The organism is Maribacter aquimaris (assembly GCF_014596745.1).
In the GTDB taxonomy this organism is placed as follows: Bacteria; Bacteroidota; Bacteroidia; order Flavobacteriales; family Flavobacteriaceae; genus Maribacter_A; species Maribacter_A aquimaris.
In genome coordinates, this window is sequence record NZ_JABTCF010000006.1 from 115,344 (window position 1) to 173,014 (window position 57,671).

At 41.7% G+C, this 57,671-nt stretch carries 58 protein-coding genes and 1 tRNA gene (2 of these 59 cut by a window edge); 31 read left to right on the forward strand and 28 right to left on the reverse strand.

What is annotated here, in order from left to right; all coding sequences use genetic code 11:
- Positions 1–474: the beginning of an asparaginase gene (locus tag HPE56_RS11090; protein ID WP_188243827.1), read on the reverse strand. The gene continues 555 nt to the left of window position 1, outside the view; 474 of the gene's 1,029 nt are visible here — the first part of the coding sequence; it begins with the start codon at positions 472–474; its stop codon lies beyond the left edge, outside the window.
- A gap of 5 nt (positions 475–479) precedes the next feature.
- Positions 480–1,247 (reverse strand): TatD family hydrolase, encoded by a 768-nt coding sequence (locus HPE56_RS11095; RefSeq protein ID WP_188243828.1) that lies wholly within the window; start codon positions 1,245–1,247, stop codon positions 480–482.
- 114 nt (positions 1,248–1,361) lie between these two features.
- Between HPE56_RS11095 and HPE56_RS11100 the strand changes: the two genes are divergently transcribed.
- Positions 1,362–1,805, forward strand: a complete 444-nt coding sequence (locus HPE56_RS11100) for a retropepsin-like aspartic protease (RefSeq protein ID WP_188243829.1) — start codon at positions 1,362–1,364, stop codon at positions 1,803–1,805.
- Positions 1,806–2,702: 897 nt separating this feature from the next.
- On the opposite strand, the gene odhB is transcribed toward HPE56_RS11100, so the two are convergent.
- Both odhB and HPE56_RS11110 read right to left on the reverse strand, forming a co-directional pair.
- The gene (gene odhB / locus HPE56_RS11105) at positions 2,703–3,917 is read right to left on the reverse strand and encodes a 2-oxoglutarate dehydrogenase complex dihydrolipoyllysine-residue succinyltransferase (RefSeq protein WP_188243830.1); all 1,215 of its coding nucleotides are present in this window, start codon (positions 3,915–3,917) and stop codon (positions 2,703–2,705) included.
- Positions 3,918–3,945: 28 nt separating this feature from the next.
- Positions 3,946–6,741, reverse strand: a complete 2,796-nt coding sequence (locus HPE56_RS11110) for a 2-oxoglutarate dehydrogenase E1 component (protein WP_188243831.1) — start codon at positions 6,739–6,741, stop codon at positions 3,946–3,948.
- A 216-nt stretch (positions 6,742–6,957) separates the two neighbouring features.
- On the opposite strand from HPE56_RS11110, the gene HPE56_RS11115 reads away from it, so the two are divergent.
- Positions 6,958–7,458 (forward strand): porin family protein, encoded by a 501-nt coding sequence (locus tag HPE56_RS11115; RefSeq protein ID WP_188243832.1) that lies wholly within the window; start codon positions 6,958–6,960, stop codon positions 7,456–7,458.
- Here HPE56_RS11115 and HPE56_RS11120 read toward each other — a convergent pair.
- The 3 genes from HPE56_RS11120 to HPE56_RS11130 form a co-directional block, all read right to left on the reverse strand.
- On the reverse strand, positions 7,455–7,811 hold the full coding sequence (locus HPE56_RS11120; RefSeq protein ID WP_188243833.1) for a hypothetical protein: 357 nt from the start codon (positions 7,809–7,811) through the stop codon (positions 7,455–7,457). The two genes, HPE56_RS11115 and HPE56_RS11120, sit on opposite strands and share 4 nt — an antisense overlap.
- Before the next feature lie 96 nt (positions 7,812–7,907).
- Complete coding sequence (galE, locus tag HPE56_RS11125) at positions 7,908–8,924, reverse strand: UDP-glucose 4-epimerase GalE (RefSeq protein ID WP_188243834.1); 1,017 nt, start codon at positions 8,922–8,924, stop codon at positions 7,908–7,910.
- A gap of 46 nt (positions 8,925–8,970) precedes the next feature.
- Positions 8,971–10,125: a DegT/DnrJ/EryC1/StrS family aminotransferase gene (locus HPE56_RS11130; RefSeq protein ID WP_188243835.1), complete on the reverse strand. Its 1,155-nt coding sequence runs from the start codon at positions 10,123–10,125 to the stop codon at positions 8,971–8,973.
- 82 nt (positions 10,126–10,207) lie between these two features.
- Here HPE56_RS11130 and HPE56_RS11135 point away from each other — a divergent pair, with 82 nt between their 5' ends.
- The 3 genes from HPE56_RS11135 (at position 10,208) to HPE56_RS20465 (ending at position 12,212) form a co-directional block, all read left to right on the forward strand.
- The gene (locus tag HPE56_RS11135) at positions 10,208–11,443 is read left to right on the forward strand and encodes a 3-deoxy-D-manno-octulosonic acid transferase (RefSeq protein WP_188243836.1); all 1,236 of its coding nucleotides are present in this window, start codon (positions 10,208–10,210) and stop codon (positions 11,441–11,443) included.
- 18 nt (positions 11,444–11,461) lie between these two features.
- A complete protein-coding gene (locus HPE56_RS11140; protein WP_188243837.1) occupies positions 11,462–11,728 on the forward strand; it encodes a hypothetical protein in 267 nt (88 codons plus the stop codon).
- Positions 11,729–12,083: 355 nt separating this feature from the next.
- The gene (locus tag HPE56_RS20465; RefSeq protein ID WP_262890271.1) at positions 12,084–12,212 is read left to right on the forward strand and encodes a hypothetical protein; all 129 of its coding nucleotides are present in this window, start codon (positions 12,084–12,086) and stop codon (positions 12,210–12,212) included.
- Between the two features lie 723 nt (positions 12,213–12,935).
- Here the strand turns inward: HPE56_RS20465 and HPE56_RS11145 are convergent.
- Positions 12,936–13,017, reverse strand: a tRNA-Leu gene (locus HPE56_RS11145).
- 124 nt (positions 13,018–13,141) lie between these two features.
- Between HPE56_RS11145 and HPE56_RS11150 the strand changes: the two genes are divergently transcribed.
- Positions 13,142–14,530, forward strand: a complete 1,389-nt coding sequence (locus tag HPE56_RS11150) for a dipeptidase (protein WP_188243838.1) — start codon at positions 13,142–13,144, stop codon at positions 14,528–14,530.
- Positions 14,531–14,608: 78 nt separating this feature from the next.
- Here HPE56_RS11150 and HPE56_RS11155 read toward each other — a convergent pair whose 3' ends face one another.
- The gene (locus HPE56_RS11155; RefSeq protein ID WP_188243839.1) at positions 14,609–15,187 is read right to left on the reverse strand and encodes a PhnA domain-containing protein; all 579 of its coding nucleotides are present in this window, start codon (positions 15,185–15,187) and stop codon (positions 14,609–14,611) included.
- Positions 15,188–15,596: 409 nt separating this feature from the next.
- Between HPE56_RS11155 and HPE56_RS11160 the strand changes: the two genes are divergently transcribed.
- On the forward strand, positions 15,597–16,697 hold the full coding sequence (locus HPE56_RS11160; RefSeq protein ID WP_188243840.1) for a DUF4407 domain-containing protein: 1,101 nt from the start codon (positions 15,597–15,599) through the stop codon (positions 16,695–16,697).
- Positions 16,698–16,713: 16 nt separating this feature from the next.
- Here HPE56_RS11160 and HPE56_RS11165 read toward each other — a convergent pair whose 3' ends face one another.
- The 13 genes from HPE56_RS11165 to HPE56_RS11225 all read right to left on the reverse strand — a co-directional run bounded on the left by HPE56_RS11165 (position 16,714) and on the right by HPE56_RS11225 (position 27,521).
- Positions 16,714–18,486: a MutS-related protein gene (locus HPE56_RS11165; protein ID WP_188243841.1), complete on the reverse strand. Its 1,773-nt coding sequence runs from the start codon at positions 18,484–18,486 to the stop codon at positions 16,714–16,716.
- 43 nt (positions 18,487–18,529) lie between these two features.
- Positions 18,530–19,003: a DinB family protein gene (locus HPE56_RS11170; RefSeq protein ID WP_188243842.1), complete on the reverse strand. Its 474-nt coding sequence runs from the start codon at positions 19,001–19,003 to the stop codon at positions 18,530–18,532.
- 3 nt (positions 19,004–19,006) lie between these two features.
- Complete coding sequence (locus tag HPE56_RS11175) at positions 19,007–19,366, reverse strand: MmcQ/YjbR family DNA-binding protein (RefSeq protein WP_188243843.1); 360 nt, start codon at positions 19,364–19,366, stop codon at positions 19,007–19,009.
- 11 nt (positions 19,367–19,377) lie between these two features.
- On the reverse strand, positions 19,378–19,770 hold the full coding sequence (locus tag HPE56_RS11180; RefSeq protein ID WP_188243844.1) for a Dabb family protein: 393 nt from the start codon (positions 19,768–19,770) through the stop codon (positions 19,378–19,380).
- Positions 19,767–20,390, reverse strand: coding sequence for a DUF4230 domain-containing protein (locus HPE56_RS11185; RefSeq protein WP_188243845.1), 624 nt, complete (start codon positions 20,388–20,390; stop codon positions 19,767–19,769). The genes HPE56_RS11180 and HPE56_RS11185 overlap by 4 nt, the downstream gene beginning before the upstream one ends.
- Positions 20,383–20,742, reverse strand: a complete 360-nt coding sequence (locus HPE56_RS11190; protein WP_188243846.1) for a DUF4260 domain-containing protein — start codon at positions 20,740–20,742, stop codon at positions 20,383–20,385. The genes HPE56_RS11185 and HPE56_RS11190 overlap by 8 nt, the downstream gene beginning before the upstream one ends.
- 74 nt (positions 20,743–20,816) lie before the next feature.
- Complete coding sequence (locus HPE56_RS11195; protein WP_188243847.1) at positions 20,817–21,575, reverse strand: cyclase family protein; 759 nt, start codon at positions 21,573–21,575, stop codon at positions 20,817–20,819.
- 155 nt (positions 21,576–21,730) lie between these two features.
- Positions 21,731–22,864, reverse strand: coding sequence for a radical SAM family heme chaperone HemW (gene hemW / locus HPE56_RS11200; RefSeq protein ID WP_188243848.1), 1,134 nt, complete (start codon positions 22,862–22,864; stop codon positions 21,731–21,733).
- A gap of 98 nt (positions 22,865–22,962) precedes the next feature.
- Positions 22,963–23,328: a four helix bundle protein gene (locus HPE56_RS11205; RefSeq protein WP_188243849.1), complete on the reverse strand. Its 366-nt coding sequence runs from the start codon at positions 23,326–23,328 to the stop codon at positions 22,963–22,965.
- A gap of 112 nt (positions 23,329–23,440) precedes the next feature.
- On the reverse strand, positions 23,441–23,995 hold the full coding sequence (gene ruvC, locus HPE56_RS11210) for a crossover junction endodeoxyribonuclease RuvC (protein WP_188243850.1): 555 nt from the start codon (positions 23,993–23,995) through the stop codon (positions 23,441–23,443).
- A 62-nt stretch (positions 23,996–24,057) separates the two neighbouring features.
- Entirely contained in the window at positions 24,058–24,534 is a 477-nt protein-coding gene (locus tag HPE56_RS11215) for an energy transducer TonB (protein ID WP_223170276.1), read from the reverse strand.
- A 210-nt stretch (positions 24,535–24,744) separates the two neighbouring features.
- Positions 24,745–26,970, reverse strand: coding sequence for a TonB-dependent receptor (locus tag HPE56_RS11220; protein WP_188243852.1), 2,226 nt, complete (start codon positions 26,968–26,970; stop codon positions 24,745–24,747).
- A 110-nt stretch (positions 26,971–27,080) separates the two neighbouring features.
- Positions 27,081–27,521 (reverse strand): hypothetical protein, encoded by a 441-nt coding sequence (locus HPE56_RS11225; RefSeq protein WP_188243853.1) that lies wholly within the window; start codon positions 27,519–27,521, stop codon positions 27,081–27,083.
- Positions 27,522–27,633: 112 nt separating this feature from the next.
- Between HPE56_RS11225 and HPE56_RS11230 the strand changes: the two genes are divergently transcribed.
- Complete coding sequence (locus HPE56_RS11230; RefSeq protein WP_188243854.1) at positions 27,634–28,149, forward strand: DUF456 domain-containing protein; 516 nt, start codon at positions 27,634–27,636, stop codon at positions 28,147–28,149.
- Here HPE56_RS11230 and HPE56_RS11235 read toward each other — a convergent pair.
- On the reverse strand, positions 28,137–28,700 hold the full coding sequence (locus HPE56_RS11235; RefSeq protein ID WP_188243855.1) for a nitroreductase family protein: 564 nt from the start codon (positions 28,698–28,700) through the stop codon (positions 28,137–28,139). The genes HPE56_RS11230 and HPE56_RS11235 overlap by 13 nt on opposite strands.
- Positions 28,701–28,741: 41 nt before the next feature.
- Complete coding sequence (locus tag HPE56_RS11240; protein ID WP_188243856.1) at positions 28,742–29,626, reverse strand: LysR family transcriptional regulator; 885 nt, start codon at positions 29,624–29,626, stop codon at positions 28,742–28,744.
- 78 nt (positions 29,627–29,704) lie between these two features.
- Between HPE56_RS11240 and hutH the strand changes: the two genes are divergently transcribed.
- From hutH to hutG, 4 genes are read left to right on the forward strand one after another with little or no spacing between them, the layout of a single operon-like run.
- Positions 29,705–31,285, forward strand: coding sequence for a histidine ammonia-lyase (gene hutH, locus HPE56_RS11245; RefSeq protein ID WP_188243857.1), 1,581 nt, complete (start codon positions 29,705–29,707; stop codon positions 31,283–31,285).
- A 60-nt stretch (positions 31,286–31,345) separates the two neighbouring features.
- Positions 31,346–32,590 (forward strand): imidazolonepropionase, encoded by a 1,245-nt coding sequence (hutI, locus tag HPE56_RS11250; protein ID WP_188243858.1) that lies wholly within the window; start codon positions 31,346–31,348, stop codon positions 32,588–32,590.
- Between the two features lie 6 nt (positions 32,591–32,596).
- Positions 32,597–34,621: a urocanate hydratase gene (locus HPE56_RS11255; RefSeq protein ID WP_223170277.1), complete on the forward strand. Its 2,025-nt coding sequence runs from the start codon at positions 32,597–32,599 to the stop codon at positions 34,619–34,621.
- A gap of 2 nt (positions 34,622–34,623) precedes the next feature.
- Entirely contained in the window at positions 34,624–35,580 is a 957-nt protein-coding gene (hutG, locus tag HPE56_RS11260) for a formimidoylglutamase (RefSeq protein WP_188243859.1), read from the forward strand.
- A 139-nt stretch (positions 35,581–35,719) separates the two neighbouring features.
- Here hutG and HPE56_RS11265 read toward each other — a convergent pair whose 3' ends face one another.
- A complete protein-coding gene (locus HPE56_RS11265; RefSeq protein WP_188243860.1) occupies positions 35,720–36,877 on the reverse strand; it encodes a homogentisate 1,2-dioxygenase in 1,158 nt (385 codons plus the stop codon).
- A 276-nt stretch (positions 36,878–37,153) separates the two neighbouring features.
- A complete protein-coding gene (locus HPE56_RS11270) occupies positions 37,154–38,431 on the reverse strand; it encodes an NAD(P)/FAD-dependent oxidoreductase (RefSeq protein WP_188243959.1) in 1,278 nt (425 codons plus the stop codon).
- Positions 38,432–38,647: 216 nt separating this feature from the next.
- Between HPE56_RS11270 and HPE56_RS11275 the strand changes: the two genes are divergently transcribed.
- The gene (locus HPE56_RS11275; RefSeq protein WP_188243861.1) at positions 38,648–38,872 is read left to right on the forward strand and encodes a hypothetical protein; all 225 of its coding nucleotides are present in this window, start codon (positions 38,648–38,650) and stop codon (positions 38,870–38,872) included.
- Here HPE56_RS11275 and HPE56_RS11280 read toward each other — a convergent pair.
- Complete coding sequence (locus tag HPE56_RS11280; protein WP_188243862.1) at positions 38,869–39,768, reverse strand: universal stress protein; 900 nt, start codon at positions 39,766–39,768, stop codon at positions 38,869–38,871. The two genes, HPE56_RS11275 and HPE56_RS11280, sit on opposite strands and share 4 nt — an antisense overlap.
- 152 nt (positions 39,769–39,920) lie before the next feature.
- The gene (locus HPE56_RS11285) at positions 39,921–40,622 is read right to left on the reverse strand and encodes a Crp/Fnr family transcriptional regulator (protein WP_188243863.1); all 702 of its coding nucleotides are present in this window, start codon (positions 40,620–40,622) and stop codon (positions 39,921–39,923) included.
- A 116-nt stretch (positions 40,623–40,738) separates the two neighbouring features.
- On the opposite strand from HPE56_RS11285, the gene HPE56_RS11290 reads away from it, so the two are divergent.
- The 18 genes from HPE56_RS11290 to HPE56_RS11370 form a co-directional block, all read left to right on the forward strand.
- Positions 40,739–43,114 carry a heavy metal translocating P-type ATPase gene (locus HPE56_RS11290; RefSeq protein WP_188243864.1) on the forward strand — a complete coding sequence of 792 codons (2,376 nt, stop codon included), beginning with the start codon at positions 40,739–40,741 and terminating at the stop codon, positions 43,112–43,114.
- Positions 43,115–43,187: 73 nt separating this feature from the next.
- Positions 43,188–43,403: a cbb3-type cytochrome oxidase assembly protein CcoS gene (ccoS, locus tag HPE56_RS11295; protein WP_188243865.1), complete on the forward strand. Its 216-nt coding sequence runs from the start codon at positions 43,188–43,190 to the stop codon at positions 43,401–43,403.
- Positions 43,404–43,405: 2 nt separating this feature from the next.
- On the forward strand, positions 43,406–45,607 hold the full coding sequence (gene ccoN, locus HPE56_RS11300; protein ID WP_188243866.1) for a cytochrome-c oxidase, cbb3-type subunit I: 2,202 nt from the start codon (positions 43,406–43,408) through the stop codon (positions 45,605–45,607).
- A gap of 4 nt (positions 45,608–45,611) precedes the next feature.
- The gene (locus HPE56_RS20295; RefSeq protein ID WP_109651040.1) at positions 45,612–45,809 is read left to right on the forward strand and encodes a CcoQ/FixQ family Cbb3-type cytochrome c oxidase assembly chaperone; all 198 of its coding nucleotides are present in this window, start codon (positions 45,612–45,614) and stop codon (positions 45,807–45,809) included.
- Positions 45,806–46,744, forward strand: coding sequence for a cbb3-type cytochrome c oxidase N-terminal domain-containing protein (locus tag HPE56_RS11305; protein ID WP_188243867.1), 939 nt, complete (start codon positions 45,806–45,808; stop codon positions 46,742–46,744). Before HPE56_RS20295 ends, HPE56_RS11305 begins: the two co-directional genes overlap by 4 nt.
- 31 nt (positions 46,745–46,775) lie before the next feature.
- Positions 46,776–48,197 carry a cytochrome c oxidase accessory protein CcoG gene (gene ccoG / locus HPE56_RS11310; RefSeq protein ID WP_188243868.1) on the forward strand — a complete coding sequence of 474 codons (1,422 nt, stop codon included), beginning with the start codon at positions 46,776–46,778 and terminating at the stop codon, positions 48,195–48,197.
- 29 nt (positions 48,198–48,226) lie between these two features.
- A complete protein-coding gene (locus HPE56_RS11315) occupies positions 48,227–48,673 on the forward strand; it encodes a FixH family protein (RefSeq protein ID WP_188243869.1) in 447 nt (148 codons plus the stop codon).
- A gap of 2 nt (positions 48,674–48,675) precedes the next feature.
- A complete protein-coding gene (locus HPE56_RS11320; protein ID WP_188243870.1) occupies positions 48,676–49,380 on the forward strand; it encodes a sulfite exporter TauE/SafE family protein in 705 nt (234 codons plus the stop codon).
- Positions 49,381–49,595: 215 nt separating this feature from the next.
- A complete protein-coding gene (locus HPE56_RS11325) occupies positions 49,596–50,198 on the forward strand; it encodes a TetR/AcrR family transcriptional regulator (RefSeq protein ID WP_188243871.1) in 603 nt (200 codons plus the stop codon).
- A 26-nt stretch (positions 50,199–50,224) separates the two neighbouring features.
- The gene (locus tag HPE56_RS11330; protein ID WP_188243872.1) at positions 50,225–51,517 is read left to right on the forward strand and encodes a TolC family protein; all 1,293 of its coding nucleotides are present in this window, start codon (positions 50,225–50,227) and stop codon (positions 51,515–51,517) included.
- On the forward strand, positions 51,504–52,442 hold the full coding sequence (locus HPE56_RS11335) for an HlyD family secretion protein (RefSeq protein ID WP_223170279.1): 939 nt from the start codon (positions 51,504–51,506) through the stop codon (positions 52,440–52,442). The genes HPE56_RS11330 and HPE56_RS11335 overlap by 14 nt, the downstream gene beginning before the upstream one ends.
- A 30-nt stretch (positions 52,443–52,472) precedes the next feature.
- Positions 52,473–52,862: a hypothetical protein gene (locus HPE56_RS11340; protein WP_188243873.1), complete on the forward strand. Its 390-nt coding sequence runs from the start codon at positions 52,473–52,475 to the stop codon at positions 52,860–52,862.
- On the forward strand, positions 52,859–53,344 hold the full coding sequence (locus HPE56_RS11345; protein WP_188243874.1) for a hypothetical protein: 486 nt from the start codon (positions 52,859–52,861) through the stop codon (positions 53,342–53,344). Before HPE56_RS11340 ends, HPE56_RS11345 begins: the two co-directional genes overlap by 4 nt.
- A 37-nt stretch (positions 53,345–53,381) precedes the next feature.
- On the forward strand, positions 53,382–54,284 hold the full coding sequence (locus HPE56_RS11350) for an ABC transporter ATP-binding protein (RefSeq protein WP_188243875.1): 903 nt from the start codon (positions 53,382–53,384) through the stop codon (positions 54,282–54,284).
- A 27-nt stretch (positions 54,285–54,311) separates the two neighbouring features.
- On the forward strand, positions 54,312–55,046 hold the full coding sequence (locus HPE56_RS11355) for an ABC transporter ATP-binding protein (RefSeq protein ID WP_188243876.1): 735 nt from the start codon (positions 54,312–54,314) through the stop codon (positions 55,044–55,046).
- Between the two features lie 8 nt (positions 55,047–55,054).
- The gene (locus HPE56_RS11360) at positions 55,055–56,161 is read left to right on the forward strand and encodes an ABC transporter permease (protein ID WP_188243877.1); all 1,107 of its coding nucleotides are present in this window, start codon (positions 55,055–55,057) and stop codon (positions 56,159–56,161) included.
- Positions 56,161–57,282, forward strand: a complete 1,122-nt coding sequence (locus HPE56_RS11365; RefSeq protein WP_188243878.1) for an ABC transporter permease — start codon at positions 56,161–56,163, stop codon at positions 57,280–57,282. Before HPE56_RS11360 ends, HPE56_RS11365 begins: the two co-directional genes overlap by 1 nt.
- A 95-nt stretch (positions 57,283–57,377) precedes the next feature.
- Positions 57,378–57,671, forward strand: the beginning of a protein-coding gene (locus HPE56_RS11370; protein WP_188243879.1) for an LOG family protein. The gene runs 471 nt beyond the window's last position; only the first 294 of its 765 coding nucleotides appear in the window; it begins with the start codon at positions 57,378–57,380; the stop codon falls past the right edge of the window.

Sequence of the window (57,671 nt, forward strand, 5' to 3'; positions counted from 1 at the left end):
ATACTCAAAATACAGTCCCACTTCCTGAACAACAGGTCCCTTCTTCCCTTGCAAGGCCGCGATTTGTATCGAGGTAATCAGATTCTCTTTGGCATCGGTACGCAAATCCCCAATAGGCAACTGGGAACCTGTAAAAATCACTGGTTTCGCTAAATTCTCGAGCATAAACCCTAAAGCCGATGCCGTATAACTCATGGTATCACTGCCATGCAAAACCACAAAACCGTCATAGCCTTGATAATTATCCTCAATCAATTCCGCAATCCTCACCCAATGGTTCGGATTCATATTGGACGAATCTATCGGGATATCGAACGAAACGGTTTCTATGAAACAATCCAATTGGTTCAACTCGGGTATATTCTTCATCAAGGCACCAAAATCGAACGCCCTAAGGGAACCCGATTCATAATCCTTGATCATTCCGATGGTACCCCCAGTGTAAATCAGTAATATGCGTGGTTTATCTTTCATTTTTGTCAAATACCGAATACTTGTTTTGAATTTTCCGTGGTAATCTTGGCAAGTTCGTTTTTATCGATACCGTAAATGCCCGCCACCTTATCCGCCACAAGGTCCAAATAAGCACTTTCATTCCGTTTTCCCCTAAAGGGTACGGGAGCCAGGTAGGGCGCATCGGTTTCCAAAACGATATCCTTCACATCCAAATACTGTAAAAAAGTATCTATCTTGCCATTTTTAAAGGTCACCACCCCTCCGATACCCAATTTCATATTGTATGAAATAGCTCTTTTGGCTTGCTCCAAGGTCCCTGTAAAACAGTGGAAAATACCATACAAATCGTCCCCTTTTTCACTTTCAAGCACCTCGAACACTTCCTCAAAGGCCTCCCTACAATGAATCACTATGGGCAAACCATGCTTTTTCGCCAACTTAATTTGAAATTGGAAGGCTTCCTGCTGTTCTTTTAGGAAGGTTTTATCCCAATACAGATCAATCCCTATTTCACCAATCGCATAAAACTTCCTATCTGACAACAATTTCACGACATGTTCCAATTCATCCTTGAAATTCCCTTTGACATGTGTCGGATGAAGCCCCGTCATCAAAAACACATTTCCGGGATAAGCCGCCTCCAATGCGAACATTGCCTCGGTATAGGTCGAATCTATGGCTGGAATAAAAAAACGATCCACACCTTTTTCCATGGCATTTCGTATCACCTCATCGCGGTCTTCATCAAAAGCCTCGCTGTAAAGATGGGTATGTGTATCTGTTAAAATCATCTATAGTTATTTAATTATCCATCTTGATGCCCTTATGGGTAATTTGATGCGCACCAACCACCATAAAGCCCATTTCAAGGAACAAAAATAGCCTTATCTTTATCAAAAAAATAAATGTTGAGCCTCAAAAAGTTTTTACATAAAAAAAACTACATTAGAATACCCTTGGTATATACCGCCACCAACCATTTTGAGGTCGTCGCCAAAATCAACGGCATTCCCGGTCGGTTTATTCTTGACACAGGGGCATCGAACACCTGTATCGGATTTGACAAAATTGAATTTTTCAAATTAGTTTCCAAGGAATCGAAAATAAAGGCAGCCGGGGCTGGGTCCTCCAATATGGAAACCATGATATCGACCAAAAACAGGATTGAAATCGGAAAATGGAGCAAAAAAAAACAGAAAATCGTTTTGTTCGACCTCACCCATGTAAATGAAGCGCTCACTACCCATAACGCCCTACCCGTTGATGGAATCATCGGTGCCGATGTCTTAAAAAGAGGAAAAGCTGTAATCGATTACAACGGGTGTTTTTTATACTTGAAATTGAAATAACAAAATCATTCTTCGCAACCGATATTCCTACCAACAACCCCTACGAGAACCGTGATTTACAATCACCGCGAACGCCTATAGCCCCCCAGTGGGCAAGCAGGGGAAAAAATGGGTCAATCCCAAAAGTTGGGTGCGAATTAGAAAAAGAAAGTATAAACTATCCCGAAGTTCTTGTTCTGTTCTTTTTTGCATTGCCCAAAAAAGAAACAAAAAACGCTAGGCTGATTTTAAATTTCTTTAAATCCACGCACTTTCCGCGGCCACACCGTCCAGGCCGCTTTCACTAAAGTGAAATGCTCTATGGACGGCTTCCCCGCCCAATGCGGAAACCACTTGATTTAAAACGAAATCGAAAATAGGCCGTTCTTTCTTTAGGATTCCGTTCAGAGGCGTTAGAAATACAGAATATTTCCTATTTAGGTTAACTCGATTATTTGCATAAACATCCAAATACCCAGAAATTGTTCTTGATCTAAAAAAATCATCCCCCTTAAGTTACATTTCCCAAGAATTAAACGATCTATAGCTTTTTGATATTGATGACCCAAGTTACAATCGCCCCCGTATAGATCATATCCTGTAATAGACTTTTGAACGCTAAAAAATCCACTGATAGATTACCCCCATTTTAAACCCTGCATCGAATCCAAATTGAAATTCACCGTATTTTCCACAAAAAAATGGTGCTGGTCAATCCATTATTCCCAAAACAAAGGTCTTTGGCAAAGGGCATATGCAATTGCAGCCCTAAGTTATCCCACAAACCATATCGAACAAGGACATTGGGGATATTCCAGGTGGTGTTCTTCAATATGTCTTAATATGGATGATATTTGGCATAAAAAAAATCCTGAACCATAAAGTCCAGGATTTATATTATAAAGGAAAACGGTGTTACTAAAACTCCAACGCCTTTTTCACGTCATTGTCCATCAACAATTCCTCCGGATTTTCCAGAGCTTCCTTGACGGCGACCAAGAACCCTACTGACTCTTTCCCGTCAATGATCCTATGATCATAGGACAAGGCCACAAACATAATGGGGGCAATCACGATTTCACCATTTCTGACAATGGGGCGTTCAACGATATTATGCATACCCAAAATCGCACTTTGTGGTGGATTGATTATAGGAGTCGATAGCATTGACCCGAATACCCCTCCATTGGTAATAGTGAACGTTCCTCCAGTCATTTCATCCACTGTAATCTCACCTTCTCGGGCACGAATCGCCAAACGTTTTACTTCGGCCTCGACACCCCTAAAGGTTAATTTTTCCGCATTGCGTATTACAGGTACCATTAATCCTTTGGGACCTGACACCGCGATACTGATATCAGCAAACTCATAAGAGATCATCTCTTTACCATCAATCATGGAATTTACAGTTGGATACATATCAAGTGCCCTGACCACAGCCTTGGTAAAGAATGACATAAACCCTAGACTTACGCCATGTTTCGCCTTAAAATCCTCCTTATATTTTTTTCGAAGTTCAAAAATGGGTGACATGTCCACTTCATTAAACGTAGTCAACATGGCTGTTTCGTTCTTCGCCGACACCAATCGTTCGGCCACTTTTCTACGCAACATGGAAAGTTTTGAACGCTTTTCCCCACGACTGCCCCAATTCGGTGTAGTCCCCATTGAAGGCACAGCATTTACAGCGTCTTCCTTGGTGATCCTACCGTCCTTACCTGTACCTTTTATTTGCGCCGTATCAAGATTCTTTTCCGCCAATATCTTTTTAGCCGCTGGCGACGCTGTTCCTGTTGCATAGGTAGTTTCCTGTTTTGCCTCCACTTTTGGTGTTTCCACTTCCGGTTTGGCAGCTTCCGGCGCCACTGCCTTTGATTCCGACCCTTCCGGTTTAGTAGCGGATGTATCAATCAAACAAACAACAGCTCCTACTTCAACCGCATCCCCAACTTCCGCCTTCAAAGTGATAATACCACTTGCCTCTGCAGGAAGCTCCAATGTTGCCTTGTCAGAATCGACCTCGGCAATTGCCTGGTCCTTTTCAACATAATCGCCATCCTCAACCAACCATTCCGCAATCTCAACCTCGGTAATTGATTCTCCCGGTGAGGGGACTTTCATTTCTAAAATCATTCTTTAAATAATTAGATGTTTTATTTCTTTATTTAGGTCTTGTCATATTATCCATGCTCTTATCAAAAACAAAATCCAACACTTGTTGATGTCTGTTCTTGGAGCGAACGGCACTACCCGCCGCTGGTGAGGCATAGAATCTTCGCGATGCCACCCTAAAGCTATCCGATTTAGGATAATGCATCATAAGATGGCTCCAGGCACCCATGTTCCGTGGCTCTTCCTGTGCCCAAACCAGATCATCAGCTTGGTTATATTTTTCTAAGATAGCCTCTATTTGGTTAATGGGCAACGGAAATAGTTGCTCTATCCTAACCAATGCGACATCATCCCTATTCAATTTTTCCCTTTCAGCCAAAAGGTCATAATAGAATTTACCGGTACAGAACACCAAGGACCTTACCTTTTCTACGTCTGCCAACCCATCGTCCAAAACTTCCTGAAATCCACCAGAAACAAAGTCATCAACGGTGGAAACAGCTTTTGGATGGCGCAAAAGGCTCTTCGGTGTAAAAATAATCAATGGTTTTCTAAAACCAACCTTCATTTGCCTTCTCAAGATATGGAACATTTGGGCCGGTGTGGTTACATCGGCAATGTACATATTATCCCTAGCACATAATTGCAAATACCTTTCCATACGGGCCGAAGAGTGTTCTGCACCCTGCCCCTCATAACCATGGGGCAAGAACATTACCAATCCGTTCTGCAACTTCCATTTATCCTCTGCCGCAGATATGTATTGGTCGATCATTATTTGGGCGCCATTACTGAAATCACCGAACTGGGCTTCCCAGATGGTCAACGTATTTGGGCTTGCCATGGCATAGCCATAATCGAAACCAACGACTGCATATTCCGATAGCAAGGAATTGTATATCTGAAAATCACCTTGGTTTTCGGATATATGGTTCAAAAGCATTATCTCCTCTTCACTTTCTTCGACTTTCATAACAGCATGTCGATGGGAAAAAGTACCCCTTTCCACATCCTGACCCGACATACGCACCCCAAAACCTTCTTCGAGAAGTGCTCCATAAGCCAACAACTCACCCATGGCCCAATCCAGCTTATCGGTTTCAAAGAACATTTTTTTTCGATCAGCAACCAATTTGACCACTTTCCTGAGAAATTTTTTGTCTTCAGGGAGGTCGGTCAGTATTTTAGCAATTTTACTCAACTTATCCCTATCATAGGTTGTATCCACACGATCCAACATTTCCCATTCGCGAACCGAAGTAAAATCCTTCCATTCATCGGCCATGAAGGGCGTTATTATCGTCTTATCCTCTTTTCTGGAATCTTCGAGTTCCTCTTCCAAGGAAGCTTTGTAGTCTTGCTCCAATTGCCTTACATGCCCCTCTTCAATAACCCCTTCGGCAATCAATCTTTCAGCATAGATATCCCGAGGGTTTTTATGTTTGGCAATAGCCTTATAAAGTTTGGGCTGGGTAAACCTAGGTTCATCACCCTCATTATGCCCATATTTTCGATACCCCAATAAATCAATAAAAACGTCAGTATTGAAACGCATACGATACTCCAGCGCAAACAATGCCGCATGGCAAACCGCCTCTGGATCATCCGCATTCACATGCAATACCGGACTTAAAGTAACCTTACCCACATCGGTGCAATAGGTTGAAGACCTTGCATCCAAATAATTGGTAGTAAAACCAATCTGGTTGTTCACCACAATATGTATGGTACCATTCGTCTTGTAGCCATCGAGCTTTGCCATTTGCACCACTTCATAAACAACCCCTTGACCAGCTATAGCCGCATCACCATGGACGATGATCGGTAGAACCTTTGAAAAATCATCCTTATAGTGGGCATCTTGTTTGGCCCTTACGATACCTTCGACCACGGGTCCTACCGTCTCTAAATGCGATGGATTGGGGGCAATGTTCATTTTAATCTTATTGCCATTATCCGATTTCCTTTCGGAAGTCCAACCTAAATGGTATTTGACATCACCATCGAAAATCTCTTGCTCGTAATCCTTACCGTCAAATTCACTGAAAATAGCTTTCGCCGATTTGCCAAAGATGTTCGTAAGAACATTGAGCCTGCCCCTGTGGGCCATCCCCATGACAAACTGTTCGACCCCCATTTCGGCCGCTCTTTCAACGATGGCGTCCAAAGCAGGAATCAACGACTCATTCCCCTCAAGGGAAAATCGCTTTTGACCTACGTATTTGGTATGGAGAAAACTTTCAAAGGATACTGCCTGATTCAGTTTTTTTAGGATATGTTTCTTTTGATCATTACTAAAATCAGGATGGTTATCATTTACATTCACCCAATTCTGGATCCAATCCACAAATTCGGGTTTGCGGATATAGATATACTCAACCCCTATGGCATCACAGTAAATCCGCTGTAAATGTCCAATAATATCACGCAATGTATTGGGCCCTAACCCAATAACCTCACCAGCAGTGAATACGGTATCCAAATCCTGGTCACTCAACCCAAAATGTTCCAAATCCAATGTGGGAACATATGTCCTACGCTTACGAACCGGATTGGTCTTGGTGAAAAGATGGCCCCGGGTACGGTATCCATTGATCAAGCGAACTACCCGAAACTCTTTTTGCATGTGTTCAGGTACTTGACCCTCTGAAATCAAGGATGTAGTCCCATCCCCATTTTGAAGTGAATCACCGGTTTTATCCGATGAACTTTCGACCCCAAAATCAAAACCTTGAAAAAATGCCCTCCAACTAGGCTCAACACTATCGGGGTCCGTTAAATATTTGTCGTACACTTCCGCGAAATAGGAAGTATGCGCCGCATTTAAAAAGGAATATTTATCCATGTATGTGCTCTATCTTATAATAAGAAGCAAATCCCATCTAGTGACGAGACTAATTCTTTCTAATTTGTTTGAAATAATGATTCCTGAATTTCAAATATGGTTTCAATAACAAAACCTGATCAAAAATACAATATTTCCTATATCTAGGCGTATCTTCATTGGTAATATTGCCCAAAAGGCAAGAACAATCATTATAATATACAAAATCAATTCGAAATGAAACATTACATTTTATCCCTGTTTTTCCTCATCGGGTTTTCCTGTTTAGGCCAAAAGACTTCCCATGATTTCTGGAACAATGTGCGTTTTGGAGGCGGCATCGGTTTGGGCTTTACCAATGAAAGTTTCAATGCTTCGATTTCACCAAGTGCCATATATCAAGTGAATGACCAGTTCGCCACGGGGGCTAGCCTCAATTTCAATTATGCCAAATTCAACGAAGACAAATTATTTGCCTATGGCGGTAGTATATTATCGCTTTACAACCCTATCCCCAACATTCAATTATCAGGGGAACTGGAACAATTGAGAATCAATAGGACGTATGCACTGGACGGGGGCAACAGGGAAGATAATTATTGGTCCCCGGCACTTTTCCTCGGTATAGGTTATAGCAACCAGAATGTGACCTTCGGTCTTCGATATGATGTATTATACGATGATGACAAAAGCATTTATGCCAATGCATTAATGCCTTTTGTACGCGTCTATTTTTAGGAGGAGTATTTATCTTTTAACCAGACTTTTTGGAACTCCCTTTTCAAGACCAGCAACGAAACCTGTTCGGCAACCTCAACGGCATCGGTTACATGAATCTGTTTAAAGGATTTTTCCGGTACATCGACCACATAGAGTAGATTGAGATAATCGGTGAATTTCTCCATGATCAAAAAATAAATCTTCTCATGCATGAAGACCCGTAGGTGTCCAGGGGAAACAGTATCGGCAAGGTCAATGGGGATATTCGCAAGCCCAAAATCCTTCTTTACCTGAATCACCAACTTGCCGTAAAGGTTTTCAGATTCGGCGTTCGCCAAAAGCTCATTGCTATCTACAAAATCAAGTTCCATAAACTAAATACGTTTCCCAAACTGTTTTTGGTTTATTCCTTTCTATCCCAACCTATGAATCGGCTTTGCAAAACAGACAGGAATCACCCCTTACATTCAGCTTCTAATCTTTTGTTCCCAGTCCCAAGCTGATTTCATCGCCTCATCCAGGGTAAATTGTGCTTTCCATCCAAGCTCTTCATTGGCTAGGGTGGTATCGGCATAGGCCGAAGTGATGTCCCCAGGTCTTCTATCCACAATTTTATAATTGAGTTTTTTACCTGACACCTTTTCAAAACTTTTGATTACCTCAAGAACAGTGCTTCCTTTTCCCGTACCTACATTAAATACCTCGTAATTCGTCTTGTTCTTCCCGGCCAATAAACGCTGAAGTGCAACAACATGGGCTTTTGCCAAATCCACCACATAGATGTAATCACGTACACAAGTACCATCTGAAGTAGGATAATCGTCACCAAAAACCGACAACTGTTCCCGTAGCCCCATCCCCGTCTGTGTAATGAATGGCACGAGGTTTTGTGGTACCCCAATGGGTAATTCCCCTATCTCGGAACTGGGATGGGCCCCCATAGGATTGAAATAACGCAAGGCAATGGCATTTAAGCCTTCGGTGACCTTGCAGGTGTCCCTGATGATCTCCTCGCCCATTTGCTTGGTATTACCATAAGGCGATTCTGCAGCCTTAACAGGAGCATCCTCATTAATAGGCATAGTATCTGCCTGACCATAAACGGTACAACTAGAACTGAATATGAAACTGGATTTCGATTTCCTTGATAGTTCCTTCAATAAATAAATAAGGGTACCAATATTGTTTTCATAATACAACAAGGGTTTTTCAACACTTTCCCCGACGGCTTTTGATGCCGCAAAGTGAATTACACCTTGCACATCGGCATGTCTTTTGAAAAACTCCTCCACCTTTGATTTTTCCTTTAAATCAATTTTTTCGAACAATGGTCTCTTCCCTGTTATCGCAGTGATACCATCGAGTACTTTTTCAGAGGAATTGGAACAATCATCAATAATAACGACCTCATACCCTTCATTCTGAAGCTCTACTACGGTATGGGAGCCTATAAACCCCAATCCACCTGTTACCAATACTTTCATCTAATCTTGTTTATTTTGAAATTCAATTCTATTAAAAGTGCGTTTATTAGCCATTAACAAAATGGATAACCGTTTCTGTGATAAAATCTATTTGTTCTTCATCGAGTTCGGTATGCATAGGAAGTGAAATAACCTCTTTCACCAATTGATTGGTCACAGGGAAATCCGCTTCACTATACCGTTCATCCGCATAGGCTTTTTGACTATGTAATGGTATGGGATAATACACCCCACATGGAATTTGTTTTTCCCCCAAGTGGGCTACCAAGGCATCCCGTTTTCCATTGGTAATACGCAACGTGTACTGATGAAAGACATGACAGTCACAGGTATCACAAATTTCACCACAATTGTTCACGGTCACAGGAACAACAATATGTTCTTGACCTTTAAATGCTTTTGAATATGCCCGTGCCGCTTTTCTACGAGCATCGCAATAGCTATCCAAAAGCGGAAGCTTTGCCCTAAGGACAGCGGCCTGAATGGAGTCTAGACGTGAATTCACACCCACAACATCATGATGGTACCTTTCGTACATACCATGGTTCACAATGCCCCTAATGGTGTGCGCCAAAGCATCATCATTAGTGAAAATCGCACCTCCATCGCCATAGCATCCCAAGTTTTTAGAAGGGAAAAATGAAGTGGCACCCACATGACCAATAGTTCCGGCCATTTGTTTTGAACCATCGTCCCACTTATACGTGGCTCCAATGGCTTGGGCATTATCCTCAATAACAAATAAATCGTGTTTCTTGGCCAAGGCCATAATGGCATCCATATTGGCACATTGACCAAATAGGTGTACGGGGACAATCGCCTTTGTCTTTGGGGTTATTGCCCGCTCTGCTGCTTCAATATCGATATTAAAGGTATCTTTTTCGACATCGACCAAAACCGGTGTCAATTGGAGCAAGGCAACTACCTCAACGGTGGCCGCAAAGGTGAAATCCACGGTAATAACCTCATCACCGGGCTGCAATCCTAAACACATCATGGCTATTTGTAATGCATCCGTACCGTTGGCACAGGGTATCACATGTTTAACCCCTAAATATTCCTCCAGTTCCTTTTGAAAGGCGTGCACTTCGGGACCATTGATAAATGCCGAAGTATCCAGAACATTTGATATCGATGAGTTTATTTGCTCTTTGATGGATTGGTATTGACCATTTAGGTCAACCATTTGTATTTTTCGCATCTGCAAGTTTTAGCATAGTAACAGTGCAAAAATAAGGAACAATTCTGGAAAGAAACGTATTTTAGCCACAAACCATAACCAAGTGAATCATATCTACAATCTTATCGCACAAATCACGTGGTTCTTCTTGAAAATAGTAGCATTTTTCCATCCAAAAATCAAACTATTCGTTCAAGGCAGAAAAGACACTTTCCCTATACTACAAAAGGCCATTGATAAAAAAAGGGATGTTATCTGGTTTCATGTTGCCTCATTGGGGGAATTTGAACAGGGCCTTCCTGTCATGGAAAAAATCAAAGCCGAATACCCTAGTTACCAAATACTGATCAGCTTTTTTTCCCCCTCCGGCTACGAGGTGAAAAAAAACACACCCGTGGCAGATGCCGTCATCTATCTACCCATCGACACCCTGGACAACGCCAAACGGTTTATAGCCTCGGTCAATCCCAAGCTAGCGATATTCGTCAAATATGAAATTTGGCCCAATTATTTAAAAGTTTTGGGCGACAATAACATCCCGACTGTTTTGATATCGGCCATTTTCAGAAAAGACCAAATATTTTTCAAATGGTATGGAGGCATCATGCGAAAAGCACTTGACACATTTACCCATTTCTTTGTTCAGGATGAAAAATCGGTAAACCTATTGAAAGGGATAGGCCTCAACAACATAACACTTAGTGGCGATACCCGATTTGATCGGGTTTCCGAAATTCTGGAAAGGGACAACAAACTTCCTTTTATGGAGCAGTTCAAAGGAAGTTCCCCCTGCTTTGTTGCTGGAAGTACTTGGCCCGAGGATGAAGCCATTATGCTCCCGTTCATCAATGAAACCCAATCCCCATTAAAATTTGTTCTCGCCCCGCATAACATAAAACCGGAACACATTACGGACTTAAAAAAATCAATCACCAAAAAAACCTTGCTCTATTCCGAATGGGAAAATAATGACCCCAGCCAGTTTGATGTATTGATTATTGACACCATAGGCCTTTTGACCAAAATATACAGTTATTCGAATATCGCCTATGTTGGTGGTGCTTTTGCCACTGGGCTGCACAACACCCTCGAACCGGCTGTTTTTGGCATCCCCATTATCATTGGCCCGGACTATTCGAAATTCAATGAGGCAAAGGCCTTGGTGCGCAACAAAGGTATTTTGGTCATCAAAGACAGTGCTGAATTCGACACCACGATAACCCGATTATTGGAAAACCCGGATTATTTAAGGGAAACCGGTCAGATCAATGCGGATTATGTAAATGGGAACAAGGGGGCTAGCATCCAAATTATGGCATACGTTCGTACATTACTATGACACTAATATGTAGCCACTATGAGAATTCCCCAAATTTTTATGCTTTTGGCCTTGATAAGTATATTGACAAATTCTTGTGGTAACCGACATTCGAGAAAGGACAATCTACCCATTCAAGAGGACAACACCCCTTCTACCAAGGAGCTCCAAAAATTGAAATCCGACCCCAACGAGAAGAACAAGGCCGTTCCGAACAGGAACTACCAGGATAGCATTTTAAAAAAGCGGAAGAAATCAAGGGGCCTGGACTCCCTAAAACCAAAAGTGGCCATGATGGGAACATAAGGTCATCTTGGGCTTGGGCATTTATCCCAAACCAAGGAAATATACCTATGAATCCCAAACTTTCCGGAATTTCGCTTACCATAGCATTATCCGGATTTTTATTTGGTTTTGATACCGTTGTCCATAGTGGGAACAAGACCCATAAAGGGACTTTGGAACACCCCCCTAGGACCAATAATCGACAAACTATGCAAAGACCCCCATGAAAACTGATTTAAAAATCCGTGCTTTTCATCGAATAATCAGGCAATACATCCAAGAAACATACTAAGGAACAGTCTTTTAGTCGAAATATTGGCAAAAACAGATGGATTTTAAACGGTATTTGCTTAAATTGTAATAAATTAATAAAATCATGGAGCAAGAAATTACATTTGGCACCAAAATGCTCAACCTTTTTTTGGGTATAATGGTTGTGGTTTTAATCGCGATTTTGCTATCCGTAGTTGGTGGACTTTTATTGGCTGCCGTTGGAATCATTTAATGCGATTAAACTGAGAATCCCCCAAATATTACCTCCTAATTTGTTCTGAAAATAACAAAGTCCATTTTTAAATGGACTTTTTTTATGCCTTGACCAAGCCTTCCTGCCATAGTATTTCACAATTCCCGTCAGGTTGATGGGATCTATTCGATCTTATCCGATAAAAAAGACCTTTAAACAATGCCAGGGGACCGTTTACGTATGATTTCAACAGGAATATGATTCCATACCCTATTTTTCCATAAAATGACTTATTTAGGTAGCTCCGATCAAACTCCCCTTTTTTAGTGGGTATATGTTGGAATCAAAAAATATCCAAAAAGGGATATCCGGAATGCAGTGTAATAACCACAATTATTTTTCCTGACCCGTTGGGTTGGATCAATCCCAAAAGTTGTGTGTGGATTAGAAAAAGAAAGCATAAACTATCCCGAAGTTCGTGTTCTGTTCTTTTTTGCATTGCAAAAAAAAAGAAATCAAAAATAGGCCGCTCCTTCTTTAGTACCCCGTTCAGTAGGGTGAATATTATAGCATTCTTCCTTTATAGATTAACATTGATCCTTGCATAAACACAACAATGGGTCATGACCCCTATTTAGGTTAAACCAACTATTTGCATAAATATCCAAATATCCAGAAATTGTTCTTAATCCCTATTGGGACGCGTAAACAGTATAATTGAAAAACAAAAAAGCCGACTCCTAAAAGTCGGCTTTCGCTTTGTACGGGCGGAGAGACTCGAACTCTCACACCTTGCGGCACTAGATCCTAAGTCTAGCGTGTCTACCAATTCCACCACGCCCGCAAAACAATAATCCCTAATCCTATTTGATTATCGGGATGCAAATATAAAGCAAAATTTCAATTTACGATACTCTCGCTTTAAAAAGTTCTTTTTGTAATTTTGAATTTCTAACAAAGCCTTATACATGCAAAATAGTAGAGAGTACGTAGCGAAGAACAAAGAACGATTTTTAACCGAGATTATCGAGCTTCTCAAAATGCCTTCCATCAGCGCAGATTCGGCATTTTCGCAGGATGTGATCAACACTTCGGAAATGGTCGGGAAAGCATTGGATGAAGCAGGATGTGATCATGTGGAAATATGTGAGACCGATGGCTACCCAATTGTATATGGCGAAAAAATAATCGATCCCAACCTACCAACCGTTCTGGTCTATGGCCATTATGATGTTCAACCCCCCGATCCCGTTGAGCTTTGGGACTCCCCTCCTTTCGAACCTGTTATCAAAAAAACAGAAGAACATCCTGAAGGGGCGATATTCGCAAGGGGTGCCAGTGATGACAAAGGTCAGATGTACATGCATGTAAAAGCCCTGGAGTTTATGGTAAAGACCAACCAACTCCCCTGTAATGTAAAATTCATGATCGAAGGGGAAGAAGAGGTTGGCAGCGTCAATATAGCGACCTATGTCGCCAATAATAAGGAGAAATTAAAGAATGATGTCATCTTGATTTCCGACACCGGAATGATCAGTAAGGAATATCCTTCGATTACCACAGGCTTGCGTGGTTTGAGTTATGTTGAAGTAGAAGTGACAGGACCCAATCGAGACCTGCATTCCGGATTATACGGAGGGGCTGTAGCAAATCCCATCAATATCTTAACGAAAATGATCGCTTCGCTGCATGATGAGGACAACCATATTACCATTCCAGGGTTTTATGATAAGGTAGAGGAGTTGTCTTCCAAGGAAAGGGCTGAAATGGCCAAGGCCCCTTTCGATTTGAATGCTTACCAAAAAGCATTGGATATTGAAAGTGTATATGGGGAAAAAGGATATACCACCAACGAACGGAATTCGATTAGACCCACTTTGGACGTGAATGGGATATGGGGCGGCTATATCGGGGAAGGTGCCAAAACCGTAATACCGAGTAAGGCCTATGCCAAAATATCGATGCGTTTGGTTCCCCATCAGGAATGGGAAGAAATTACAGACCTTTTTGTAAAACACTTCACCAATATCGCGCCAAAAGGCGTAAAGGTAAAAGTAACGCCACATCACGGTGGCCAAGGTTATGTGACTCCTATCGACACCATTGCATACCAAGCTGCCGCCAAAGCTTATGAAACAACATTCGGCAAAACGCCCATACCCCAGCGTAGTGGTGGCAGTATTCCCATTGTATCACTTTTTGAAAAAGAACTGGGCAGCAAATCGATATTATTGGGCTTTGGTTCCGATAGCGATGCCATACATTCACCCAATGAGCATTTTGGGCTCTGGTTTTACTACAAGGGAATTGAGACCATTCCCTATTTTTATAAATATTTTACGGAAATGAATTCATAATAAATGCCCGAAAAAAAAGAAATCCCAAATCCCATTCACAAGAATTGGGATTTGGGATTTTGTAATTAGGATTTTATTTTAGATTTTCTTCACGTACTTTGTGATTATCACGATTTGCTGTGGCCCTACTTTGCCTTCAATATATTCGGCATTTTCCCTATCCAAGGAAATACGCCGTACAGCGGTTCCTTGTTTGGCCACCATACTAGATCCTTTTACCTTCAAGTCTTTGATTAAGACCACACTATCCCCATTTTCCAATATGACACCGTTCACATCCCTGTGAATGATCTTCTCAGATTCATCCTGACCTTCCCCTGTGGCCTTCGCCCAAGCCAATAGCTCATCATCCAAATACATCATATCGAGCAGATCCTGGGGCCATCCTTCAGCTTTCAATCGGGAAAGCATGCGCCAGGCCACTACCTGTACAGGAGGATGTTCGCTCCACATACTATCATTCAAACAACGCCAATGGTTAGGGTCTACCGCATCCGGGTCCTCAATCTGACTTAAGCAAGTTTCACAACCCAATAAACTACCATCAACACCACCTGTCGATACCGGGGGTACTTCATAAATTTTTAAATTTTCCGTTGCCCCACATATTTCACATTTTGCACCGCTTCTCGCTTGTAAGTCTTCCAATAAACCCATTATATATATTTTTTTTAAGAGCTGCAAAGCTACATATATTTAGGAATATGGATTTTGGATCAACTTAAAATTATCATCAACCTTTAATCCATTCCCTTTTAACGACATAGGACAAGCATATAAATCGAATGAAACATCAAGGGAATCCAAGCATAATCGAAACTTATTATATTATGAAACCTCCTTAATTTATAGTAAACCATACATTTTATCCTAAAATATTGCCCAAATTCATAGATTTAACAGCTTTTCCTGTAACAAAACCCCACAGATGGCGTTCTAATTACCTATATGAAACATTTCGCAGTACTACGATCAATTCGGATTTAGTATAGAACCAAGATCAAAAGTTCTCGACTGCGCTCGAACTGACCGTAGTATTGCCATCATCAATCAAAATCGGAACACTATGTTACAACACTTTTTTATCCTCTGCTCAGGGGCAGATGCTTCTTTGCTTTCAACCTGCTCCCAAGGTGAACAAAATAAATATGCCGGTATCGGTGCCACAGTCTTTTTTACTGCCGTGATGGCCTTTCTGGCCAGTGCCTACGCTTTATTCACCGTTTTTGACACTATTTACCCGGCCGTTTTTTTTGGACTTATTTGGGGGCTGTTGATTTTTAATTTGGATCGTTTTATCGTTTCAACCATAAAGAAGCGCAATAGTTTTGGCAATGAACTACTACAGGCCACCCCACGGATTATTTTAGCCGTGATCATCGCTGTGGTTATTTCAAAACCTTTGGAAATGAAAATTTTTGAAAAGGAAATCAACCAGGTATTATTGGAACAAAAAAACGAGCTCACTTTAGCCAATAAAGATCAAATAGCACTGCAGTACAACCCCCTGATCGAAAAATTGCATCAGGATATAGCCGCTTTGAAAAGTGAAATCGATACACAAGAAGCTGAGACCAATGCCCTATATAACACTTATATATCCGAGGCTGAAGGAACGGCAGGTACAGGCCTTTTGGGAAAAGGTCCCGTGTATGCCGAAAAGCGCGAAAAGCACGATGCCGCATTGGCCGAATTGCAACAATTGAAGACAACCAACGCCGAAAAAATAGTGGCATTGGAATCGCAAATTGCAGCTTTAAATACCGATTACAATAGTGCTGTAAACAGCTCCCAACCCATTATCGATGGTTTTGACGGACTCATGGCTCGTATTAATGCCCTAGGTAAGTTACCGTGGTTCCCCTCATTCTTCATTTTTCTTTTGTTCCTCGCCATTGAGACTTCGCCGATTATAGCCAAATTGTTGGCCCCAAAAGGTGAATACGACATAAAACAGGAAGAAGAGGAAAGTATTCTAAAAACATGGGTAGCCCAGAAGGTTCAGCAACGCCAGCAGATTTTGGCAACCGACATTTCTTTGAACACTAAAATCTACAACGAAATTGAAGCGGAAGAAGCGGTTTATGCCCATAAAAAGAAAAAAGCTGAGGAACTCCTTAAACTACAGGCCGATGCTTTTCATGATTTACAGGTAAAGCGATTGTAAATTATCGGATTTGCAATTATTCCACAATTTCCATCTTTTTCAACAAGAAGGAAGCATTCATATTCTGACAAATACCTTTTTTAAGCGTATAATCGAAATGAAGCTCATTATCGATGATTTCGGCATCAAAATAATAATTGGCAACTTGTGGTAAATCCTTAGCTACCTCACAAAGACTCAAGTCATGGGTGGCAATGATTCCTGTGGATTTGGATGCTACCAATTTCTCCACGAATTTTCGAGATCCAATGGCCTTGTCCGTGCTATTGGTGCCCTTTAAAATTTCATCCAAAATGATAAAATAACGGTCTTTTTGAATTTCATCCACAATGAATTTCAGGCGTTTCAACTCAGAGAAAAAGTACGATTCGTCATCGGCCAAGGAATCCGAGGTCCGCATACTGGTAATCAATTTTATCGGAGCGTATTCCGAAGTGGAGGCACATACGGGCAATCCTACGTTGGCCATAACAATCTGAAGGGACACTGTTCTTAAAAAGGTACTCTTCCCAGCCATATTGGCCCCGGTGATGATAAAGAATTGCTCCTTATCTATTTGAAAATCATTCAAAACACTTTTCTTCGGATCCAGTAAGGGATGACCGGCCTTAGTTGGTTTTAGAACAACATTTTCATTTTCGATCTTTGGAAAAGCGTAGTGTGGATGGTTATAAGCGAAATTGCCCAAACTATTATAAGCATCAAAAAAAATGACAACATTGAACCAAGCTTCCACATTGCCTCCATGGCTTTGGATCCAATTCTCCAACTTAAAAGATTGCCGTAAATCCCATAGCAAAAGGCCATTCCCCAAAAATCCGAAAATCATATTGTTTCTTTGGTCAAAGGCATTCAAGATCTTGGAGAACTCCTCCAAGATTTTTGATGTCGGCTCTTTATCCCGCAAAACGGCAGTTTGCTGTTCTTTCAATAATCCGGCTGAAAATTCGGTGCTTTCCAACTGCATTATCAATTTTTGATATTGGTGAAAAGTACTTTGCACCTTCGAGGTATCTGCGGATAATTTATTTATCCTTTTTAAATACCGCCCAGTAATCCCAAGTCCTAAAAAGTACCAAAAAACAACGCCCCATCCATTTAGTAAGTCCATGAAATACAGGGTGACCAACGCCACCGAAACCAATGAGAAAACGGTTGGCAAAAAGGACATGTATTTCGGCACAAAAACCTGATATCCTTTCAACCATTTGATAATGACGTTAAATGGCGTCTCTGTTTTTACCAAGCTCGCCACGGCAGAAAACCCTTGTCTCCATTTTGGTTTCTGACCCAATTCATCGATAGCTTCCTGTTTGGCGGGAATGCCCTCAATATCATTTTCCAACAATAATGATGAAAAATACGCTCCCCCTTCCTTCAAGGCTGTTCGGTTTGCATATTGATAAAAAGACCCTTTCCCAAAAAGGTCAATATCCTGACAAAAGTAATGATCGTCCCTATTGAATTCCTTACCCTCCGGTAGATGATGGAATTTGCGTTCCAACACTTCAATCTCCGTAGTATTTATGTGAAGCAGGGCCTTAATCCGATCCCGCTTATATTGCAAATCGGAATGTCGTGAAACCAAGAAAATGAAAAGCACAATAGTACCTACGATGATACCTGCCACTAATTTTCCATTCCCATAAGCAAAATAAATACCGACAACCGCGATACAAAAAATAGCCAATCGCAGCATACTCGATGCATACAATCGCTTTTTTACTTGGGATAACTGATGTTTATATTCTGAAATCTGTTCGTTGTAGAACGATAAAGGCTCTTGCATTGGGGCGGTAACTTATTTGATTGGTAAATATAAGGAAACCATCCTAGCTTTTGGTCATGCCACTAAGCATTGCAATCTGTCCCAAATGATAAATATCGTGTTGGGAAACACTTCTTAGAATAACACCGAAAACATAGTTTTTACCGGGTACTTTTTTATTTAAAACCGAATCATTACTATCCGCCAATAGCCCCAAAAGTTCTTTTTGTGTTTGCCTGATCCCCTGTTTTAACCGTTCCCATTCCTTTTCGTTGCCAACAGTGATCGGGACCCAGTTGTTCAATGTATCGATAATGACATCATAATCGGCATCACCCTGTAATTTTTTAATGACAAAAATGCGCCAATTGATTATATGCTGTAACACAACGGCAATCGTCTTATCCCCATACATTCGATCATTGACAATATGCCAATCGACGGTATCGAGTTTTGTCATGACAGCATCCCCATACCCGGGCCTGCCATCAAAGCATTCCTTTAAATCATGGATTATGTATTCCAAATTCGTCCGCATAACTCATCCTAAGGCATCAAATTCCGCCTTAAGCTTTTTGGTGAATTTCGAAACTACCAAATCATGGGAATGATCCACCAAATCCAATATCAACTTCGGCGGCAGATTCCCCAGAAGAACGGTATTCCAATGCACCTTACTCATGTGATAACCGGGAATAACATCACCATCATATTCTTCCCTTAAGGCAATGGCCCGTTCAGGATCACACTTTAAATTGACTTGGGACGGAAGCCGCTCCAATGCAACCAAAGCAAACATCTTGCCCATGACCTTGAACACCAAGGTCTTTTCATCAAAAGGAAACTCCTCGGTAATCCCTTTTTTGGAAATGCAATACTCCCTGAATTCCTCTATGTTCATATCCTATATATCTAAATACCTTTGGAATCGTACACTACGACCTTGGCCCAAAGGTGGCCTACCTCCTTTATAAACAATTTATGGGGTGCCTCATCCTGGTATTTTTGCTGTGCCTCTGCAGATTCAAAAGTAACAATCAAGGAATAGGTAAAAGAACCATCGACCACATCCCTACTGGCCCTTGGAGGGGTACCAATGAACTTGGTCTTGGCATAGGCCGAAGCCTCCATAAATTTTTGTAGGGATGTTTCAAAAGCCGCACGGTCTTCCTGGCTATCAGGATTGTGCAACCAAAAATAAACGGTATGTACAAAACTAGTATCGAAATTCCCCATAGTATTGTCTGTTTGGCCATAACCGACCATGCTGAAGGTGATAAGCAATACGGTTAATACGATTTTCATAAGTCCAATAATTTTTTTTGTTTTCCTTCTATCTTCAAAGCGGAGTAATCCAATTTCCACCCTATGGTCTCAACGATCTTCTCAATCAACAATACTGCCTCCAAGGCCTCTCGTTTTGCCGTTTCCATTAAGCCGCTCTCCGGTATTTTCTCCATGATATGCTTTCTGGCCTCCTTATTCAATGACGTAAGATCATTCGGGGTAAACGTATTGAAGAGTCCGTTTTGGATATCATAAAACTCCAATTCGGGCTCTATGGAAAGTACTTCGGGATCAGGAAAATTCGTCAGGATGATTTTCTTCTTATCGTTATCGGCATGCATCAATATCTTCTGTAGATCGTATCCGATCAGGGCTTTGGCATTGATGACGATCAAGGCTTTCTTTTTACTGCTCACCAAGCTTAGAAAACGCTCCTTGGTATTTTCGTACTTATAGATTTCGGCAAAATCACCTTCCACCGAAATGAGCTTACAAACACTTTTTATCTTTTCCAAAAGCACGGTCGATTGATGCTCTGTAAGCTCCTTGCTCTTCTTTTTCCTGAACATGGAAAACATCCAATACATAAGTATGGCACCAAGGATGAGCCCTAAAAATATCTCTAAAATACTATCCATTTTTATTTCCGATTTCCCCTAAATGGGTATACTTGAATCCCTTATTATATTTTAACCCATATCCCAACACCCTATCCAACGCGGCATGGGAAAATACAATAACCCCTATCAATTGAACAATGGGGGATGAAAAATACATTCCGGCAAAATATAAAATTATGGCCAAACCTTTATGATGAAAAAGGTTATACATCATTGCGCCTATTTTATTTCCAAACAAATACCCTGCCATTCCAATATCGGGGGTGAGTATCAAAACCAAAAACAACCACCATGGGTACCCCAATAAACCGAACATGAAAATACCGAGGGTAAGCATCATGAACTCTTCCAATTTTATCAATGTTTTCATCAACTTGCTTTTAAATTCGTCACTACTAAGGCCAAACAAAGCATTGGCAACAGCACCAAAGATAACACTCCTACCTATTCGGACACTTCTATGTTTGCGTATAATACCGGTCTACTGGGCGATGCGTCGTTCTCAAAAGGCGCCACTTGTAAATTAAGGAAATATGTGCCGTCCTCAATACTATTGTGCACATAAATGAATTCAGTTATGGTTGCTTGCTTTCGCATTTTACCATTTGCATTCCAAAAAGCCCTATGGGCTCGTAGTTCCCCACCATCCCTTTCCCTGTCTATCGAGGGCAGATCGACCAATAGATGTTCCACACCCTTATCGACCAAGAATTTAGCGGCTTCCTCTGTTATATAAGGAGGATTCGTTTTCGAATACTGCTTGGAGAATTTATCCCTTAAATTGGGTAAGGTGCGTATGATAATCGCATCCCTTTTTTTGTTCCCAAAAGCATATTGTAGTTGTTTTTTCGAAATTATAAAATCTTCATTCACCTTCTCAGGGGCAATGGTTACCACCTCAGCATAAAAGAAATATCGATTCAGGTTTTTATTCACGGAATGGAATTCCTCTGTAATATGTCCCACACATTCGGTATGCGTCCCATGCGCATGCGGATTAAACCAAATATCGTTGAAATTGACAGCAGCCCCTTGGGATACCGCCCCAACAAAATCGCCTAGGGTGTGCGGTTCTATCCGAGGGTGCGTAATATACCATGCATTTACATTGGATGCATTACCACGTATGGGAATGGATATATCAAGTGGATTTGAAAGATCTATCGTATGGTTTCTGTTATTAACTTTCAGGGTTGCAAGCATATAAAAAAAGTCTCGTCGAGCGCAGTCGAGACGTACTGGGTTTAAGGGTTATTGGTTCTTGACCGCGCTCGAACAGCCAAAAACCGATGTAAAAGGCTTCCTTACAATGATGGAACAATGTTCAGCATACGTGCAGTAGGAAGCAAATTTTAATTTCAACCTAAATTAATCATAAACAAATCGCTGGCAATCCCATCGACCAAGAACTTTCCTTTTTTTGTGGCAATCAGATGCCCATAAGTCACCACCAACAATTCCTGTTCTAAATATTTTTCCATCTGTCGGGTGATATATACATAGTATTTTTCACCGAATCCAGATCGGATCCTATCTAAAGAAACACCCCAAATGGTACGCAAACCGGTCATGACATACTCATTGTACTTATCGGTCAGGGATAGTAGTTCACTGGTATTGGGCAACTCCCCTTCCCCAATGGCTTTAAGGTATTTCGGATTATTGGCTATATTCCAACTTCTGTTTTTTCCATCGTAGGAATGGGCAGAAGGACCAATACCCATATACTTTTCACCCAACCAATAGGCTGTGTTATTTTTAGAATAGAATTCTGGTTTTCCGAAGTTGGAAACCTCATAACAATCAAAACCAGCCTTGGTCAAAACATCGTAAAGTGTTTGAAAATGGATCTGGGCGAGCTCGTCATCCAATGGCTTTATCAATCCTTTTTTAATAAAAGTAGCCAATGCCGTTTTTGGCTCCACCGTCAAGGCATAGGAAGATATATGTGGAATGCCGAACGACAGGGCTTTTTGTATGTTTTGCCTCCATCGTGCATCACTCATTCCGGGAATACCGTAAATAAGGTCTATAGAGATATTATCAAAATATTTCGTCGCCTCCCCTATGGATTGCTCCGCCTCTTTGGCACTATGGGCCCGGTTCATCATTTTCAAATCTTCCTCGAAAAAGGATTGGACCCCAATGCTTAAACGATTAATACTACTTTGGGACAATTCCAGAATTTTCCCCTGTGATAAGTCATCGGGGTTGGCCTCTAAGGTAATTTCCGGATTTTCGATGACTTTATAATTTGAGTAGACGGTTGCTATCAGATCATTGATCTCGGTCGTCGTCAATACGGATGGTGTGCCCCCACCAAAATAAATGGTCGCTATAGTATCACCCTTGAATTCATCCTTTCGCAATACCAACTCTTGCTTTAAGGCTGCTATCATCGCATCTTTCTTCGCCATACTGGTCGAAAAATGAAAGTCACAATAGTGACAGGCCTGTTTGCAAAATGGAATATGGATGTAAATGCCGGACATAATTCAGTTTTCAGTAGTCAGTAGTCAGTGGTCAGTAGTCAGTTTTCAGTGGTCAGTGGTCAGTGGTCAGTGGTCAGTGGTCAGTGGTATGGACATAATTATTTAGAGCCGAATTTCGCAGGATTGTTCATCATATAATTTATTAGTTTTCCAACTTCTTTACTTTTTAGAAACAAATCATCATATATCCCTTTATTAACATATCCGCATCCCAATGCGAATTCCAACCAACTTTGAGTTTCAAGATTTTCTGAATCGGCATCTGTTAATTTACTAATAAAATGTTTTGGGTAAATCCGCTTGGCGTAAGACTCTGCAATATTTGCCGAAACACTTCGTGATGATCTTCTTATTTGATCAGTTAACGAAAATCTCTCTTCAATAGGAAAATTTTTGGAGACCTCAAAAATGCGCATGGCAAGAGCAAATGATTTTTGATATGCTAAAAGTTCTTGAAATTTCATTTTAATATTATCAATTTTTAATACACCAGCTTTCTATCCTCTGCTAACTGTTTACTGCCCACTGTTTACTACCCACTGTTTACTGTTCACTGTTTACTGTTCACTGCCCCCTTCACTTCTTCACCCTTTTCTCATTTTGTTTTACAAAAGCATCCCAGCCCGAATAGCTTTTTCCGATATCTATCTTACCCTCATTGTAAAAATGGCACACCGCAGCTGCGAGTCCGTCGGTACTATCCAGGTTTTTCGGTAAGGATTTCAATCCTAGGGTACTTTGCAACATTCGTGCGACTTGTTCCTTACTCGCATTTCCATTACCGGTAATCGCCATCTTTATTTTCTTGGGCAGGTATTCCGTGATGGGAATCTGACGGGATAAACCTGCGGCCATCGCAACCCCTTGGGCACGACCCAATTTTAACATGGATTGTACATTTTTTCCAAAAAATGGGGCCTCTATGGCTATTTCATCGGGATGATACGTATCGATCAATTCGATGGTGCGCTCAAAGATGAGTTTAAGTTTGGTATAGGGATCGTTATATTTCTGAAGTAATAATTCGTTCATTTGAACGAACTTCATTTTCTTGTTCTCCACTTTGATGATCCCAAAACCCATAATCGTGGTTCCTGGATCGATTCCCAATATGATTTTTTCGTTGGACAAATTTTTAAATATTAAGTGTTAGAAAACTACGTTGGCAATCTTAAGCTTTTCTGCGATGTACATTAATTGGCACTGAGCACAATGGGTATCCTGAATTTCGCACGTACGGGTATACCCCTTTTCAATGCCGGTGCCAATGGTGGTAAGTTTCGTAGACTCTGTGAAATAATTCCGTCGAAATCGGGCATTGTCTTTTCGATCCCCTTATCCTTTTCAATATCCACGACGGTTATCTTCCCCTCTTGATCTATTAAGAAATCTACATAAACCGTGGTATTCGTGTCAGGATCGATGACAAACTCGAACTCTTGTAAAGTTGCCGAAAAATGATTGAGCAATTCCCTCTCAAAACATTGTCGTTGCATTGTTTTTGAAGTTGACTCATCGCAATTTTCAAAAAGCGGATAGTTGTCAACATCATTCCAATCAATAGTAAGCATTTCCTTATTGACCAATTTTTGGGTCTTTGCCTCCTTGGATTCGAACAAACCGCAAGAAAAACAAGAACATAAAAGCAGTATGGCTAAAAACTTTCTCATGAACCCCATTTCTAGGGCGGAAATTACGATTTTTTAAGGAGCTTCACCAACTCCTTAATATACAAAAAATAAGCCCCATTCATAAATGAGGCCTATGCCTTTCCCTCCGACATAAAATTGCCTTGCCCCTGCCTTGTCTATGTTCAACTAATTTCTTTGTTGAAAAATGGATAATAAATCCGCCAGTGTAGCATACCGGCGGACTTATATTTAGAATGCTACTGTTACTTTTCCCCTCAGATAGAATGGCGTACCCGGCGTAAAATGGATTTCCTCCACAGACTCCGGTTCATTGAACAAACGGCTTTCGGTGGCGAATTGCGTTTCGTTCCATTCCGCATCGAAAATGTTTTCCACAATCAAACCAAACGTCCAATTATGTATACTGTAATTCAATGTTGCATCGGTCACGAAATAACCCTCGGCGGTAATTGAATTATCTTCATTGGCAGATCTATCATCGATATATCTATAGTTAAGTCCCCCTGAAAAACCTTGATTCCCACCTAGGGTTATACCTCCGGCCATGGTAAAATCCGGTGCAAGCGGAATAAAATCCTCCCCATCTGCCTCTTCGGTACTTCGCGCATGGGTATAATTCGCATCAGAATACATATAGACCCAATCAAAAGGTTGATACCTGGCTCCCACCTCAAGTCCCATTCTTCGCGTTTTCCCACTAGGCTCCACAATACCCGCATCACCTACATACACAAACTCCTGATCTAAAAACAAGCTCCACAAAGTGGCATTCAAAACCAATTTATCCAAAGGTCTTATGATGGTTCCCAAATCGATCCCATAAGCTGCCGGTAGAATTTCCTCCCCACCATTTGCCACCACTACCCTAGTATCATTGGAATGAAATCCAATTCCTGTTTTCAGGAATAGCTGTGTCTTTTCCGTTGGACTATAAATAAAATTGAACTTTGGACTGAACGCCACTTTTTCTTCACTCTGGCTATCGTAAATTTCACGCATCTTGTTGTTATAATCAAACTTAAAATAATCCAAACGAACCCCTGGTTCAAAAGTAAATTTGCCCGATTTAAAAGTGGCTCCCGCAAAGGCATAACTATTCACCTCATCTACATCGCCATAAGCGAAACGCTCTAACAATTCTCGTCGATTTGCGGTGTGCGACAACTGGTTATCGTCCACATTATCGTACCTGAAACCAATCCCGATATTGTATTTAAAACCCAAATCCCCCAAACTTGCCGAATTGTTATTAAATTCCGTTTTTGCCCCAGCCAATAAACGATCTTCATATTGTTTGATCTGGTCCCCATTGACCGGGTCTTCCAAGAAAAAAGTAAAATTGGAATAGAGCTCAAAATCATAATGGGACACAAAAGCCATTGTGTTCAAGGATTTACCCGATCCTAGATTTTTGTTATGGTTCAAAAGGAAATTGGTTCTACTGGTCTGTCCACCCTCAGTGTCATCAATGGCCCCAAAACGACCTATCAACCCTTGGTCAACCGCTCTTTGCGGAATTTGACCGGATGCATCCCATTTGCTGGAAAAGTGGGAAGCTGTCAACATTAACTCTTGTTCCCCAGGCAATGCGTAACGGTATCTTCCCAACATATTGATGCGATTAAAATGCTGGGGTGAATCAAACGGACCATCCGTCAAATACAGTTCGGAAGCTAGATAGGCATTGCTGTTCTGGCTATCGATTACATTGAACATCCCCATAAACCTTCGAGCTCCATATTGCCCCACTTCGGTAGACAACATACTTTTATCCAAACGCTTTCTCAACCTCAGGTTCACGTAACCTGCCGTATTAAAATTGCCTTGGTCGACATAATAGGGTCCTTTCCCAAAGTTTACATTTTCTATGGTTTCAGGAATTACAAAGTGCAGATCGGCGTAACCTTGCCCATGGGCATGGGAAACCATGTTTACAGGCATTCCGTCCACATTAATTGCCACATCGGTACCGTGGTCCACATCAAAACCCCGTAAAAATATTTGCTCAGCCTTTCCGCCTCCTGCGTGTTGACCAATGATAAGCCCTGGAACTTTTCTGAGGATTTCCTGCGATGATTTCACAGGGTTCGTCTTTACATCCACATCTACCAATTTACTCAAGGCATCCACCTCTGATACCAAAACCACTTGATCTAAAGAAATCGCACTTTCTTGGAGTATGACCGTTATCGACCCCTCCATATCGGCAGGACTCACCACCCTGGTTTGGGTAGCATACCCCAGTCTGGAAAAATAGACCGTATCGCTAACCGAAGTCCTATCAAGAACAAAATGCCCTGTACCATCGGTATGGCTATGTTGGCCACTGGTTTTGTTAAATATGCCCGCGTCCCCTAATGGCGAACCGGATTCATCAATCAATTTTCCTTCCAAGTTTTGTGCAGCAATAGTGCACATGAACAGCATGGAAAATGCCGTCATAAAATATTTCATGTCGTTGTTTTTAAATTTGATTTGTACAAATAAGCCTGAACAATTAGAAGCCTAGACCCTGTTCCCTTTAGTTTGGAAACTGTTCTTTAAAAATTTTGGCCTGGCCCATGTTAGCTATTTTGAGGAGGGGGTGTACGCACACCTTCGTACCAAAAAGAATTTACACTTTTGTATTCCCAATTGTCATACTGGACAACTGTAGCAGTTCGTTCGGATACAAAATAAGATTCTTCAACGATGTGTTTATCCAGTTTAAGATTGGTTTCACTATTGGATTCTTGTTCATCCTGCTGATTGGCCTCCAACAACTGCTTTAAAGCCTCCAAAGCTTCGTGCGAGTGCCCTGCCATTGCTTCCAATGAGGAATAATCCATCCGTTCATGACTGGATGCAAAATTATGGTGGTGTATTTTTGGCCCTATAATATGTGAAACCTCATGCAATGTTTCCAAAACCAGACCATTAAACAGTCCCAATAAATAGAACACACAAAGTACTGCACATCCCATTCTTGCCAATCTGGAGTTTCGAGATGTTCTGTGGGGTTTCATTTCTTGATCCAATCTTATTCAAATTTACTTATCAAATTTGAAATGAACAGGACAATTTGATTTTGTTTGTAACATTTGTCGGTTACATTTGTCCAATAGTAAAAACACAACCATGGATATTGCTTTACTGATTTTCGGATTTATTTTTATGTTGATCGGGATTTTGGGTAGTTTTCTACCGGTACTGCCCGGTCCCCCTATAAGCTGGATCGGACTATTATTGTTATATCTGACCAAGGCGGTTCCCAATGATTGGGTCTTCCTGGGCATTACCTTAGTGATTGCCCTGATTGTTTTTGCACTCGATTATATCATTCCAGCCGTTGGGACCAAAAAATTTGGGGGTACCAAAGCCGGAATGCTAGGTACTACGATAGGACTTTTGGTTGCCTTGTTTTTTCCTGTCCTGGGACCTTTTGGTATTATAATCTGGCCCTTTGTCGGGGCTTTTGTCGGGGAACTTTTGAACAAGGCCGATAAAAAAACGGCCACTAAGGCCGCTTTTGGTTCTTTTATAGGATTCTTAACCGGGACTTTCCTAAAGTTTATGGTCACAATCGTTTATTTAGGACTCTTTATAGCCACGTTTTGGGAGTACAAAGGAGCCTTGTTTCCCTATTTTAATTGATCGAGCCAAACCACCTTATCCTTAATCGGATTTCGTTGGCCAATCGCCAATTCCCCTTCAAAAAAGCCCATATATAAAAATCCGAGACACTTCTCCCCTTCGGCCAAATCAAAAAATTCATCCATATAGGTGATTAAACCGGGAGAACTCCAATAGCACCCGATGCCGATTTCTGTACAGCTCAGCCACATATTTTGCACGGCCATGGCCACAGCAGCGACCTCTTCCCATTCAGGTACACTCCCATTGGGGTCACGTTGCATACAAATGGCTATAACAACGGCCGATTTAGTCGGATTTTCCTTCAGTTTTTTAATCTTTACCTGCTTCGGTCTTTCTTCAACCTCCTGGTATTTTGCAGAAAGGAAGGTCCCCAATCTTTCCTTGGATTCCCCCTGCATTACCTTAAATCGCCATGGTTCCGTCTTTTTATGGGAAGGTGCCCAATTGGCGGCTTCCAGGATTTGATCCAAATCTTCCTTGGAGATGGGGATATCAACATATTGGTCAGGAAATACCGAACGCCTATCTTTGATTAAGTCAAAAATCATGTATTGCATATTTAGATTTTAAAACTACTCTTTTATCAAGCTTACTTCAAAAGTAAATCCATACAATTTTTCAAAACGGGGTTAGCGTTATCCTTTTTCCATATGGCAGATAATAAGGCGCGTTGGTCAATATCCCTTAATTCAATGAATTTTACCCGCATCTGAAAGCCCGATTTCAAGGCAGTGGGCACAATGGCAATTCCCATATTATTCTCTACCAATTTAAAAATGGTATGCGCATGAACCGTTTTGTGCGACACCTTGGGAACAAAACCGGCATCGGAACAGATACTCATGATCGTTTCAAAATAAAAAGGGCTGTATTCCTTACTAAAGAGTATAAAATCATCGTTGGAAAATTGATGCATTCCCTCAAAATTCCGTGTAAGCATGGGGTAATTCTCAGGAAGTACCAACGAAAACGTATCCCTATAAACCGTTGTCATTCCCAAGGCCTTGGGAACCCTGGACAACCTTACAAATCCTATATCCAACTCATCCTTTAAAACGGCCTCTACCTGTGCCATATTCGAACGCTCTTCCAAGGACGTTTTTATGTTAGGGAATTTATCCTTGAGGCTTAAAAGCAAATTCGGAATTACACTTTGCATGGCAGACCCCAAAAACCCGATCCGGATTTCCCCTTTATCCCCTTCCCCAATCAATTGCAATTGCCTTTTTGCTTCGTTTATCTGATGGAATATGGCCTCCGCCTGGCCTTTTAGATAATGCCCCGCTGGCGTTAGAATCACCTTTTTTTTATCCCGAACGAACAATTGCACTTGTAATATCCCCTCCATTTGCTTGATCTGCCTACTCAACCCCGGTTGGGATATAAATAGCTTTTCTGCCGCTTTCCTAAAATGCAATTCCTCGGCAACCGCCAAAAAATAAGTGAAATGCCGAAGCTCCAATTGATAACCCATGGTAATTGAATATTGATTTTATTGGTATTAGTAAGTATCAAACTTAATCAATAAATTTAGGGTTAAACAAGAAAATTGATGGTTTCAACTCCAAAAAGGTTCAAATTAGGGGAAGATTGGTTAACTGCCAGTACAGCGATTGCCATTGCCAATGGCCAAACGGAAGTATGGTTGTCCAAACCGAGTAGGAACAAAATCAACGAAAGTTGGAAAATCGTGGGGAATATTGTCGAGAAAGGCCTGCCTGTCTACGGAATCAATACGGGTTTCGGGCCTTTATGTACAACGAAGATATCGAAAGAAGAAACCCAAATATTACAAACGAATATTTTACAAAGTCACAGTGTTGGTGTTGGTAAACCTATCGACAAGGAAATTGCCAAGTTGATGCTTATCCTAAAAGCGCATTCCCTTGCCAAGGGCTTTTCCGGGATTTCCGAAACGACTCTAGAACGTATCCTTTGGCATATTGGGCACGATGCGATTCCCGTCGTTCCTTCCCAAGGTTCCGTAGGGGCCTCTGGGGATTTGGCCCCGCTCTCCCATTTGTTCCTTCCCTTAATTGGTTTGGGAAAGGTGGAGTATGATGGTGAAACACTGACCACAGCAGAACTTTTTAAAAAAACAGGACTGAAAGCCATTGCCCTTGGGGCAAAAGAGGGGTTGGCCCTGATTAACGGCACCCAATTCATTGCGGCGCACGCCATAAAAGTGGTTGAAAAATTGCACAGCTGTCTTTCACAAGCCGATATTATCGGGGCCATGATGATCGAAGGTTTGCAAGGCTCGATAAAACCTTTTTACAACGAACTTCATAAACTGAGGCCCTTTAAAGGCAACATCCATGTGGCCAAAAGAATCAAACGCTTATTGAAAGGGTCGGAAATCATGGAGGCCCATGCCAACTGTGAACGTGTACAGGACCCATATTCCCTTCGATGTATCCCCCAAGTACATGGGGCTTCACGCAATGCGTGGTTACACCTGAAAGAATTGCTCGAGATTGAACTGAACTCCGTTACCGACAATCCCGTTATCATTGACAATGACCTTACCATCAGTGGTGGAAGCTTTCACGGACAACCTTTGGCAATGGCCTTGGATTATGCGTGTTTGGCCGCCTCTGAAATTGGTAATATCTCGGACCGCAGGATTTATTTGGCCTTGGAGGGCAACAGCCCTGGCGTACCCAAACTCCTGATGAAGGACACGGGAATCAATTCCGGCTATATGATCCTACAATATACAACGGCCGCATTGGCCAGCGAGAATAAGGGATTATGCTTCCCTTCAAGTGCAGACAGTATTCCTACCTCCCTAGGCCAGGAAGACCACGTAAGCATGGGGTCGATAAGTGGTCGAAAGGCATTACAGGTATTGGAGAATGTTGAGAAAATCTTGGCTATAGAACTTTTAACCGCAGCCCAAGCCTTTGAATTTCGAAAACCCTTAAAATCGGGTATATTATTGGATGAAGTACATAAAGCGGTACGTAAGAAAGTTGCCTTTGCGGCCAAGGACAGGGTCTTTGCCGATGACATAGCCCTCGGCATCGATATGATAAAGGACAAAACCATAATGAATGTTATCGATGCAACCAAAAAGCAAAAAAAGATTTCGTTCAAGACACCCTATTCAGACGAATTTGAAGTATTTTAAAGGATATGCCCAACCGCTTTTCCACAGAAATGGGAATCTTTTTACAATTAAAAAACACGCATGAAATTAATAGGACCATTTAAACAAATCATCCCCATGACAGGGCTTTCCCTAAAGGGACCCATCGCAGACCAAGACCTGAAAACCATAGAAAATGGGGGGATTCTTATTGAAGGTCAACATATAAAATCCATAGGGAAATTCGATGCATTGGCAAAAACCGTTTCCACGGATACGGAAATCCATGAACTGCAGGGGGACCACACCTGTCTACCAGGCTTTATTGATACACATACGCACATCTGTTTTGCTGGATCAAGGGCCAATGATTATGCCTTACGCAATTCCGGCAAGACCTATATGGAAATCTCAAAAGCCGGTGGGGGTATCTGGGATACGGTTACCCAAACCCGTAAGGCCACCAAGGAAGCCCTGATCAAAGGCATTGTAAAAAGAGCGAAACGGCATATGGCCAATGGGGTAACGACGATTGAAGTTAAAAGTGGTTATGGACTTTCGATTCAAGAGGAATTGAAAATGCTATATGCGATTAAGGAGGCCGATGCCCTGCTACCTATTGATTTGGTTCCTACCTGTCTGGCCGCACATATGGTTCCGAAGGATTTCGATGGCAACCCTGCCGAATACCTGGAATTGATCATAACCGAATTGCTACCTATCCTTAAGGCCGAAAAACTCACACATCGGATCGATGCCTTTATCGAAGAAGGGGCCTTTTACCCCTTATTGATAGAACCCTATTTCAATAAAGCCAAGGAACTTGGTTTCGATATTACCGTACATGCCGACCAATTTACCACTGGGGGGAGTGAAGTCGCCATAAAATACAAAGCCATCAGTGCTGACCATTTAGAGGCCAGTACCGAAGTGGAAATAAAGCTTTTGGCAACAAGTGATGTGATTGCGACCGCACTGCCAGGGGCTTCCATAGGGTTGGGATGCGCTTTCGCCCCAGCCCGTAAAATCCTCGATGCCGGTGGTGCCCTGGCCATTGCCAGTGACCATAACCCAGGTTCGGCCCCCATGGGCGATTTATTGACGCAAGCGGCCATTTTGGGAACTTTCGAAAAATTGACCAATGCCGAAGTACTCGCAGGAATTACCTCAAGGGCAACTGCCGCCTTGAACCTTTCCGATAGGGGTCAATTGCAAACTGGTTTCCTGGCCGATATGTGCATATTCCACACAGGAAATTACAAAGAGATCTTATACAACCAAGGAAACTTCAAACCATGTATGGTATGGAAAAAAGGCGAATTGGTCTATAATAAACATAAGCACTGATTTAAGATGCAAAAAAATAGCCCATCATTGGATTTTAAATCCCAAATAATTCAGGGTATTCCCAAAGTGTTACCCAAAAAAAGGGAAAGATCCTCCGCTGTCAGCCATGCGCCAAAGCGAAAGGACATCCTCTCCCTGGAAGAAAAGAAACTGGCCATTCATAATGCCTTACGCTATTTTCCAAAAGATTGGCATTTAGAATTATCCCAAGAATTTGCGCAAGAGCTCCATGATTACGGCAGAATTTACATGTTCCGTTTTAAACCGGAATACAGGATTTATGCACGGCCAATTGATGAATATCCGGCCCAAACCCCGCAAGCAGCCGCTATAATGCTGATGATCCAAAACAATCTAGATCCAGCTGTCGCCCAACACCCTGAAGAATTGATTACCTATGGTGGCAATGGCGCCGTATTCCAAAATTGGGCACAATACCTATTGACCATGCACTATTTGGCCATAATGACCGAGGAGCAGACGTTGCATATCTATTCAGGGCATCCCATGGGACTTTTTCCTTCTTCCAAAGAAGCGCCAAGGATTGTGGTTACCAATGGCATGATGGTCCCCAACTACTCCAAACCGGACGATTGGGAAAAATACAATGCCTTGGGAGTTACCCAATACGGACAAATGACCGCCGGCTCCTATATGTACATTGGTCCACAAGGCATCGTTCATGGTACGGCCATAACGGTAATGAATGCCTTTCGTAAAGTGTTGGGAAAAAATGAGTCGCCCAAAGGAAAAATCTTCCTAACCGCCGGATTGGGGGGCATGAGTGGAGCACAACCCAAAGCCGGAAACATTGTCGGTTGCATCACCATTTGTGCGGAAGTGAATAGGGCCGCAGCACAAAAAAGACATACACAAGGTTGGGTCGATGAATTAATTGACGACATGGAGCAACTGGTTGCCAGGACCCAAAAAGCCATTGCCGAAAACGAAGTGGTTTCCTTGGCTTTTATCGGCAATATTGTCGACGTTTGGGAACGATTTGATAGGGAGGACATATTCATACACATCGGTTCGGATCAAACCTCCCTGCACAATCCTTGGTCGGGCGGGTATTACCCTGTCGGACTGAGTTTCGAGGCATCGAACGAAATGATGGCCACCGACCCCAATACTTTTAAGGTTGAAGTACAAAAATCATTGCGCAGACAGGTTGATGCAATCAACAAACATGTTGCAAAAGGAACCTATTTCTTTGATTATGGCAATGCTTTCCTACTGGAAGCATCACGGGCAGGGGCCGATGTCATGGCTGAAAACCGAATTGATTTTAGGTACCCGTCCTATGTTCAGGACATCTTGGGGCCCCTATGTTTTGATTATGGTTTTGGACCTTTTCGATGGGTTTGCACCTCGGGCAATCCGGAAGACCTTCAAAAAACAGATGCCATTGCCCTTACGGTAATGAAACAAATTTTGACTGAAGCCCCCCAGGAAATCCAACAACAATTACAAGACAATATCACCTGGATCCAAGAAGCCGGACAAAACAAACTGGTTGTGGGATCCCAAGCGCGAATCCTATATGCCGATGCCGAAGGTCGCAGTAAAATTGCCGAGGCATTCAATAAGGCCATAAAAAGTGGGGAAATTTCCGCACCGATCGTCTTAGGTCGTGACCATCATGATGTCAGTGGTACCGACTCCCCCTTTCGAGAGACCAGCAATATTTACGACGGCAGTAAATTCACCGCGGATATGGCCATTCACAATGTTATCGGGGACAGCTTTAGGGGTGCCACCTGGGTTTCCATCCATAATGGTGGCGGTGTAGGTTGGGGCGAAGTTGTTAATGGCGGCTTCGGAATGGTCTTGGATGGCTCCAAGGATGCCTCAAGACGATTAAAGAACATGTTGTTCTATGATGTCAATAACGGAATTTCACGTAGAAGTTGGGCTCGAAACAAAGAAGCCCTGTTTGCAATTAAACGGGAAATGGAGCGTACTCCTGAACTCAAGGTTACCCTACCTAATTTAGTGGACAACAAATTATTGAATAATTTATTTGATTGATTATGGCTAATTACAAAAAACCAAACCGAAACATCTGGACGGGAAGAACCTCTGACCAGAAACTCTATCTGCATGAAAAAGTTGAATGTACCGATTTTGATAAAATCAGCGCAGGTCGAACCCAAAAGACAATTGCCTTATTAGGCTATGCCTGTGACACCGGGGTAAAACGCAATCAAGGGAGAATAGGAGCCTTTGCCGGACCGGATGCCATTAGGGCCCAATTGGGAAAAATGCCCAACCATATGGATGAAAAGTCGCAAATACTTGATTGCGGCACTATTGAATGCGTGGATGATGATATGGAGGCTGCGCAAAGCCTATTATCACAAAAAGTATCCAAGTTATTGGAGCTACATACATTTCCGATACTCCTTGGGGGCGGTCATGATATCGCCTATGGCCATTATAATGGCTTACTTGACCATATTGAAAAAGATAAGACCATTGGCATTATCAATTTTGACGCCCATTTCGACCTTCGTTCCAATGAAAAAGGGAATAATTCAGGTACCCCCTTTTATCAAATCGCACAAGACGCCACTGCCGGCAAACACAATTTTAAATACTTGTGCCTAGGCATTCGTAAAGATGCCAATGACAGAAACCTCTTTGAAACAGCGATAGACTTCAATGTTGAATTCTTGCGAAAAAAGGAATTCAATATGCAACATTTGGATGCTGTGAGACAAACCATCAAAGATTTTATCGCTGGGGTGGATTACATTTATACGACCATAGATTTAGACGGATTTTCATCGGCATACGCCCCTGGGGTCAGTGCAGCATCCCCTATGGGTTTTGCCCCCGATATTGTACTTAAATCCTTGTGGACGATAATCCGATCCAAAAAAATGATAGGTATGGATATTGCCGAGATGAACCCAAAATATGACAGGGACGACCAAACCGCCAAACTGGCGGCCTCCTTGATCCAATATGTACTGCATAGGATCTAAACTACCATGATGGGTGGTGAGGCCTTACAAGGCGATACTCTCTTAATACGGCACTTCCTTTGGGCGTTCAACTTTCACCGTATTGCCTGCTTTAGCGTGGGAGATACCCATAGAAAACAGAAAAACCATGGAAGTCACCCTACTCCAACCAGGACTGGTAGTATTTTCCATCATCAATATCCAAGGCGGTCTGGGTGAGTTGTAACGGTTTAAAGGTATCGATCATAACCGCGAGCTCCTCCGTTTTGGTTTTTCCGATACTTGCTTCATAAGTACCTGGGTGCGGCCCATGGGGTATTCCCGCGGGATGTAATGAAATATAGCCTTGATCAATATTATTTCGGCTCATAAAATCGCCATCCACATAATACAACACCTCATCAGAATCTATGTTCGAATGGTTGTATGGTGCCGGAATGGCCTTGGGATGGTAATCGTACATCCGGGGCACAAAGGAACAGACGACAAAAGCATTCGTTTCAAAAGTCTGGTGTACTGGTGGCGGTTGGTGTACCCGTCCGGTTATCGGTTCAAAATCGTGTATGGAGAAACCATAAGGATAATTATATCCGTCCCAACCCACAACATCGAAAGGGTGCGAGGCATAGACCAATTCGTGCAACTGACCTTGCTTCTTTACCTTCAATACAAATTCGCCCTTCTCATCATGGGTCCTTAAATTTTGGGGCAGTTTAAAATCGCGTTCACAGAAAGGTGAATGCTCCAAATGTTGTCCAAACCAATTGCGATATCGTTTGGGGGTATAAATAGGGCTATACGATTCGGTGACCAATAAACGATTATCCTCGGAGTCAAACTCAATCTGATAGATCATTCCACGGGGAATCAAGAGATAATCCCCATACCCAAAATCGATTTCACCCAAAAATGTTTTCAATGTACCGGTGCCTTTATGAACGAACACCAATTCGTCGGCATCGGCATTCTTGTAAAAATAATCAGTCATAGATTTTCGTGGTGCTGCCAAACCCACATTCACATCGGAATTGAAAAGTACTATTTTCCTACTATCCAAAAAATCATCTTCAGCCTGGACCTGGAAGCCCTTCAGCAATCTCGACTTTATATTGTGTTCCACTGCCGCCTTGGGAGACACATCCTTGGTCGCCCCAACTTGCTTGACCATCGTTGGTCTATGCAAATGATAGAGCAAGGATGACATACCATCAAACCCAATCGTTCCGAACAGCTGCTCATAATGCAAAGAACCATCTGCCTTTTTGAAAACCGTATGTCGTTTATGGGGAATCTTACCCAATTTATGATATAATGGCATGATCGTGGTATTGATTAAACTTTCTTAAAAATACGATAAACCATCTAACCCTAGAAATCCAACTCAATTATTTAGATGAAGAGAATGACTGGGAATGCTGTGTAACATCTTGGAAAAGTGCATAAAAAAAGCCTCCCAGTAGTAGGAAAGCCTTTCATTGGTAGATGCCCTAAGGCATTTTCACCATAGCCTCAACCGAAATCGAAGCTCAACACAACATTACAAATATACAAAGGTTTTTCGTATCCGGGATATAGAATTGCACAATTCAGGCATCTACTCCTTGGGTTTGTATGGCCGTACTATCAAACGGGCCGCCTTATCAAAATTAATATAATTATACACCCAATTGAAAAAGACAATCACACGATTTCGAAAACCGACCAAGGCCATTAAATGCACGAACATCCAAATGTACCAGGCAAAGAACCCCCCGAATTTCGCCCTTTTCAAATCGACCACAGCCTTATTTCTCCCAACAGTGGCCATAGTGCCCTTGTCATAATACCGAAATGGTTTCATCTCCTTACCGAGCAATAGGCTTTTTAAATTTTTAGCCAAGAGTTCCCCTTGTTGTATGGCGGGTTGGGCCACCTGCGGATGCCCCTTTGGATATTCCTTGGTCTGCATCAACGCTATATCACCAATGGCGAAAATATTCGTATATCCTTCAACTTGGTTGAATTCATTCACCTTATACCTATTAATCCGATCTACCAGCACGTCCTTATTGAATCCTTCAATGGCCGCACCGGTGACCCCTGCTGTCCAAATACAGTTCTTACTTGCAATGGTTTCCCCGTTCTTCAAGGTCAGTGTTTCCCCATCATAACCTTCAACAATCGTATTCAAACGCACTGTAACCCCTAATTTACAAAGAAACTGAAGGGCTTTTTTCGAGGCTTTTACACTCATGGGGGGCAAGATCCGGGGACCGCCTTCAAATAAATGAATTTGCATTTCGGAAATATCCAAATGACGATAATCCTTGGGAAAAACATTATTCTTGAGTTCTGCAAAGGCCCCTGCCAATTCCACCCCGGTAGGCCCTGCCCCTATGATACAAAAATTCATCAGGGCATTACGCTCCTTTTCATCGACACAATCGTCGGCCTTTTCAAAATTCTGGAGCATAAGACTTCGAATATTCAATGCCTGGGGAACACTCTTCATGGGCATGGTATATTTTTCAATATCCTTGTTCCCGAAATAATTGGTTTTTGTACCTGTGGCCAGCACCAAAAAATCATAGGACAAATCCCCTTTGGATGTTATGACACGTCGCTGTTCGGGGTCAATTCGCTCCACAGTGGCCCAGCGAAAATAAAAATTATTGAGTTTACGCAACACCTTTCGCAAGGGATAGGCTATAGAATCAGGCTCCAATCCACTTGTCGACACTTGATATAACAAAGGTTGAAACGTATGGTAGTTTTGTTTGTCGAGCAATACCAATTGCACATCCAAATCCTTGAGTTTTTTGGCCAATGATATTCCGGCAAAGCCGCCACCGATGACCACAACCCTTTTCTTATCTGTCTTGGGAATATTCACTCTTTTTTTTGTAAAATTACGCAATCCCAAGCGCTTTCGACACTATTACAGCCCCCTTTACCATGTCCTTAACATCAGCGTAACATCCGAACCAAACAGGGGCACCCCAATGGGTTACCTATCAGGGACAAGTTGGGCAGCCCTTATAAGGAAAACCTTTTTTTAGTATTTCCTTAACCCTGAAAAACCACCATTTTCGTATTTTGTAAATAAAACATGAAAAACTCCGCAATGTTCTGGGTGGCCAACACCACCTTAACCTTAGTCGTCGTAACGATTATGGCAGCAATGAATTTCTCTTTCAATTGGGTATTTTACATCACTGTACTAGGCCAGTCAATGGTCGTTTATATGGTGTATAAGGTTTTAACGGATAATTACACCACAAAAAAAACATTCAAGGATTTCTACGAAGACCATCCTATGGGAAAAGCTTCCTAATCCATTACTGCATTTTCCCTATTCGATGAAGATTTCAAGGGTGTGTTCATACCCAGTTCAGGTACGACCAACAAGGGTATTTGGGTATGGAAAGCCATACGCTTCACCACTGCCTCACGAGTCATTTTCTCCATATAGCTATGTTGGTAATTCAACATGGCCAATAAATGGATATCGAGCTCTTTGGCAAAAACCTCCAACGTCTTCGACACGGAGTTCAATTCGGAAACCGTATGCACATAGTGCTCAACTTCATTCAAGTACTTACGCAACATATTTAAATTGAACATTTGAATCTCTGTCAATGCCTTTATCTCGTATTGCACATGAACAATGCGCAATGACGCCTTAAAAGTCTTGGCCAAATCGATAATCGGTTGAAGCTCGGAAAGCGAATAGAACCTATTGAAGTCCGTAGCAAAAGCGATTTCAGTAGGACTCGCATATTCAAAATGCTGTGGAATGGCCAATACGGGACAATTTTTTACGGACTTGATTATTCGTACGGTATTACTACCCATGAATACCTCATCCAAACCTGATGCCCCCTTGGTTCCCGTGATTATAATATCTATACCCACTCTTTCAACAATATCCTTGATTTCGTCAACGAGAAGGCTAAAAGATGAGATGGTTTTGAAACTATGTTTGGGGTAATTGAAATTCTTCTTTATTTTACCCAAGAGATCCTTTAATCCCTTTTCCGAATTATCACGAACATTACTTTCCTGTACATGACCCATACTGGTCCCCATAAATCTACTACTAACAATGGCAGGGGTATAGGTGTTGAGTAAATGAAAAACACATTCCTCATCTTTGAACAACTCAATAGCATACTTAGTGGCATTCCAAGCATTCTCTGAAAAGTCCGTGGGTAGTAAAACATTTTTCATTCCAATCCATTTTATAAGGTGTAAAATTATCGGAAGACGTTCTGGCAAACTATGATTTATGTCAGTTTTTCATAAATGCGCCAAACCCTTAATAAAACAGAGGGTTTATGAGACATACGGAAGCTTGGGAATAGAAGGATAAAACGGGCTTATCAAAAGCCCTCAATAAGATCTTGGAGTAATTTTTCATTCAAAACCCCGATTTTTTTACCGGAGGTCTTGATCATTCCTTTTTTCTTGAATTCGGAGATTATCCGGATGGCGGATTCCGTTGCGGTACCCACAACATTTGCGATATCCTCTCTGGAAAGGGTCAGTTTTAAAAAGCCTTGATCATCCTCCCCATAATTGTTCTTTAAATAAACGAAGGCCTCGGCAATACGCTGTTTCACCGTTTTCTGGGACATATTCACTATTACATCATCGGCTTCCTTAAGGTCGTGGGCCATATGCCTCAAAACCTCAATGGCGAAATCCGGATTTTTACTCAAGGTATGAACGATACTGTCCTTTGGGATAAAACACACTTCCATGTCACTGACAGCAACGGCACTTAAATTGGTATATTCTTCGGCAATGACGGATCTTTGACCCATCACCTCACCTTTACTGGCTAACTTTATGATTTGATCTTTACCGTTAGAACTCAATTTGGAAAGCTTGGAAACACCTTCCCGAACACAGAACACCCCATCGAGTTTGTCCCCTTCCTCGAAAAGAGCCTCCCCCTTTTTGATCTTTTTAGTGACCTTTGAGTCAGAAACCTTCTTTAATTCGGCCTTACTCATAGCACGTAAAGAGTTGAACTGCCGTACAATACAGTTCTCACATCTATTCTGTTCTGCCTCATCCATAAAGTAATCTATTTGCTCTACCCTAAATATGGTATAAAAATATCGAAAAGATGACAATTATCATGAATTATTTCAGGAAAGTTCTAGATATTTGTTGTAGGTATATGCAAATGTAAATGGAGAAAGTCCGGTGTTATCATTGTGGTGACGATTGTGGCAGAAACCCTATTGTTCACGATGGGAAGAATTTCTGTTGTAATGGCTGTAAGACCGTATACGAAATTTTCTCCTCCAATGACCTGTCCTATTACTACGACCTACAATCCTCTGCCGGTTCCACACCTAACGTTGTCGAAAGTAAATACGACTTTTTAAATGATTCCAAAATCATCGAGAAACTCTTGGAATTCAATGACGAAAACCTACAAATCGTAAACCTATATATTCCACAAATACATTGTAGTTCCTGTATTTGGATTCTGGAAAACCTCAACAAATTAAATCCCGCGATCAGTAGTTCCCAAGTGGATTTCCCCAAAAAGACGGTACGTGTCATCTTCAACCCCGAAAATATGGGACTTAAAGACCTTGTCATCTTACTGGCACGTATCGGATACGAACCCTATATCTCACTAGAGGATTTTGATAAGGGCAAGAAAAATATAGATCGGGGGATTATCTATAAATTGGGCGTGGCAGGTTTTGCATTCGGCAACGTAATGTTTCTTTCCTTTCCAGAATACTTTGAGGTCAATGAGTTCTGGCTAGACCAATACAAAGGGCTATTCCGATGGTTGATGTTCGCTTTTTCACTGCCTGTTGTTTTCTATGCCGGGCAGGATTATTTAATCTCGGCCTTTAAGGGCCTTCGTTCCAAAATACTGAACATCGATGTTCCTATTGCTCTGGGAATCCTGGTTTTATTCCTTCGGAGCACCGCAGAAATCATTTTTGATTGGGGAACTGGTTTCTTCGATAGCTTGACCGGACTCATATTCTTTCTACTAATAGGGAAGTTTTTTCAACAAAAAACATATTCCTTTCTCTCTTTCGAGCGGGATTACAAATCTTATTTCCCCATCGCTGTCACCAAAATATCAGAAGACCACAAAGAAGAGACCGTCCAGGTTTATGACATAAAGAAAGGCGATCGTCTCTTAATCCGGAATGAAGAACTGATTCCCGTTGATGGCATACTTATCAATGGTAGGGCCCAAATCGACTATAGCTTTGTCACGGGTGAGTCCGAACCGGTGTTCAAGGAATCGGGTGACAAAATCTACGCTGGGGGAAAACAATTGGACGGCGCCATAGAGATGGATGTACTAAAGACCGTTTCCCAAAGTTATTTAACCCAATTATGGAGCAGCACGGTATTTAGCGAAAATAAAGAGAGTAAATTCCAAACCCTGACCGATAGTATTGGAAAGCGCTTTACCTGGGCTGTTTTGACCATTGCCTTTTTAACCACAGCATTTTGGCTCTATTACGATAGCAGCAAAGCCATGAATGTGTTTACGGCAGTACTTATCATTGCCTGCCCATGTGCCATTGCCTTGGCTGCGCCATTTACCTTGGGCAATATGCTTCGGATTTTTGGACGCAAGAAATTCTACTTGAAAAACACCCAGACCATAGAGCAATTGGCCCAAATAGATACGGCCATCTTTGACAAAACCGGAACCATTACCACCACCATGAAAAGCAAGGCTACCTATGAGGGCATGGAGCTGACGTTGGAAGAAGAATCACTTTTAAAAAATACCCTAAGGGCCTCCAACCATCCATTGAGCAGAACCCTGTACGACATGTTGGCAGCCCACAATATCGTACCTCTTGACGACTACCAAGAACATCTGGGCAAAGGGATCGAAGGACAAAAAAATGAAAGTCATATCAAGGTGGGATCAGCGGATTTTGTCGGGAATACCACCGATTATGATTCCGAAACCACTTCGGTTCATATTAGCACCAACAATACATACAAAGGGCGTTTTGTATTCCACAATCACTACAGGGAAGGTGTTTCCGATGTTTTTAAGGCCATGCACCAGCATTTACATTTGGCCATTTTATCCGGGGACAACGAAGGGGAAAAATACCGGCTCGAAAAAATATTACCCCCGCTTACCCCCATGTATTTCAATCAAAAGCCCAAGGACAAGTTGAATTTCATAAAGACACTGCAAGAGCAAGGCAAAAAAGTAATGATGGTGGGTGACGGACTCAATGATGCCGGGGCGCTGGCCCAAAGTAATGTCGGTATTGCCATTTCAGAGAATGTCAATGTTTTTTCACCGGCATGTGATGGCATATTGGACGCATCAAAATTTGACCAATTGGACCAATATATCCTAGCGGCCAAGAAAGCAATGAAAATTATTAAGTTAAGTTTTCTATTATCACTTGTTTATAATGTTGTTGGTTTGTATTTTGCGGTAACCGGGCAATTAGAGCCCGTTATAGCAGCAATCCTAATGCCTTTAAGCTCTATAAGCGTGGTAGGTTTTACCACCTTGGCCACAAATGTTTTAGGAAAAAAAGTAAATTAATTTAAAAACATGACAAAAATCATATTTTGCCTTGAGGCGAATACATATGTTTGAGTCGAATTTCAGGTAAGGTATGAGTGTTATTTATGTGCTATTGACTATTAGCATCATTATTGCTATATTCTTTTTCACAGCTTTTATTATTTCAGTGCGCAGTGGGCAGTACGATGATTCGTATACGCCATCTGTTCGCATGCTCTTTGATGACGAGTTAGTGAAAGACGACACCGCCTTAAAAAAAGAGGACAAGAATAAATCAAACCAACTAAATAAAAGTCAAAAATTGTAATTATGGAAGTACAACAATTCTATTACGATAACAAAATCGTAAAAAATTTCCTCTATGCTACCATGTTCTGGGGAGTTGTGGGAATGTCGGTAGGCCTACTACTGGCCTTCATGTTTCTTTTCCCAAATGTAACCGATGGCATTGCATGGTTAAGCTTTGGTCGTTTAAGACCCTTGCATACCAACGCCGTGATTTTTGCCTTCGTGGGTAATGCTATTTTCGCAGGGGTATACTATTCCACACAGCGATTGTTGAAAGCACGTATGTACAGCGATTTCCTAAGTAAATTTAATTTTTGGGGATGGCAATTGATTATTGTCGCTGCCGCGATCTCACTTCCATTAGGGTATACTACAACCAAGGAATATGCAGAATTGGAATGGCCGATTGACATCGCTATTGCAGTTGTTTGGGTTGCCTTTGGTGTAAACTTGATAGGGACCATGTTCAAAAGAAGACAACGTCACTTGTATGTTGCTATATGGTTTTACCTAGCCACATTCATAACGGTTGCCGTATTACACATTTTCAATAGTTTGGAATTACCTGTAAGCGCAATGAAAAGTTACTCCGTGTACGCTGGTGTTCAGGATGCCTTGGTACAATGGTGGTATGGTCACAATGCCGTTGCATTCTTTTTGACAACGCCTTTCTTGGGGCTTATGTACTATTTCGTACCTAAAGCCGCAAACAGACCTGTATATTCATATCGACTATCGATAGTGCATTTCTGGTCTTTGATCTTTATTTACATTTGGGCAGGACCCCACCATTTGTTGTATTCCGCCTTACCTGATTGGGCACAAAATTTAGGGGTTGCCTTTTCTGTAATGTTGATCGCCCCATCTTGGGGAGGTATGATCAACGGATTGTTGACCTTACGTGGTGCTTGGGACAAGGTTCGGGTAGATCCTACCCTGAAATTCATGGTAGTGGCGATTACCGGTTATGGTATGGCCACATTCGAAGGACCCATGCTTTCCCTCAAAAACGTAAACGCCATTGCCCACTTTAGTGATTGGATTATTGCCCACGTACACGTTGGAGCCTTGGCTTGGAACGGTTTCTTGACCTTTGGTATGATTTATTGGTTGGTACCCAGAATGTTCAAGACCAAATTATATTCCGTAGGCATGGCCAACTTCCATTTCTGGATTGGCACCCTAGGGATCATCCTTTATACATTACCCATGTACGTTGCCGGGTTCACCCAAGCATTGATGTGGAAAGACTTCAATCCTGACGGAACATTGGCCTATGGGAACTTCTTGGAAACCGTACACGAAATCATGCCAATGTATTGGATGCGTGCCATTGGTGGTAGCCTTTACATCCTAGGTATGTTCACCTTGGTCTACAACATCATTGTGACCATTAGATCAGGTAATAAGGTTGAGGATGAATTGGCCGAGGCCCCAGCCCTGACCCGTGTATCGAGCAAAAGAACCGCTGGAGAGACATTACATACATGGTTGGAGCGCAAACCTGTTCAAATGACCGTCTGGGCCACCGTCGCCATCTTAATTGGCGGTATGATCGAGATAGTCCCTACCATCATGGTAAAATCAAATATACCTACAATTAGCAGTGTTAAACCATACACTCCCCTAGAACTGGAAGGAAGGGATCTTTATATACGTGAAGGCTGTGTAAGCTGCCATTCCCAAATGGTGCGCCCTTTCAGAAGTGAAGTGGAAAGATATGGGGAATATGCCAAAGCTGGGGAATTTGTGTACGACCACCCATTCCTATGGGGTAGTAAACGAACCGGGCCGGATCTTTTAAGAATCGGCGGCAAGTATTCAGACAACTGGCATTTCAATCATATGTATGACCCCCAAAGTACTTCCTCAGGGTCAATTATGCCGGCCTACCGATGGTTGATTCGCAACAAACACGACCGTAGTAACATTCAAACCAAAATGGAGGCCATGGTTAGCCTAGGCGTTCCTTACTCCGAAGAGGAAATTGCCAATGCTTACGAGTTAATGGACACCCAAGCGTCAAAAATCGAGAAAAACCTTTATGCAGATCCCGATTTTGTAAGTTCTTATGAGGCCGACAAAAAATTTGCTGAAGAAAGCGGAGAGGAGTTCGTAGAAATGAAAGATCGCGAGATCGTTTCCTTAATAGCCTATTTACAGCGATTGGGAACTGACATCAAGGTCAAGGAGACAGGCGAAGTTTTAACCCAAAACAAATAAAGTCATGCTGAAATTCATTAAAGGACACATGGAAAGTATAGATGGCGTAGCCACCTACCCCATGATATCATTATGTATATTCTTCCTCTTTTTTGCCATCCTTTTTTTGTGGGTATTCACCGCACGAAAGGCATACATCAAGGAGGTAAGCGAACTCCCTTTAGAAGATGATAACAACCAAAATAACCAACTAGAATTATGAAAAATATGTCACCTTGGTGGATTAGAATCCCCGTAACCTTCTTCATCATTTTCGGATTGATGGAGTACTTTATAGACGCTGGCGATAAATTGGCCATCATAGAATACCCCATTACACAATTCTTTATGTTGATGGTGTTATTGATTCTGATTGCCATTGAGTTGATTTTAAAGTCGATTGAGAATGTGATGTTCCAAACGCTTAACGAAGAGGCCAAAGAACGCTACTTATCGGCAAAATCAAAACAATGGGAATGGCCTTGGGCCAAAAAGGTATGGGCCAAGTTAACAGCTAACAAACCTATTGCAGAAGAAGGTGAGATCATTCTAGACCACAATTATGATGGTATCAAGGAGCTTGATAATGAATTACCACCTTGGTGGGTATATATGTTCTATGCGACCATAGTCTTTGCCGTGGTCTATTTGATCCGTTTTGAAGTTTATGGGGATTATGACCAAGAACTTGAATACCAACAGGAAGTTGCAGCTGCCAACTTGGCGATAGAGGAATACAAAAAAACAGCCAAAGACCTAGTCGATGCCAATTCAGTGGAATTATTGACCGATGCATCGGATCTAAATGCTGGTAAAGCAATTTTTGAAACCACATGTGTAGCCTGTCATATGGCCGATGGTGGCGGTGGAATTGGACCCAACCTAACCGATGACCACTGGATTCTAGGTGGTGGAATAAGTAACGTCTTCAACACCATTTCAGAAGGTGGTCGTGATGGCAAAGGTATGGTTGCCTGGAAATCGAACTTCAAACCTGCTGAAATTGCCCAAATAGCCAGTTATGTACTGAGTCTTCAGGGTACGACACCCGCAAATCCAAAAGCTCCGGAAGGTGATATTTGGGTAGATGAGAATGCCCCCGCAAAGGAACAAACACCAGAACAAGCGACCGATTCAATTACAGTGGCCGTTAATTAATGAATTTCATTCCATTTAAAAGGAATAAATAATGGCAAATCAAGAAAAGGATAATTTCAGGGATTCCATAGGCACCATAAGGGAAGATGGTAAACGCGCTTGGGTCTTCCCCAAGAAACCCAGTGGAAGGTTTTATAAATACAGGAAGTTGGTCAGTTACTTTTTATTGGCATTCCTGATTTTATCACCTTTTATCAAAGTAAATGGGAACCAATTTTTAATGTTCAACGTATTGGAACGTCGTTTCAATATTTTTGGATTCCCTTTCTGGCCGCAGGATTTTCATCTTTTCGTGATTTCAATGATCATAGGCGTTATTTTCATCGCCCTTTTTACCGTCGCCTTTGGTCGTATCTTCTGCGGATGGATCTGCCCACAAACCATTTTCATGGAAATGGTTTTCCGTCGAATCGAATTTTGGATCGATGGGGATCGTCCCGCACAAATGCGTTTGGACCGACAACCTTGGAACAGCGAAAAAATAAGGAAGAGGGTCACCAAATGGATCATCTTCTTTCTGATATCCTTTATCATAGCCAATGTCTTTCTAGCCTACTTGATCGGCAGTGACAAACTGATACAATATGTATTCGAGGGACCCATGTCACATGTGAGTACCTTGGTAGCCTTATTGATATTCACAGCGGTATTCTACTTCATATTTGCATGGTTTAGAGAGCAAGTATGTATTATCGCTTGCCCTTATGGTCGAATGCAAGGAGTATTACTCGATAATAAATCGATCATTGTCGCTTATGACCACAAACGGGGTGAAGGTGAAAATGGAAGAAAGACATTCCGGAAAAATGAAGACCGTGAAGCGCTTGGCCACGGGGATTGTATTGACTGTAAACAATGTGTCCATGTATGCCCAACCAACATCGATATTCGAAACGGGACCCAATTGGAATGCATTAACTGTACTGCCTGTATTGACGAGTGCGACACGGTAATGGAGAAAATAAACCTCCCTAAAGGCCTGATCCGATATACCAGTGAAGACGAGATTACCAAAAAGGAAAAATTCAAGTTTACACCAAGGCTTAAAGGTTATACCGCTGTTTTGGTCATATTGACCGGGGTGTTGATCGGTATGCTTTTCTTGCGTAATGATTTGGAAGCAAACATATTGCGACTTCCCGGACAACTATACGAACACAAAGAGGGCAATATTATCAGTAATGTCTTTACCTATAAATTGATCAATAAGACAACCAAGGATATTCCTGATGTAAGTTTTAAACTCATGTCCCACAAGGGTACCATAAAATTAGTGACCTATGATAACTTTGTTGTACCCGCCCAGGATTTGGCGGAAGGCACCCTATTTATCGAAATAAACAATTCGGCACTGAATGGCGATAAGGATAAGCTGAAAATCGGAGTATATAGTGGGGACGAACTAATCGAAACCACCACAGCGCGATTCTTGGCACCAAGGAGTTATAATTAAACCATGCATAAAGCAATAAAAAGAGTCATATGAAAATTAATTGGGGAACAGGAATTGTACTGGCATTCATTGGCTTTATAAGCTTTATACTATTTTTTGTCGTTCGAATGAATATGGATGACCATGCGAATCACGATTTGGTCACTGAAGAGTATTACAAGGCGGAATTGGGGTTTCAAAAAGAGATTGATGCCGAGACCAATGCCAATAATCTGTCTTCAAAACTTATATTACATAAAACCCCTGAAGGATTGCTCGTTCAATTTCCTGAAGAAATAGAACCTGAGAAAATTAAAGGCACAGTGTCCCTATACAGACCGTCCAATAAACACTTGGATTTTGACTTACCCATAAGTTTATCCAATACACATTTGCTCATACCTGACAAACGTTTGTTGGATGGTCGCTGGGACATTAAAATTTCATGGGAATACCATGACCTTCCCTATTTATTTAAAAAGAGCATCACCTATTAATCATGTTACTATCCGCATTGGCATTGGGTCTTATGGGCAGTCTTCACTGCGTAGGTATGTGCGGCCCGATTGCATTTATGCTTCCTGTCGATCGCAACAATGGTTTCAAGAAAGTGTTACAGATTGCATTGTACCATGCAGGCCGCCTTTTGGCCTATGGTTTGATTGGATTGGTCTTTGGCCTTTTAGGCAAGGGGCTTTATGTTTTTGGCATGCAACAAAAACTATCGATCATCATTGGTGTCATTATGATAATTGCCGTTCTTATCCCCTACAAAACCTTTGCGAAGTACAACCTTTCGAAGCCCTTATTCAGGGTTATATCAAGAATAAAGAGCCGACTGGGACAAGAATTGAAGAAAAAATCGCCGGACACATTTTTGACCATTGGCTTTTTAAATGGCTTTTTACCATGTGGTTTGGTTTACATGGCTCTTTTCGGGGCTATAGCCATGGGTAGCGCTATTGAAGGCAGCCTTTACATGATCTTATTCGGACTGGGCACCGTACCCCTAATGACCACAGCGATTTATATGAGTGGTTTTTTACAAAGTTCGGTCAAAAGAAAAATACGACAACTGATTCCCGTTTTCGTGGTGGTCATTGGCGTCCTCTTTATTTTACGTGGAATGGGTCTTGGCATCCCCTACATTTCACCCAAACCAATAGGCGAAATAGGTACAAGCCCCATGGAATGCCACCCATAAAAGGTTCCTTTCCAATTTCCTTCATAAGGTTTACCAAACTTTTTTTTATTTCCAGGAACACCCTCCTGAACCCCATTGGTCCGAACACTTTTAAACGAATCCGACGTTACGCTTAGCACTGGCATACACCATTTATGAAGAATAAAATCCAAAAATTATTCTACTTGCGGATTTTTTTATACATTTGTTAACCATTTGGTTAAACCATTTAGTTAATGAAAGATTCCAATACAGAGCAATCTATTTTAAATGCCGCCATAACCATTTTCGAAAAGAAGGGTATGGCTGGGGCACGCATGCAAGAAATTGCCGATGAGGCAAAGATCAACAAGGCCATGCTACATTATTATTTCAGAAATAAGCAACAATTGTTCGAGGCTGTCCTGATGTCGGCCTTTCAAAAACTGGCTCCTCAGATGAACATCATTTTCGCCTTGGAAATAGACCTCTATGAAAAAATAAGAAGGTTTACATCAAGCTATATCGATTTTATATTGGAGAATCCGTATTTACCGTCTTTTATAATTCACGAACTCAACCACAACCCTGATTTTGTAAAAAAAATAATGTCACACCCCAACAAACCCGATCCAAAACCTCTCCTACGGCAATTTGAAGCGGAAATTGCAGCAGGCAAAATAGAAAGAAAATCCCCTAAACAATACGTCTTGAATTTGTTCTCGCTCACCATCTTCCCTTTCGTAGGGGAAACACTGCTTAAATTGGTATTGGATATTCCAGATGCAGAATATAAAAAGTTACTTCAGGAACGTAAAACGTTGATTGCCGAACAATTCATAAATAGTATAAGCGTATAAATGTCGGTCCCATAAACCATAACAGTATGAACACATCAATAAATAAGGGCGTAACCAAATACAGTTTCATTCTCTTACTATTCTTACCGATAGTTCTAGTAGGGCAACGCACGCTGACCTTGGATGATTGTTTCGATGGGGTAACCAAAAATTATCCCATGGCCAAACAATCCATTCTACTTCAAAACCAGGCCGAGTTGGATATTGCCACGATAAAGAAGGACAAATTACCAAAATTGGATGCGAATGCACAAGCCACATATCAATCTGACGTAACACATTTACCCATTGAACTCCCGAATATAACGGTTACACCTCCCAATAAAGACCAATATCGGGCCACCTTGGACGCCAGCCTCCTCATCTATAATGGCGGACTCATAGATGCTACCGCCAAGGTAAAGGAAAGCAACTCGAAAGTCTCGGAACAGGAGGTTAACGTAAATCTTTACGCCTTAAAAAACAAGGTCAACGAACTCTATTTATCGCTGCTTCTCTTACAGGAAAACAAGTCTTTATTGGAGGCTAAGGAAAAACAATTGCAAAGCCGTATTGAGGAAGTAAAGGCTGGTGTATTGTATGGCACCTTGCTTCCATCATCCGCAGATGCCTTGCAGGTAGAACTATTGAACATTAAGCAGAAATATGCCGAAATCGATTATTCCAAAAAGGGTTTGGTCCAACGTTTGGCGTTGCTGATCGGAAGTGACCTCAGTACGGATGTCATCCTACAGACCCCCATGGTTCCCACCGAGAATCAAACTGACTCCCAAAGACCGGAATTGACCTTGTTCGATCTTAAAAAAGAGCAGATCGATTTTTCAAAGCAGCAACTGACCAAATCGAAATTACCCAAATTGAATGCCTTTGCACAAGGAGGCTATGGCAATCCCGGCTTGAACATGCTCGATAATTCCTTTAAGACATTTTACATTACAGGACTAAAACTCAATTGGAACATCTTTGATTGGAATAAAACCAAGGGTCAAAAACAATCCCTCGAGATCAACAAGGAAATCATAAATACCCAAAAAGAGACTTTTGAACTTAACACCAATCTTGAACTTGTTCAACTTCAATCTGAAATAGATAAGCTACAAGACTTCATGGACATTGACAGCGAAATAATCAAAATTCGTGAAACCATGGTGAAATCGGCAGCTTCCCAACTGAAAAACGGAGTTATCACCTCCTCTGCCTATATCACCGAATTTACCGATCTATATGAGGCCAAGAGCAATCTTGCCTTACACAAGACACAACTATTATTACTCCAGATACAATATCAACTGACAAACGGAACTTATGGAAAATACTAATTCCCAAGTTATTATAAAGCCCAAAATGATGAAAATCCCAACAATATTCCCGGCCCTATGTATTGGAATCCTAATGCTATCCTGTAGCGGTAACGGTGAAAAAGCGGATGGCTATGGAAACTTCGAAGCCACAGAAACGATTATATCTTCCGAAGCGAATGGCAAACTTTTGTTTTTCAATGCGGAAGAAGGCCTCAACCTTGAAAAAAATACGATAGTCGGCGTCGTGGACACGGTTCAACTCTCTCTAAAAAAAGACCAACTGTTAGCGAATAAAACGAGTGTTTTTTCCAAATCGAGCAATGTTCTGTCCCAACGGGAAGTAATCAAGGAACAACTAAAAGTTGCCGTAAAAGACCAAAATCGGATTAAAAACCTAATCAAGGAAAATGCGGCCACGGAGAAACAACTGGACGATATCAATGGGAAAATCGACATTCTGAAACAACAAATGCGAAGTGTTGAGACCCAAAACGCCCCAATCGTCAATGAAGTAAAAAGCATAGAGGTCCAAATACAACAGATTGAGGACCAAATCAAAAAAAGTATCATTCAAAATCCCGTAAAAGGGACTGTTCTTGTAAAATACGCAGAACCCAATGAAATCACGTCTTTTGGAAAACCCCTATATAAGATTGCGGACTTGGATGAAATGGAGCTTCGGGTATACATCAGTGAGACCCAATTGGCCAACCTTAAAATAGGAAAGGAAGTGGCTGTACGGGTAGATTATGGGGACAGCATGAAATCCTATAAGGGAACGGTATCGTGGATTTCCGAATCCGCCGAGTTTACCCCCAAGATAATACAGACCAAGGAGGAACGTATAAACTTGGTTTACGCCGTAAAGGTCAAGGTGAAAAACGATGGTAGCCTCAAAATCGGAATGCCAGGGGAAATGTGGATTAACAACGAAAATCAGTAGTGTTGAACCAATTAACATCATGAAAATATTATGAAAACCACACGAATTATCGCATTAGTGCTTGCCGGGGCCATAGGAACCATGTCTGTTCTCTCTGGAACATCGGTATTATTGGGTCTTCATAAAGTCGATTATACGGTCTTGAATGGACTGGTGGTATACAACATAGTCGTTGGGGGCCTATCCATGATTACCGCATATTTGATTTGGAAAAACTTCCTGCTTTCAAAAAAATTGATATCGGTGATCCTTCTCTTCCATGCCCTTGTCTTGGCCTATCTCTACTTTTTCATTGATACCGTCGCCACGGAAAGCATAAAAGCCATGGCCTTTAGGGTAATTGTTTGGCTGTTGATATTCCTGCTCATACAATTAAAATTGGTCAAAAAAGGAAGTTCAACCAAAACCTGGAACACATGAAACGAATCATCATTATTTCAATAGCACTCCTGATGGGACTTATTGGTTGCCAGGAAACCAAGAAAGAGCAGCCGGGAACGACGGAAAAAATAAGCGAAACCAATCATCAGGCCGACTCCAAAATGTCCCAAGAACCCGACAATGCATGGATCAGTGAAATTGTATTGGACAATGGCGTCAAATGGAAGGCGAACAAAGAAACTACCGATGGGGTCGTGTTGATGCTATCCTACATAAACGAACGTCAGCCAACCACTAGCAACGAATATAGGGCCTTAGGGGATCGTCTCAATACAGTAAAGAACACCGTGGTCAAGGAATGTACCATGGATGGGGCATCACACGACAACCTACACATTTGGTTGCATCCCCTCATCAAAAAAATAGCGATGCTCCAAAAAACCCAAAACCAGGAGGAAGGAGCGCTATTACTATTAAACCTAAAAACGCATTTAGAAGGATATTACGATTATTTCAACTAAGGAAAATTGGAACGGAATTATTTAATCAAAAGACAAAATGGGCATATCCGTCAAAAATATAAGTAAATCGTACGATAAGGTAATGGCCTTGAAAGACATCTCCTTTGAGGTAAAACCAGGGGAATTGTTCGGTTTAATAGGTCCGGACGGAGCCGGCAAAACCACCTTGTTCCGTATCCTTACCACTTTGTTGATTGCGGATAAAGGTGAGGCCACGGTAGCAGGTTACAATGTCATCAAGGAGTATAAGTCCATCAGAAACCATGTTGGCTATATGCCGGGGCGATTCTCGCTCTACCAAGACCTGACCGTAGAGGAGAACTTGAATTTCTTTGCCACCATTTTCGGAACGACTATCCAGGAAAATTACGATTTGATCAAGGAAATATATGTCCAGATCGAACCTTTTAAAGATCGAAGAGCGGGTAAACTCTCAGGGGGAATGAAACAAAAACTGGCATTGTCCTGTGCGCTGATACACAAACCCAAGGTGTTGTTCCTAGATGAACCTACAACCGGAGTAGATCCAGTTTCCCGTAAGGAATTCTGGGAAATGTTGAAACGATTGCAAAAAAAAGGAATCACCATTTTGGTATCTACCCCGTATATGGACGAAGCAGCACTTTGTGATAGAATAGCCCTGATCCAAAATGGAAACATTTTAGAGATCGACACCCCCGAAGTGATTAAGAATTCCTTTCCCAAAACGCTTTTCAAGGTAAAGGCTGCCGAAACCTTCAAACTAATCCAGGATCTAGGCAGCTACGAGCTAACGCATAGTGCCTATCCCTTTGGGGAATACATACATTTCACTAGCAACAATGTTGATTTCAATGCCAAGGACTTGGTTCAGTATCTGGAATCAAACGGACATACGGACATTGAGGTGAATGAAACAGCTCCTACCATAGAGGATACTTTTATGGAATTGTCGAAATAAGTACAAACAGTCAGCGCAAGAAAAAAAATGAACAAGGAAAATGCCATAACCGTTAAAGACCTGACCAAAACATTTGGCGCCTTCACCGCAGTGAACAATATATCATTCGAAGTGGGAAGAGGTGAGGTCTTCGGCTTTCTTGGAGCCAATGGCGCAGGAAAAACCACTGCCATGAAAATGCTCATTGGCATTCTAAAACCCACATCGGGAATAGCCACTGTGGCCAATTTCGATGTCATTTCCCACGCGGAGGATGTCAAAAAGAGTATCGGGTATATGAGCCAGCGGTTCTCTTTGTACAACGACCTTACCATAAAGGAAAACATCACTTTTTTTGGTGGGATCTATGGTCTTAAGAAAACGGATATAAAAGTAAAGACCCAAGAATTGATCGAGGAACTGGGACTGCATGATGAAGCCAATAAACTGGTCGGGGCATTGCCCTTAGGGTGGAAGCAAAAAGTCGCTTTCTCGGTGTCGCTTTTGCACAATCCGCAAATCATTTTCTTGGATGAGCCCACTGGCGGTGTAGACCCGATTACAAGACGGCAATTTTGGGAAATGATCTATCGGGAAGCACATAAGGGAAAAACCATTTTCGTAACGACACATTACATGGACGAGGCCGAATATTGCGATCGGGTATCGATTATGGTCGAAGGTAAAATAGAGGCCCTGGATACGCCAAAGAACCTAAAAACCCAGTATAAGGTAGACACGATGAACCAAGTGTTCCTCAAATTAGCGAGAAATATAGAATAATAAAAGGGATGAAACGATTTATAGGATTCATACAAAAGGAGTTTTACCATATTCTACGGGACAGACGGTCTCTGTTCATCCTCTTTGGTATGCCCATTGCCCAAGTGTTACTCTTTGGCTTTGCCATAACCAATGAAATAAACAATGTGGACATTGCCATCCTCGACCATTCGAAGGATGCAACTACCAAGGAAATCATATCGAAAATAGCGGCTTCCAAATACTTCAGCATTAAACAGGTCATTGATAATGAAGCTGCCATAGCGACTGCCTTTAAAAAAGGACATATTAAGGCGGTATTGAATTTTGAAAACGATTTCAGCAAAAAACTGATATCCGAAAACAAAGCGACCATACAGATATTGACCGATGCCACAGACCCCAATACCGCGAATACCATAAGCAACTATACGGCCTCCATCCTAAAAAACTATCAAGAAGACCTCAATAAAGGAGCTACATTATCCTATCAGATTGTACCAAAAACCCGTTTGGCTTATAACCCGGAACTTAAAAGCGTTTTCATGTTCGTACCAGGGGTCATGACAGTCATTCTAATGTTGGTCTCCGCGATGATGACCTCCATATCGATAACCCGTGAAAAAGAATTAGGTACCATGGAAATCCTGTTGGTGTCCCCCTTAAAGCCCTTTCAAGTCATTATTGGAAAAGTAGTGCCCTATATACTACTTGCGGTGATTAATGCCATAATCATCATTTTATTGAGTCTTTTCGTTTTTAAAATGCCCGTACAGGGGAGTTTCTTCCTTTTGGGGGCGGAAAGCATCCTGTTCATCATCAATGCCCTATCCTTAGGTATATTAATCTCTACCATTTCAACTTCCCAACAAACCGCTATGATGATCTCACTTATGGGGTTAATGCTTCCTGTAATTTTATTGTCCGGATTTATCTTTCCTATCAGCAGCATGCCCCTACCCTTACAGCTGTTAAGCCATATCATTCCGGCCAAATGGTTTATTATCATCATTAAAGGCATAATGCTCAAAGGGGTCGGAATTGAATATTTATGGAAAGAAACCTTGATCCTGATTGGGATGACCTTGTTCTTTATTGCCTTAAGTATCAAAAAATATAAAATCAGATTGGAATAATGAACATCATCCGATATATCATTCAAAAGGAGTTTAGGCAGATCTTTAGAAATAAGGCCATGCTTCCCATTATTTTTATCATGCCCATGATCCAACTGATCATTCTTTCGAATGCGGCAACGTTTGAAGTCAATAACATCAAGTTTGGATATATCGATAATGACAAGACTTCCTTTTCAAGGGAATTGGTTGAAAAATTCAATGCCTCGACCTATTTTAATGTACTTTCCGATTATCCTACAGCCAAATCCGCCAAATCCGCCATGCTCAATGGGGAGGTCGATGTCGTCCTTGAAATCCCCCAATATTTCAGTCGTGACCTGATCAAGGAAAAAAAATCGGACCTATCATTGACCATTAATGCCATTGATGGTGCCGCTGCTGGGGTTGAAAACGTATACGTGAGTCAAATCGTTCAACAATTCAACAGTAAAATAAGGGTAGGCCTTATGCTTCTCGGTACTCCCGAGGCACAGCCCCAACTCATAGAGACCATTCCCCTGTTTTGGTACAATGAGACGTTGAATTACAAAACCTTTATGGTCCCTGGAATTTTGGTGCTGTTGGTAACGATGATTACCCTCTTCCTCTCTGGAATGAACGTGGTTCGGGAAAAGGAAATCGGTACCTTGGAGCAAATCAATGTCACCCCGATCAAAAAACACCAATTCATCATTGGCAAACTATTCCCTTTTTTGATATTGGGACTCGTCCTTTTGACGGTTGGACTGATTATTGCCAAACTAATATTCAACATTCCCATGGTAGGGAGTATCCTGCTTATGTACGGCTATACGATTATTTATATCCTTGTGATCCTCGGTATTGGATTGTTTATCTCAAATTATACCGACACCCAACAACAAGCCATGTTCATCGCTTGGTTCTTTATGGTTATCTTTATCTTGATGAGTGGTTTGTTCACTCCCATTGAGAGTATGCCCGAATGGGCCCAGATATTGACCGAGTTCAATCCCATCAAATATTTCGTTCAGGTCATGCGGATGGTGATGCTCAAAGGTGCAGGAATTTCCGATATTTTTCCCCAAGTGTTAAAGACGCTCCTATATGCCATTGTAATGAATGGCCTGGCCGTATGGAGTTATAAAAAGGTCAATTGAATATGTATCAATATAGCACAAGATCAATTGGAAAGACAACTTAAAAATAGTTTGAACTTGATTCTTGAGTTGAAACTTGATACTCGAACTTTACTATGAATAATAATAACAGATTACAGACCGAAGAATCCTTATTTCTGAAAGGGCCCTTGTCCAGGTTCAAGGAATTGTTCTTCACATTTAGGGTAATGTTCAGTTTCATCAAGGGTTTCCGAAAAATGCACTTTATCGGACCCTGTGTCACTGTATTCGGGTCAGCACGTTTCGATGAATCAAATCCGTATTATATTAAAGCCGAGGCCGTTGGTGCTTCTTTGGCAAATCTAGGTTTTACCACCATGACAGGTGGCGGCCCTGGCATCATGGAGGCTGCAAACAAAGGAGCCTAC

Bases quoted from the DNA above. Each gene is read 5' to 3' on its own strand.
- HPE56_RS11095 (WP_188243828.1), bottom strand. From the start codon at position 1,247: ATGATTTTAACAGATACACATACCCATCTTTACAGCGAGGCTTTTGAT.
- HPE56_RS11100 (WP_188243829.1), top strand. From the start codon at position 1,362: ATGTTGAGCCTCAAAAAGTTTTTACATAAAAAAAACTACATTAGAATA.
- odhB (WP_188243830.1), bottom strand. From the start codon at position 3,917: ATGATTTTAGAAATGAAAGTCCCCTCACCGGGAGAATCAATTACCGAG.
- HPE56_RS11110 (WP_188243831.1), bottom strand. From the start codon at position 6,741: ATGGATAAATATTCCTTTTTAAATGCGGCGCATACTTCCTATTTCGCG.
- HPE56_RS11115 (WP_188243832.1), top strand. From the start codon at position 6,958: ATGAAACATTACATTTTATCCCTGTTTTTCCTCATCGGGTTTTCCTGT.
- HPE56_RS11120 (WP_188243833.1), bottom strand. From the start codon at position 7,811: ATGGAACTTGATTTTGTAGATAGCAATGAGCTTTTGGCGAACGCCGAA.
- galE (WP_188243834.1), bottom strand. From the start codon at position 8,924: ATGAAAGTATTGGTAACAGGTGGATTGGGGTTTATAGGCTCCCATACC.
- HPE56_RS11130 (WP_188243835.1), bottom strand. From the start codon at position 10,125: ATGCGAAAAATACAAATGGTTGACCTAAATGGTCAATACCAATCCATC.
- HPE56_RS11140 (WP_188243837.1), top strand. From the start codon at position 11,462: ATGAGAATTCCCCAAATTTTTATGCTTTTGGCCTTGATAAGTATATTG.
- HPE56_RS20465 (WP_262890271.1), top strand. From the start codon at position 12,084: ATGGAGCAAGAAATTACATTTGGCACCAAAATGCTCAACCTTTTTTTG.
- HPE56_RS11150 (WP_188243838.1), top strand. From the start codon at position 13,142: ATGCAAAATAGTAGAGAGTACGTAGCGAAGAACAAAGAACGATTTTTA.
- HPE56_RS11155 (WP_188243839.1), bottom strand. From the start codon at position 15,187: ATGGGTTTATTGGAAGACTTACAAGCGAGAAGCGGTGCAAAATGTGAA.
- HPE56_RS11160 (WP_188243840.1), top strand. From the start codon at position 15,597: ATGTTACAACACTTTTTTATCCTCTGCTCAGGGGCAGATGCTTCTTTG.
- HPE56_RS11165 (WP_188243841.1), bottom strand. From the start codon at position 18,486: ATGCAAGAGCCTTTATCGTTCTACAACGAACAGATTTCAGAATATAAA.
- HPE56_RS11170 (WP_188243842.1), bottom strand. From the start codon at position 19,003: ATGCGGACGAATTTGGAATACATAATCCATGATTTAAAGGAATGCTTT.
- HPE56_RS11175 (WP_188243843.1), bottom strand. From the start codon at position 19,366: ATGAACATAGAGGAATTCAGGGAGTATTGCATTTCCAAAAAAGGGATT.
- HPE56_RS11180 (WP_188243844.1), bottom strand. From the start codon at position 19,770: ATGAAAATCGTATTAACCGTATTGCTTATCACCTTCAGCATGGTCGGT.
- HPE56_RS11185 (WP_188243845.1), bottom strand. From the start codon at position 20,390: ATGGATAGTATTTTAGAGATATTTTTAGGGCTCATCCTTGGTGCCATA.
- HPE56_RS11190 (WP_188243846.1), bottom strand. From the start codon at position 20,742: ATGAAAACATTGATAAAATTGGAAGAGTTCATGATGCTTACCCTCGGT.
- HPE56_RS11195 (WP_188243847.1), bottom strand. From the start codon at position 21,575: ATGCTTGCAACCCTGAAAGTTAATAACAGAAACCATACGATAGATCTT.
- hemW (WP_188243848.1), bottom strand. From the start codon at position 22,864: ATGTCCGGCATTTACATCCATATTCCATTTTGCAAACAGGCCTGTCAC.
- HPE56_RS11205 (WP_188243849.1), bottom strand. From the start codon at position 23,328: ATGAAATTTCAAGAACTTTTAGCATATCAAAAATCATTTGCTCTTGCC.
- HPE56_RS11215 (WP_223170276.1), bottom strand. From the start codon at position 24,534: ATGAGAAAGTTTTTAGCCATACTGCTTTTATGTTCTTGTTTTTCTTGC.
- HPE56_RS11220 (WP_188243852.1), bottom strand. From the start codon at position 26,970: ATGAAATATTTTATGACGGCATTTTCCATGCTGTTCATGTGCACTATT.
- HPE56_RS11225 (WP_188243853.1), bottom strand. From the start codon at position 27,521: ATGAAACCCCACAGAACATCTCGAAACTCCAGATTGGCAAGAATGGGA.
- HPE56_RS11230 (WP_188243854.1), top strand. From the start codon at position 27,634: ATGGATATTGCTTTACTGATTTTCGGATTTATTTTTATGTTGATCGGG.
- HPE56_RS11235 (WP_188243855.1), bottom strand. From the start codon at position 28,700: ATGATTTTTGACTTAATCAAAGATAGGCGTTCGGTATTTCCTGACCAA.
- HPE56_RS11240 (WP_188243856.1), bottom strand. From the start codon at position 29,626: ATGGGTTATCAATTGGAGCTTCGGCATTTCACTTATTTTTTGGCGGTT.
- hutH (WP_188243857.1), top strand. From the start codon at position 29,705: ATGGTTTCAACTCCAAAAAGGTTCAAATTAGGGGAAGATTGGTTAACT.
- hutI (WP_188243858.1), top strand. From the start codon at position 31,346: ATGAAATTAATAGGACCATTTAAACAAATCATCCCCATGACAGGGCTT.
- HPE56_RS11255 (WP_223170277.1), top strand. From the start codon at position 32,597: ATGCAAAAAAATAGCCCATCATTGGATTTTAAATCCCAAATAATTCAG.
- hutG (WP_188243859.1), top strand. From the start codon at position 34,624: ATGGCTAATTACAAAAAACCAAACCGAAACATCTGGACGGGAAGAACC.
- HPE56_RS11265 (WP_188243860.1), bottom strand. From the start codon at position 36,877: ATGCCATTATATCATAAATTGGGTAAGATTCCCCATAAACGACATACG.
- HPE56_RS11275 (WP_188243861.1), top strand. From the start codon at position 38,648: ATGAAAAACTCCGCAATGTTCTGGGTGGCCAACACCACCTTAACCTTA.
- HPE56_RS11280 (WP_188243862.1), bottom strand. From the start codon at position 39,768: ATGAAAAATGTTTTACTACCCACGGACTTTTCAGAGAATGCTTGGAAT.
- HPE56_RS11285 (WP_188243863.1), bottom strand. From the start codon at position 40,622: ATGGATGAGGCAGAACAGAATAGATGTGAGAACTGTATTGTACGGCAG.
- HPE56_RS11290 (WP_188243864.1), top strand. From the start codon at position 40,739: ATGGAGAAAGTCCGGTGTTATCATTGTGGTGACGATTGTGGCAGAAAC.
- ccoS (WP_188243865.1), top strand. From the start codon at position 43,188: ATGAGTGTTATTTATGTGCTATTGACTATTAGCATCATTATTGCTATA.
- ccoN (WP_188243866.1), top strand. From the start codon at position 43,406: ATGGAAGTACAACAATTCTATTACGATAACAAAATCGTAAAAAATTTC.
- HPE56_RS20295 (WP_109651040.1), top strand. From the start codon at position 45,612: ATGCTGAAATTCATTAAAGGACACATGGAAAGTATAGATGGCGTAGCC.
- HPE56_RS11305 (WP_188243867.1), top strand. From the start codon at position 45,806: ATGAAAAATATGTCACCTTGGTGGATTAGAATCCCCGTAACCTTCTTC.
- ccoG (WP_188243868.1), top strand. From the start codon at position 46,776: ATGGCAAATCAAGAAAAGGATAATTTCAGGGATTCCATAGGCACCATA.
- HPE56_RS11315 (WP_188243869.1), top strand. From the start codon at position 48,227: ATGAAAATTAATTGGGGAACAGGAATTGTACTGGCATTCATTGGCTTT.
- HPE56_RS11320 (WP_188243870.1), top strand. From the start codon at position 48,676: ATGTTACTATCCGCATTGGCATTGGGTCTTATGGGCAGTCTTCACTGC.
- HPE56_RS11325 (WP_188243871.1), top strand. From the start codon at position 49,596: ATGAAAGATTCCAATACAGAGCAATCTATTTTAAATGCCGCCATAACC.
- HPE56_RS11330 (WP_188243872.1), top strand. From the start codon at position 50,225: ATGAACACATCAATAAATAAGGGCGTAACCAAATACAGTTTCATTCTC.
- HPE56_RS11335 (WP_223170279.1), top strand. From the start codon at position 51,504: ATGGAAAATACTAATTCCCAAGTTATTATAAAGCCCAAAATGATGAAA.
- HPE56_RS11340 (WP_188243873.1), top strand. From the start codon at position 52,473: ATGAAAACCACACGAATTATCGCATTAGTGCTTGCCGGGGCCATAGGA.
- HPE56_RS11345 (WP_188243874.1), top strand. From the start codon at position 52,859: ATGAAACGAATCATCATTATTTCAATAGCACTCCTGATGGGACTTATT.
- HPE56_RS11350 (WP_188243875.1), top strand. From the start codon at position 53,382: ATGGGCATATCCGTCAAAAATATAAGTAAATCGTACGATAAGGTAATG.
- HPE56_RS11355 (WP_188243876.1), top strand. From the start codon at position 54,312: ATGAACAAGGAAAATGCCATAACCGTTAAAGACCTGACCAAAACATTT.
- HPE56_RS11360 (WP_188243877.1), top strand. From the start codon at position 55,055: ATGAAACGATTTATAGGATTCATACAAAAGGAGTTTTACCATATTCTA.
- HPE56_RS11365 (WP_188243878.1), top strand. From the start codon at position 56,161: ATGAACATCATCCGATATATCATTCAAAAGGAGTTTAGGCAGATCTTT.